This is a genomic window from Dactylosporangium sp. NPDC051541, from assembly GCF_044454505.1.
GTDB lineage: Bacteria > Actinomycetota > Actinomycetes > Mycobacteriales > Micromonosporaceae > Dactylosporangium.
Window position 1 is genome coordinate 1,464,917 of the sequence record NZ_JBITDU010000001.1, and the last position, 57,233, is coordinate 1,522,149.

Below are 57,233 nucleotides of genomic sequence, written 5' to 3' on the forward strand. Positions count from 1 at the left end.
TGATTCGCAGCAGAACCGTGAGGGGAGGGTGAGATGGTGCGCCGGAGGCTCGGCTTCTGGCGGCGTTTCGCCGTCATGACCGTCAAACCCCTGATCCAGGTGCTGACCCGCCGCGCCTGGCGAGGGATGGAGCACATCCCGGCCGACGGCGGTGTGATCATGGTGGTGAACCACATCTCCCACGCCGACCCGCTGGCCGTCGCGCACTACATCTTCGACGCCGGGCGGTGGCCGTCGTTCCTGGCCAAGTCCAGCCTGTTCGAGGTACCGGTGCTGGGCTACCTGCTCAAGGAAGTCCACCAGATCCCGGTACGCCGCGGCACCACCGACGCCGTCAAGGCGCTCGAGGCCGCGCGGGCGGGCGTCCGGGCCGGCGAGGCCGTCGTCATCTACCCCGAGGGCACCACGACGCGGGAGCCGGACCTGTGGCCGATGCGCGGCAAGACCGGCGCGGCGCGGCTGTGGCTGGACACCGGCGCCCCCGTGATCCCAATCGTGATGTGGGGCCCGGAGCAGATCTACGACCCGCGGACGAAGAAGTTCAAGCTGTTCCCGCGGGCCAAGGTCACGATCGTCGCCGGTGCCCCGATGGACCTCTCGGCCTGGTCGGACGCCCAGCCGACGGCACAGACCCTCAACGAGATCACCGAGCACATCATGCTGCACCTGCGCGACATGCTGGTCGACATCCGCGGCGGCACCCCGCCGCCGCTGTGGACGCCGAAGCGGCCCGCGCAGCGCCCCGAAGAGCAGACGGCATGAGCGGCTCGCGACCCGGCGCCGCGGCTTCCCGCCGCCCGCGCGGACGCGTCACGGGTGGCACGCAGCGGAGTAGTCCCGAGCGGCGTGGTGGCGCCCCCGGCGGTCGGGCGCGCGGGTGCGGCATTGTCGGCATGGTGAGGTGCGGGGTGGCCGGTTCGGGTCGCCACCGCGGTGAAGCGGAGGCTGCGGCATGAACATCGAGCGCGCGGCTGTCCTGGGGTCGGGCTCGTGGGGCACGGCGTTCGCCAAGATCCTTGCCGACGCCGGCGCGCCCTCCGTCACGGTGTGGTCCCGGCGTCCCGAGCTGGCGGCCGCCATCCGCGACGAGCACCACAACCCCGACTACCTGCCCGGCATGTGGCTCCCGGACGCGGTCACGGCCACCTCTGACGCGCACGAGGCGATCGAGGGTGCCGACCTCGTGGTCCTGGCGGTACCGTCACAGACCCTCCGCACCAACCTGAGCGCCTGGCGCGGCTTCATCGGCGCGGACGCGACGCTCGTGAGCCTCATGAAGGGCATCGAGCTCGACACGCTCAAGCGGATGAGCGAGGTGGTCATCGAGGTCGCCGACGTCGAGCCGGAGCGCGTCACCGTCGTCACCGGCCCCAACCTGGCCCCGGAGATCGCGGCCGAGCAGATCGCGGGCACTGTGGTGGCTTGCCGGGACATCGGCCGCGCCGAGCTCGTCCAGCGGGCGATCAGCACGCGATACCTGCGGCCCTACACCAACGACGACGTCGTCGGCTGCGAGCTGGGCGGGGCCGTCAAGAACGCGATCGCGCTGGCCTACGGCATGGCCTCCGCGCTGGGGTTCGGTGACAACACCAAGGCGACCCTGATCACCCGGGGTCTGGCCGAGACCGCCCGCCTGGGCGCGGCCCTGGGCGCCAACCCGATGACCTTCGCGGGCTTGGCCGGCCTGGGCGACCTCATCGCGACGTGCTCGTCGCCGCTGTCCCGCAACCGCTCGTTCGGCGAGCGCCTGGGCCGGGGCGAGACCCTGGAGCAGGCCCAGGCCGCGACGCGCCAGACGGCTGAGGGTGTCAAGAGCTGCCTGTCGATTCGTGACCTGGCCCACAGCGTCGGTGTGGAGATGCCCATCACGGAGCAGGTCGAGCAGGTCTGCCACGAGGGCGTGGACCCGTTGAAGGCCCTGGCCGCTTTGATGGCCCGGGAGACGAAGCCCGAGCGACCGGGCGTCCCGTCGACCGGCCAGTAACCCCATCCGCCTGTCGCCGCCCCGCCAGCCGCGACTCGCAGCCCTGGTCACTGCACCCGCTCGCGTCACGTCGCGTTGACCAGCGACGGGCCGGACCCACAAACTGCCGTCCGTGCGGCTGGCCGCTGTTATGCGCCACCGCGGCGCCGACCGATGTGTCGGTGTTCACGGCCCGGGCGTCCGCGCGTGGCCATCAGCGCGTTTAGCCTGGGCCGATCGGCGAGGCGTCCGGATGCGGCGGTGCGGCGTCCGCGCGGCGGGCATCGTGGTGGAGGGGACAGCGAGATGAGTGCAGGCAGTGGCGCGGCTCCTGGCGGCGGCAACGACTTCCACAGTGGTGGCGGTGACGCGTCCGCGCACGGGGACGGCACCCGGGTCGTGCATGCCGGAGTGCCGGCGGCGGTGGCGGGGGAGCCGTTTCTTCCGTCGCCGGTGTTCGGGGCGCCGTATCACCTCGATCCGGTGGCGGGCCCGCAGACCGGTGTGAACGGGTACGGGCGGACGGACAACCCGACGTACCGCAACCTGGAGCAGGCCATCGGAGAGCTTGAAGGCGGCGAATGCGTCGTGTTCGCCTCCGGGATGGCGGCGATCTCGGCGGTGCTGCTCTCCACCCTGCGCGCGGGCGATGCCGTCGTCCTGCCCTCCGACGGGTACTTCCTGACCCGTGCCTTCGCCGCTGAGCACCTGCCCGACCGCGGCGTGGAGGTGCGGACGATGCCGACGCCGGGGCCGTACCCGGCGCTCGACGACGTGCGGCTGCTGCTGCTGGAAACCCCGTCCAACCCCGGACTCGACGTGTGCGACATCGCCGACCTCGCCGCGCGGGCGCACGCCGGTGGCGGACTGGTCGCCGTGGACAACACCACCCCGACACCGCTCGGGCAGCGCCCGCTCGACCTCGGGGCGGACTTCTCGGTCGCCTCGGCCACCAAGGCGCTGACCGGCCACTCCGACATGCTGCTGGGGTACGTCTGCGCCCGCGATCCGGAACTCGTGGCGACGATCCGCACGTGGCGCGCGCGGACGGGCGGCATTCCGGGCGCGTTCGAGGCGTGGCTCGCCCATCGGTCCCTCGGCACGCTCGACCTGCGCCTGGCCCGGCAGACGGCCAACGCGGCGGCCGTCGCGGAGCTGCTGGCCGGCCACCCGGCGGTCGCGTCCGTGCGGTGGCCCGGCCGCGAGGACGACCCCGCGTACAAGGCCGCGTCCCACCAGATGCGCCGCATCCCGGGCGTCGTGACGTTCGTGCTGGCCGACAAGGCGGCGGTGGACCGCTTCCTGACCAGGTCCGACCTGGTGTTCGCCGCGACGTCGTTCGGCGGGCTGCACTCCTCGGCCGACCGGCGAGCGCAGTGGGGCGACGACGCGCCTGAGGGCCTCGTGCGCCTCTCGTGCGGCGTGGAGGACACCGATGACCTGGTCGCGGACATCCGCCGCGCGTTGGACGCCGCACTGGACTGACCTCGCCGCCTGGGCGCCCGGGCCGGCAACGCGCGGGCGCGCAGCGGCGGGAGGTCGGGGGCGGTTGCGACGCAGAGCGCGGGCGCGCAGCGGCAGCTGGTCGTCGGGCAATTGCGGCGGGCAACGCGCGGGCGCGCTGCGGCGGCTGGTCACCGAGGGTCGGGACGGCCAACGCGCGGGTGCGGCGTGCGCGGGGCTTCAGGTGGTGATGCTGGGAGCCGAGGCCGGCCACGAGCCTGAGCTGGTCAGCAGTGCAGGTCGCCCGTCGGAGCGGCCGGGATCGTCGCCACGATCGACGGTGAAAGATTCACCAGCCAGGAGCCGTCGGCGGCCTTCGGGACCACGACGCTGAGCGGGATCTGGCGGTCGATCGTGTGCCAGACGGTACGACCGGACTGCTCTTCCGGATACCAGCAGACGTCCGACAATCCCAGCAGCTGGGCATCCGCCGGAACCGCGGGTGCCGCGCCGCCGCAGGACAGGACGATCGGCGGGTCGCCGAACGCCGCGTTCTGCTCGCCGCCGGCCGTCACCTGGCGCCGGTGCAGGCCGCCGAGCTCCTGAGGCAGGCGGGCGACCAGGGCACGGCACACCGCGGCCGGGGTCGGCTCGAGCTGGGGGGCCTCAGCGGGTACCGGCGAAGTATCCGGACTCGAAGGGAAGCCGCCCAGAGCCCAGAACGCCGCCACCCCGGCGACCAGGGCGATGGGCACCGCGGCGAACGTCGCGATCCTGGCCGGGTTCGGCCCGGGTCGCGCGGGCGCGTCCGCCGCCATCAGCGGACCGCCGTCACGATCGCGCCGGTCCTGAGGGCGCCGGCCTCGGGGTCGCCGGTCATGAGCACGCCCGGGCGCGAGAGCATCGTCACGGAAGCACCATCACGAGACCGCCATCACACGGGTGAACGTACCCGCCACTACAAATGCACCACCGAGCAGGTGACGGTGCGCGTGATGCCGGGCACCAGCTGCACCTTGGACACGATGAGCTGGCCCAGTTCATCGATGCTGCGGGCCTCGGTGAGGACCACGACGTCGTACGGGCCTGTGACCGCGTCGACGCGCACCACACCGTGCAGGCCCTGGATGGCCGTGGCCACGTCGCGGGCCTTGCCGACCTCTGTTTGGATCAGGATGTATGCCTGTACCACGACACGACTCCCTCCTGCGTCGTCCGCGCGCTGGTCAGGCGTCAACCTACCGCAAGAATGAAACCGGCAAGGCAACGCCGTGCGTGATCATGCCATGACACGCGGCTTCGGCGACACTATTGAGCATCAGGTTGGAGGACGGGTGACCGTAGCAACCGCCGGGGAGTTCGGGCTGATCTCGCGGGTGACGGCCCGGCTCGGGGCGGCGTCGCCCTCGGTACTGCTCGGGCCGGGGGACGACGGGGCCATCGTCGCCACCCCGGACGCGCGCGTCGTGGCGAGCACCGACGTGCTCGTCGACGGGCGGCACTTCCGCCGCGACTGGTCCAGCGCGCGGGACGTGGGCCACCGCGCGGCCGCGGCCAACCTCGCCGACATCGCGGCCATGGGTGCGCGGCCCACGGCGCTCCTGGTGGCCTTGTGCGCCCCAGCGGACCTGCAGATCTCGTGGGCCGAGGAGCTCGCCGACGGCCTGGCCGCGGAGGCGGCGAAGACGGGGGCGTCGGTCGTGGGCGGGGACACGTCGTCCAGCCCGACGCTGACGATCGCGGTGACCGCGCTCGGCGATCTGGACGGGCAGGCACCCCTGCTGCGCTCGGGCGCGCGGCCGGGCGACGTGGTGGCGGTGGCCGGGCGGATCGGGCACGCGGCCGCGGGGTACACCGTCCTCTCCCGTGGCTTCCGCTCACCGAAGGTGCTGGTGGACGCGTTCCGGCGGCCCGACGTCCCGTACCGGCTGGGGCCCGTCGCCGCGCGGATGGGCGCGACGTCCATGATCGACGTCTCCGACGGGCTGCTGGCCGACCTCGGGCACATCGCCGTGGCCAGCGGGGTCGGCATCGACCTGCGCCGGGGGGCGTTCGCGGTGCCGGACGCCATGCACGCCGCCGCGACCGCGCTGGGCGTCGACCCCTACGGCTGGATGCTCGCGGGCGGCGACGACCATGCGCTGGCCGCCACGTTCCCGCCGGACGTCGAGCTCGGCGACGAGTGGCTGGTGGTCGGCTCCGTCCTGGCGGCCGGTGAGTTCACGGCCGGCGGGGGCGTGACCGTGGACGGCCGCCGATACACGGGCGGGGCCCCGGGCTGGGATCACTTCGGTAAGGGGCAGTAGCCTTCGCGCTCGTGACCGAGATCGACATTAAGCTGACCCGCTACGGCTCGCGGGTCGCCTCCGAGCTGACCGCCGCCGCGCTCGCCGACCTCGGCGAGCGGTACGGCAGCAGTGAGGGTGACTCCACGCCCATCGAACCCGGCGAGTTCGATCCGCCCGCGGGGGCGTTCTTCGTCGCGTACGTCGGTGGCGCCCCGGCCGGCTGTGGCGGCTTCCGCACGTTCGCCGAGGACGAGACGACCGCCGAGCTCAAGCGGATGTACGTCGCGCCCGGGTACCGGGGGCTCGGCGTCGCCAAGGCGCTGCTGCGGGCCATCGAGGACGCCGCGCGGGCAGCCGGGCGGAAGCGGGTCTGGCTGGAGACCGGCACGGCACAGCCGGAGGCCATCGGGCTGTACGAGCGGTCCGGGTACGCGCGGATCGAGGACTTCGGGCACTACAAGGGCTACGAGTTGGTGCGCTCCTTCGGCCGCGACCTCTGATTGCCCGCGCCTGGAAGCGGACGACAAAAGGCCCCGTGACCAGGTCACGGGGCCATGTCGGTGCCTGGGTCAGCCCCGGACGACCTTGCCGGCCTTGAGGCAGGAGGTGCACACCTGCATCTTCCGCGTGGTGCCGCCACCGGCCGGGGTGCGCACCGTCTGAATGTTGGGGTTCCAACGGCGGTTGGTCCGCCGGTGCGAGTGGGACACGTTGTGGCCGAAGCCCGGTCCCTTGCCGCAGACGTCGCACACGCTAGCCACGGGGATCTCCTGGGTTGATTGCTGTCCTGGACCGGAACGATGTTCCGGAGCGTTGCCGGCCGGGTGTCCGGCGGGCAACCTGGCAAGGTTACCTGATCCGTACCTGCGACACCCAATCGGCCCGGTCGGGGGCGCAACGGTGGGGAATCGTACCGGTCACCGTTAGGCTCTGGCGCGTGCCAGACAGTGTGGACGCGGCCGCCGTCCGCCGGTGGTGTGCCGGCGGCCTGGCCGCGCTGCGGCGCCACCAGGCCGAGATCGACGCCCTCAACGTGTACCCCGTGCCCGACGGCGACACCGGCACCAACCTGGTGCTCACGATGTCCTCGGCGGTCGAGGCGGCCACCGGCGCGACGGCCGCCGAGACGATGCGCGGGGCCGCCCGCGGCGCGCTGCTCGGCGCGCGCGGGAACTCCGGGATCATCCTGGCTCAGCTGTTCAAGGGGCTCGCGACGGGGCTGGAACGCGCGGGCGCGGCCCCCGTGACCGGCGCCGTGCTGGCCGGGGCGCTGGACGAGGCGGCCCACGGGGCCTACGGCGCGGTCGCGGCACCCGTCGAGGGCACCGTGTTGACCGTCGGGGTGGCCGCGGCCAAGGCGGCCGTCGAGGCGGCGGCGCGCGGAGGCGTGGCCACCGTGGCCCGGGCGGCGGCTCAAGGCGCGCGGGACGCGCTCGCGCGGACCCCCGAGCAGCTGCCGGCGCTGGCCCGGGCCGGCGTCGTCGACGCGGGCGGCCGCGGCCTGGTGGTGCTCCTCGACGCCCTGGTGGAGACGCTGACCGGCGAGGAGCCGCCCGAAGGTCCCATTGTGGCGGTGACACCCGCCGGCGGCCGCCCGGGCGCTGCCGTCGCCCGGGAGACCGGCTCGGCCGACTACGCCTACGAGGTGCAGTACCTCCTCGAAGCCCGCGCGGACGCGGCCCAGACGCTGCGCGACGCGCTCGTGGCGCTCGGCGACTCGCTGGTCATCGTGGGTGACGAGCCGACCTGGCACGTTCACGTGCACGTCAACGACGTCGGCGCGGCGATCGAGGCCGGCATCCAGGCTGGGCGCCCGAGCCGGATCACCGTGACCCGCTTCGAGGACCAGATCGCCGCGCAGACGCCGCCGGAGGACGACGGGGCGGCGCGCGACCGCGCGGTGGTGGTCGTGTGCAGCGGACCCGGCCTCGCCGAGCTGCTCGAGTCCGAGGGCGCGACGGCCCTGACCGGCAACCCGTCCACCCGCCAGCTCCTCGACGCCATCCTTCGCACGGGCGCGGAGCGCGTCGTCGTACTGCCCAACGACGCGAATGTCCTGGCCGTCGCCACCGCCGCTGCGGGCGAGGCCCGGGCCGCGGGCGTCCGCGCGGGCGTCGTACCCACCCGCTCGCCCGTCCAGGCGCTGGCCGCGATGGCCGTCCGCGACGGCACCCGGCGGTTCGAGGACGACGTGATCGCCATGGCCGAGGCGGCCGCGCGCTGCCGATCGGCCGAGATCACCATCGCCGGCCGGGAGGCGCTGACGGTCGCCGGGCGCTGCCAGCCGGGTGACATCCTGGCGATCGTGGACGGCGAGGTGAACCTCATCGGCCAGGATCTGCCGGAGACGGCCTGCCTGCTGCTGGACCGGATGCTCGGGGGTGGCGGGGAGCTCGTCACCCTCATCGCCGGCCGCGACGCCCCGGCGGGCCTCGGCGCGGTCCTGCGGGCGCACGTGGAGGGCTCGTGGCCCTTCGTCGAGGTGCAGTGTTACGAAGGGGGCCAGCCGCATTACCCACTTCTGGTGGGCGTCGAGTAGAGGAAGCCTGGATCTTGGCCGACATCGACCTGACCACACCGCTCGCGAAGGTGCTCGGAGGCAACGGCGCGAAGCTGCTCGCCGAACACCTCGATCTGCACACGGTGGGCGACCTCGTGTACCACTTCCCGCGCCGTTATGAGGAGCGCGGCGAGCACACCGACATCCGGGCGTTGGAGATCGACACCGACGTCACCGTGTTCGGGCAGGTCAAACGCGTCAACTCGCGGCAGTTCGAGCAGAAGCGGGGCAACACCCGGGGCAAGCGCGGCTCGCTGGTCGAGGCGGTCGTCGGCGACGACAGCGGCGGCGAGATCAGCGTCACGTTCTTCAACCAGCCCTGGCGGGAGAGCCAGCTGCGCCCGGGCCGCTGGGGGCTGTTCTCCGGCAAGGTCGGCCGGTTCAACAACAAGCTCCAGCTCAACCAGCCCGATTATGTGCTGCTGGACGCGGGTGAGGGCGAGGAGGCGGTGGAGGAGTTCGCGGGGGCGATCATCCCGGTGTACCCCGCGACCGCGCGCGTGCCCACCTGGCGCATCGCCGCGGCCGTGCGCACCGTCCTCGACGTCCTGCCGCCGACGCCCGACCACGTGCCCGCCGCGACGCGCGCGACCCGGAAGCTGAGCCCGCTGGACAAGGCGCTGCGCGAGATCCACCGGCCCGAGTCGCAGCAGTCGCTCGCCATCGCGCGGAGGCGGCTGAAGTGGGACGAGGCGTTCGCGCTGCAGCTGACTCTGGTGCAGCGCAAAAAACGAGCAGAGGACTGGCCGGCGGTACCGCGCCCGCGCCGCTCTGATGGCCTGCTGGCTACTTTCGACGCGGGCCTGCCGTACGAGCTCACGCGCGGCCAGCGCGACGTCGGCGACGAGATCGCGGCCGACCTCGAGCGCGCCCACCCGATGCACCGGCTGCTGCAGGGCGAGGTCGGCTCCGGCAAGACGCTCTGCGCCCTCCGCGCGATGCTGCAGGTCGTCGACGCCGGCGGCCAGGCCGCGATGCTCGCTCCGACCGAGGTCCTGGCCGCTCAGCACCACCGCAACGTCGCCGACCTGCTCGGCACCATGGCCCGGGCGGGCGAGTTGGACGCCGCGCCGGAGGCGACCCGGGTCACCCTGCTGACCGGGTCCCTGGGCGCGGCCGCGCGACGAAAAGTCCTGGAAGAGATTCGCAGTGGTACCGCCGGCATCATCGTCGGCACCCATGCCCTGCTCTACGAGGGCGTCGACTTCGCCGACCTCGGCCTGGTCGTCGTCGACGAGCAGCACCGCTTCGGCGTCGAGCAGCGCGACGCCCTGCGCACCAAGGCCGACCAGCCGCCGCACGTCCTGGTCATGACCGCCACCCCGATCCCGCGCACGGTCGCGATGACGGTCTTCGGTGACCTGGAGACCTCCGTCTTGAGCCAACTGCCGCGCGGGCGCTCACCCATCGCCTCGCACGTGGTGCCGGTCAGCGAGAAGCCCGCGTTCCTGGACCGGGGCTGGCGCCGGCTACGCGAGGAGGTGGCGAAGGGCCACCAGGCGTACATCGTGTGCCCGCGCATCGGCGACGCCGCCAAGTCCGACGGCGAGGACATGGCACCCGTTGGCGATGACGGCCGCCGCCCCCCGGTCGCGGTGCTGGACGTCGCGCCCCAGCTGGAGGACGGTCCGCTGCACGGCCTGCGGATCGGCATCCTGCACGGGCGGCTGCCGGCCGACGAGAAGGACACCGTCATGCGGACCTTCGCCGCCGGTCAGCTCGACGTCCTCGTCGCCACCACGGTCATCGAGGTCGGCGTGGACGTCCCGAACTCGACCATGATGATGATCCTCGACGCCGATCGCTTCGGCGTCTCCCAGCTGCACCAGCTGCGCGGCCGCGTCGGCCGTGGCAGCGCGCCCGGCCTGTGCCTCCTGGTCACCGAGTCCGGCGAGGGCACCCCCGCGCGGACGCGCCTGGACGCGGTCGCCTCCACGACCGACGGGTTCAAGCTGGCCGAGCTGGACCTGGAGCAGCGCCGCGAGGGCGACGTCCTGGGCGCCTCACAGTCCGGTCACCGCTCCCACCTGCGCCTGCTGTCCCTCCTCCGGGACGCGGAGCTGATCGGCGAGGCCCGCGCGGAGGCGGTGGGGCTGATCGCGGAGGACCGGGAGCTCGAACGGCACCCAGCGCTGGCCGCGACGATCGCCCGGCTCGTCGACGAGGAGCGGGCGGAGTACCTGGAGAAGGGTTAGCCCGCCGCCGGCCGCGCGGCCGCGCGGCCGGCGGGAGTGGCGTACATCACGTCCTACTCTGGAGTGCGTGACACGGATCGTGGCCGGGGTGCTCGGCGGGCGGCGGCTGACGGTGCCGGCGGGGCAGGGGACTCGGCCCACGTCGGACCGGGTGCGGGAGGCGCTGTTCAGCAGCCTCGACAACCTTGTCGAGCTGGACGGGGCCCGGTTCGCCGATCTCTACGCGGGCTCGGGGGCCGTCGGGCTGGAGGCCTGCTCGCGCGGGGCCGCGCACGTCCTGCTGGCCGAGAACGACGCCAAGGCGGCTCGGATCATCCGCGGCAACATCTCCGCACTCGGTGTCGCCGGGCGGGTGCGGTTGGTAACCGACAAGGTCGAGCGGCTGGTCGCGGGGGAGTCCGACGGCCCGTACAACGCGGTGTTCATCGATCCGCCGTACGCGGTCGCGGACGAGCGGGTCCGGGCGGTACTCGACGGGCTGGTCGCGCGGTGGCTGGCGCCGGACGCGGTCGTCGTGGTCGAGCGGTCCAGCCGTGGGGCACCGATGGCCTGGCCGGACGGGTTGCGCGCGGTCGCGGAGCGGCGGTACGGGGAGACCGTGCTGTGGTACGGCCGACGCGATCAGGATGGCTCGCGCACGGTTTAAGCGAACCTTTGGTACGGTCCCCGCTCATGAGGCTTGGGCTGGTGCAATGAGGCGCGCGGTCTGTCCGGGTTCGTTCGACCCGGTCACGAACGGGCACCTGGACATCGTGGGTCGGGCATCGCAGATGTTCGATGAGGTAGTCGTCGCGGTGCTGATCAATCAGAGCAAGGCGGGGCTGTTCACGGTCGACGAGCGCCTCGAGATGCTCGCGACGGTGACCGCGCCGTATGCCAACGTCCGGGTCGACGCGTTCCAGGGGCTGCTGGTCGACTTCTGCCAGGCCAGCGACATCAACGCGATCGTCAAGGGCGTGCGGGTGGCCGGCGACTTCGACTACGAGCTGCAGATGGCCCAGATGAACTACGGCCTGGGTGGCATCGAGACGCTGTTCATGCCGACCAACCCGAAGTACTCCTTCGTCTCCTCGAGCCTCATCAAAGAGGTCGCCAAGTGGGGCGGTGACGTTTCGCCACATGTACCCGATCTCGTGGCGAATCGCCTGAGTGAACGATTCGCCTCGGCGCGAAAGTAACTGCAACACCCGAGTGGCGAGAAAGCGGCTACGGCGTCCGGGCCGCATGATGGTTACGTCGTTCGACGTTGGACAGGAGTGACCGCAGGTGGATCCGCTCGAGAGCATCGACCAGATCATTGCGATGGTCGAAGGTGCGCGGTCGGCGCCGATGTCGCGGAGCAACTTCGTGTTCGACCGTGCCGACATGATCAATCTGCTCGACCAGCTGCGCGCCGATCTCCCCGGTGAGCTGCGGCGCGCGAGCGCGCTGCTCGACGAGCGGGACAAGATCGTCGACGCCGGCCGGCGCGAGGCGGAGCGGATCATCGCCGAGGCCGAGGCCGAGCACACGCGCCTGGTGTCGATCAACGAGATCGTGGTCTCGGCCGAGCACGAGGCGTCACGCATGATCAACGAGGCCCGCGCGGAGACGCAGCGGCTGCGCGACGAGGTCGACGACTACGTCGACACGGCGCTGGCCAACTTCGAGCAGTTCCTCACCCGGTCGCTGGCGTCCATCGAGCGCGGGCGCGACAAGATGCACGCGCTGCGGGAGATCGGCTCGTTCAACCCGTCCGTGGAGGACGACCGCCCGCTGCCGTTCTGACCCGGCCGTAGCCCCCGGCAGTCCCACTTCCGGGCGCGGTACTGTTGGGGTCGATTCGACGGAAGATCTGCCGCTCGGGTAGCCTAGTCCGTCGGCCCTGTCTGGCCGGAGTCTGAAAGATGCCACACCAACAACAGCACCCGCACCTGGATCCCCGGTCGCCGCTGGTCCTCGAGACGAGGGACCTCCCGCGCCGACCGGGCGCTCTGCATGCGGTCTCGCGGAAGGTGCCGGCGCCCAAGGACCTCGGCCTGGAGCTGATCGGCGTGCCCCAGGGCGCCGAACTCGACCTCCAGCTGCGCATGGAGTCGGTTTCCGAAGGCGTGCTCGTCTCCGGAACCATCACCAGCCCGCTGGCCGGCGAGTGCGGCCGCTGCCTACGCCCGATCAGCGACACGCTGGACGTCCCGTTCCAAGAGTTCTATGCCTACCAGCACAGCACGACGGACGAGACGACGGACGAGGACGAGGTCGGGCGGCTGCAGGGCGACCTGATCGACCTGGAGCCGGCACTGCGGGACGCGGTGGTGCTATCCCTGGCCGCCAACCCTGTGTGCCGTGAAGACTGCCCAGGTCTGTGCCCCGAATGTGGGGTACCGATGGACGAACTGCCCGCGGGTCACACCCACGAGCAGGTCGACCCCCGCTGGGCCGCCCTATCCCAGATGAAGACGTCAGAGGAGTAAGTCCCGTGGCCGTTCCCAAGCGGAAGATGTCGCGCAGCAACACCCGGGCTCGCCGGAGTCAGTGGAAGGCCGTCGCGGTCTCCACCCAGCCGTGCCCGCAGTGCCGCTCGCCCAAGCTGCCTCACGCGGCGTGCGCGGTGTGCGGCACGTACAACGGCCGCCAGGTCATCGAGGTCTGACAACCAGGTCCGGGTGACGCGATCCCACCGATCGCCGCACGGCGGGGCACACCCGTCCGGTGTCGCGCGGATCGCCGTCGACCTCCTCGGCGGGGACGGGGCTCCCGCCGTCGTGGTTGACGGCGCTCTGCGCGCATGCAGCGCCGATCCAGACCTCCACCTTCTCCTCGTCGGTCCACAGGACGTGGCCGACGGGGTCATCAGCGCGCTCCCGATCGCTGATCGCGAGCGCGTCAGTGTCGTCGCCGTCGACGATGCCGTCGGTATGGCCGACGCCCCGCTGCGCAACATCCGGCGCTCCACGTCGGTACGCGCGGCCGCGGAGGCTGTCTACACCGGCCGGGTCGACGGGATGGTCTCTGCGGGCTCCAGCGGCGCCGCCGTGGCCGCGTCCGCGCACGTGCTCGGACGCCTGCGCGGCGTGCGCCGGCCCGGCCTGGCCGCCCAGCTGCCGACCGAGCACGGCCCTGTGCTCCTTATCGACGTCGGGGTGACCCTCGACGCGACGATGCTGGAGCTCGTCCAGCACGCCGTCCTGGGCACCGCCTACGCCGCGGTCGCGCTGGGCATCGCGCGCCCGCGCGTCGGCCTGCTCTCCATCGGCAGCGAGCCCGGCAAGGGCGACCGTCTGCGCCGCGCGGTGTCGATCGCGCTGTCGGACGTTCCGCTGCCGGCGGGCGGACGCTACGTCGGTTTGGTCGAAGGCTTCGATGTACCGCGCGGAGGCCCCGCCGACGTCATCGTGACCGACGGCTTCACCGGAAACGTCCTGCTCAAGGGCCTCGAGGCGGCAATGGCCACAGCTCGCCGCCTGATGCAGAGTACCCAGCAGGCGCGCGACGGCTCGGAGGCGGTCGCGCCCAGTCAGCGATCCGCGCCCGAGTGCGACCCGTCCGGCCCCGACCCGCGGACGCCCACATCAGGCGACGGCGCCGCCTCCGCCCGCGACCAGGACGCCTCCGCGCGTGACGAAGCGGCCCGCATCCACGACGGGGCCGTCCACAGGCACGACGCCGCCGCGCCCCCGCGCGGTGGAGCGGCAACGGCACCGGTCCCCGAGGGCGACGGTGCCGCGTCCAGGCGCGAGGAGACGACGCCTGGACTCCGCGACGGACACGCGCGCGAGGGCGGGCACGACGCCGATGTCAGGCGCCCCGCGCAGCACGAAGCCGCGGCCGTCCTGCTCGGCGTGGCCGGCGACGTCGTCGTCTGCCACGGTTCGGCCACCGGCGCCGACATCGCCGATGGCATCGCCCTCGCCGCACGACTGCACCGCGACCACATCACCCCGGCGGTCGCGGGTCTCGCCGATGACCTGCTGGCCGAACTCTCCTCGGCCGGCGGCCTCACCATCCGTGACGCACTGGGAGAGCGCTCGTGAAGAACCAGAACAGCCTCGAGGCCGCCTTCGGTGTCGAGTTCGACCCGGACATGCTCAAGCGGGCGCTGACCCACCGCTCGTACGCGTACGAGAACGGCGGCCTGCCCACCAACGAGCGGCTCGAGTTCCTCGGCGACGCGGTGCTCGGCGTGGTCATCACCACCGCCCTTTTCCAGAACCACCCGACGCTCGCCGAGGGCCAGCTGGCCAAGCTGCGGGCCAGCGTGGTCAACATGCGCGCCCTCGCGGACGTCGCACGGAAGCTGGGACCGGGTGGCATCGGGCCATACCTGCTGCTCGGGCGCGGCGAGGAGGCGACGGGCGGGCGCGACAAGGCCAGCATCCTCGCGGACACGCTGGAGGCGCTGATCGGCGCCGTGTACCTGCAGTACGGTCTCGACACCACCGCGCAGGTGATCCACAAGCTGTTCGACGGCCTGATGGCCGAGGCGGCGATGCGCGGGGCCGGGCTCGACTGGAAGACCAGCCTGCAGGAGCTGACCGCCGGCCGCGGCCTAGGGGTGCCCGAGTACCGCATCGACGAGGAGGGCCCGGACCACGCCAAGCGGTTCACGGCCTGGGTCATCGTCGCGGGGAAGCGCTACGGCGGCTCGCAGGGCGGCAGCAAGAAGGAGGCCGAGCAGCGGGCCGCCGAGGCGGCCTGGCGCGAACTGTCCGGTGTCCAGCCCGAGTCCGCGGCGTACGCGGTCGACCCCTCCGTCAACGCGATCGCGCACCCGGACGGCGCCCGTAAGGACACGGACCGTGCGCGCCGAACCGGCAACGGATCGCGCCGGACGGACCAGAGCCGCCAGGACGCGGCAGCGCCACGCGAGGGCGCGGGCGCGGCGAGTGACGGCGGGGGCAGGGCAGCGGGCGGGGCGACGTCAAGCAAGGATGCGGGTACCACCGAGACGACCGACACCGCCGAGGAACCGCCATCCTATGACGACGATGACGCCGGTCAGTGAGACCGCGCAGCGCGCCCGTACCACGCTGATCGCGTTCCCGCTGGGCATCTATGCCCTGAGCCGCCTGGTGCAGCTCGTGCTGCTCTGGTGGATGTCACCCGACGACAAGATCCGTGACCGCCTCCTCGCTTGGGACGGCGGCCATTTCGTGCGCGTCGCCGAGGAGGGGTACCCGACCGGCTACAGCTACGACGCCGAGGGCCATCTGACCGGCAACGGGCTGGCGTTCTTTCCGGGGTACCCGCTGACGGTGCGCCTCGTGCACTACCTCACCCGGCTCGAGTACGGCACCTCCGCGATCACGGTCTCGTGGATCGCCGGAGGAGTCGCGGCCGTCCTGCTGTGCGCGCTCGGCACGCGCCTGTACGACGAGCGGGTCGGCCTGGCCCTGACCGCGCTGTTCTGTGTGCAGCCGATGTCGCTGGCGCTGTCGATGGGGTACTCGGAGGCGCTGTTCACCGCGTTCGTCGTGGGCATGCTGCTCTGCGCGCACCGGGGCGCCTGGATCGCCGCGGGCGTCCTCGGGCTCGGCGCGGGCCTGACCCGTCCCACGGGCGCGGCCGCGGCGATCGCGCTCGTGGTGGCCGCGGCGATCGCGGTGTACAACCAGCGGACCAAGCTCAAAAACTCAGCACTCCACGAACCGGCATTGCCGGCACCGGCAACGCAGCGACCGGTACCGGAGCGAGCAGAGCGCGACGCGACCGCGGACGTGGCGGCGGAGCGAAGTGCCGAGGACGACGCGGAGCCGCGAAGCACAGCCAGTACCCGCGAAGGGGTCTGGAAACCGATTCTCGGCGCAGTGATCGCACTCGTCGGCGTCCCGGCCTACCTGCTCTGGGTCGGCCTGCGGGTCGGCGATCTGGGTGCGTGGTTCGACATCCAGACCGCCGGCTGGGGCACGACGTTCGACTATGGCGACTCGACGCTGACGTTCCTGCACGACGCGTTCAAGGCCGGCGACGGCTGGATTCAGGTCAGCATCGCCTGGATGCTCCTCGCCGTGGTCGCGCTGGCCGTGATCGCGCTGGTCCGCCGCGTCTGGGCGCCGCTGGCAGTATACGGCCTCATCGTGCTCGTCCTGGTGCTCGGGCAGGCCGGGTACTACCACTCCAAGCCGCGCCTGCTCGTGCCCGCGCTGCTGATCCTGGTGCCGCCCGCGGTGGCGCTCGGACGCGCGCGGGCGCGCACGGCGGGGCTAGTCTTGGCGGCCTGCGGAGCGTTCGGGCTGTGGTACGGCTCGTATCTGATCACCGTGTGGCACTACGCGATCTAGAGGGATTGAATGCCTGAGCTGCCCGAGGTCGAAACCGTCCGGCGCGGCCTCGACAAGTGGGTGTCCGGCCGGCGCATCGCCACGGTCGAGGTGCTGCACCCGCGCGCGGTCCGTCGCCACGTCACCGGGGCCGAGCACTTCGCGGGCATCCTCGCGGGGCGGCGCGTGGGCGCGGTGATGCGCCGCGGGAAGTATCTCTGGCTGCCCCTCGACGACGAGGACGCCCTGATCGGCCACCTCGGCATGTCCGGCCAGCTGCTCATGCAGCCGGTCGAGGCGGCCGCGGAGACGCATCTGCGCGTGCGGTTCTCGTTCAACGACGACGGGCCGGAGCTGCGCTTCGTCGACCAGCGCACGTTCGGCGGGCTGAGCGTGTCGGTCGGCGGCGCTGTGCTGCCGGGGGAACTCGCGCACATCGCGCTCGACCCGGTCGATCCGCTGTTCGACGACGACGAGTTCGTCGCGCGGATGCGCAAGCGGCGCACCGAGGTGAAGCGGGCGCTGCTCGACCAGACGCTGATTTCGGGCGTCGGCAACATCTACGCGGACGAGGCGCTGTGGCGCGCGCGGCTGCACGGCGCGCGGGACACGTCGCAGCTGTCCCGGCCGGCGGTGCGCGGCCTGCTCGGACACGTCCGCGACGTGCTCAACGAGGCGATCGGGCAGGGCGGGACGAGCTTCGACGCGCTGTACGTCAACGTCAACGGCGAGAGCGGCTACTTCGACCGGTCGCTGAACGCGTACGGGCGTGAGGGCCTGCCGTGCAAGCGCTGCGGCTGCCCGATCCGCCGGGAGGCGTTCATGAACCGTTCGTCATTCTCCTGCCCCCAGTGCCAGCCCCGGCCCCGCAACGCGCCACGCTGAGCGCGCGGTAGCCACGCGCCCACTGAGCGCGGTAGCCAAGCGCCCACTGAGCGCGGTAGCCACGCGCCACGCTGCGCACGGTAGGCGCGGTGGCCATCAGTTACAGCTGAGCGCGGAAGGCGCGGTAGAGACGCGCCACGCTGAGCGCGCGGCAGCGACGCGGCGAAAGCGCGGACGAGGCGTTCACGAGCCGCCCGTCATTCTCCTGCCCGAAATGCCCGCGCTACCGGCCGCGGCCCCGTCGCGCACGACGCTCAGCGCGCGGTAGGGACGCGGCCGGCGCGGCGCCGGTGTCGGCCGCTCCCGCTCAGCGGCCTCGCGATCAGCCTCCAGCGCGGCCAGCCCCGGCCCGAGCCCGCACCAGGCGGGCAGGTCCGCGTACGGGTTGGGCGCGCCCAGGTCGGTCACGAGGCCGAACCCGGCGCCGCGTTCCACCTGCATCCGCGCGGCCTCGTCGAGCTCCCAGGGCGGCACCGCGTGGACCAGGTGCCCGTCGCCCGGCCGCGCGCCCGCGCCGGACCAGCGCCGGTACTCCCGCCAGCTCCCGTCGAACGCGCAGACCGGAAGGCCGAGGTCGCGGTACGCCTCGTCGGGCGGCTCGCCCGGGTTGAGCACCACGTCGGGCAGGTCCGCGCGGGCGGCGGACTGCGCGACGACCGCGACCGGGCCGATCGCGTAGGGGCTGACGGGGGTGCGGTCGAGGAAGACGCCGCGCACCGGGTAGCCGGTCCAGCGGTAGACGTCCGCGCGGATCTGCGCGACCGGGCGTGTGCCGTAGTCGATGTCGACGTACCCGAGCAGCCGCACCCCGGCCGCGGCCAACCGGCTCATGGCCGCCGTCCACAGCGGGTCCCGCCCGCTCCCGGGCCCGTTGGCGACGTCGACGACGACGGTGAACGCGGGCCCGTGCGAGGCGATGATCTCCCATGCGTGTGGCCGGGCCAGCGGATGCGCCCGCAGTGGCAGGAGCGTCGCAACCCGGTCCACGACCGGACTAACGATGCTGGGCCCCCTCAAGCACGGCCCGTGTCCACGGTCCAGTAGGGCGTGCGGCCGCGCAGGGCCGCCCCGACGCCGATCGATGTGATGTCGCAGTCGAGCAGCAGGTCCTGGGCGTCGTCGTCGCGCATCCAGTGCTTGACGACGTCGCCCGGGTCGCCGCCCTTGGCGGTCAGCTCGTCCTCGAAGCCGCCGAACCCGGCGGCCTGGGCGCGGTCGCGGGGTGAGCTGCCGTCGCTGCCCTTGGCCCCGGTGAAGTCGCCGGCCGCCATATCCGCGGCGTGCCCCCGCGCGGCCGCGCGCAGCTTGGCGTCGACCCGCATCGGGTCGCACTTCTCCTTGCGCCGCTCGTTGTTGATCAGCTGGACCACGCGGTCCTCGTAACCCGTGTTGAAGTTGGCCGCCACGAGGGTGGTGGTGGCCGTGGTGGGCGACGGCGCGGGCGGCTCGCTGGCCGGCGGCGCGCTGGACGGGGCGGCCGGCGGCGCGGCGGCGGACGGGGTGACGGCCGGCGCCGCGGTGGAGGTGTCGCCACCCCCGCCGGCGAGGGCCGGGATGATCACCGCGCCGAGGCCGAAGAGGACGAGGATGCCGGTGACGGCGGCGGCGATACCGGTCGGGCCGAGCCTCGTTATGAGACCGGGCTGCGGTGCCGTCATCGCACTCTCCCGGTCCCATCGTCCTGCAGAATTTCCGGACATGACGCTACTTTGCAGTGGCGCCGCTGGGCAACCGGTGGCACACTGCCACGATCGGCGCGGCGTGATGATCACGCACCCGGGTGAGTGAGAACACCCTGGCCAGGACGTTTGGCGTGCCTCCGCGCTTGACTAAGTCGCGCGGCGGACGGAACATAGAGGGGTCGCCAGTCGCGCCCACTCATGCCCTTGTGCTTCGGTCGCGGGTGCTGGGCGCGCGTTTGCCGGAATCGACCGGCTGCGCTTAACAAGGAGACGATATGGCTAAGGCCCTCTACGGCCACGTAGGCAGCGCGCCCGACCGGCGCCTTGTCGACGAGGTCACCCAACTGCGTGCCAAGGTTCGGGCGCTCGAGTTCGAGGTCGTTCGGCTGCGTGCCGAGAATGACCGGCTCGCCGCGGCGGTCTCGGAGACGGATCACCTGGTCCGGCTCGCCGAGCCGGCGATGGCCTGAAGTATTCGGGTCCTCGCAACCAGCGCAGAACTGCACAGTAAACCCGCGCGCCGACATCCTCTGGGTCTCGGCGCGCAGTCATGTAACGACCCGGGCGTCCGGTTGGTTACTGGTGGGGCCTGAGTGGGCGCTGTGCCCACGACACGCGCATTATGGTGTGCGGTACTGCGGGGAAGGGTAGTGTCCCGGCGGTAGCCTGCCCGGTAACACATCTCGACACCGTGGAGATCCGTGCACCTCAAGACCCTGACGGCCAAGGGCTTCAAGTCCTTCGCGTCCACCACCACGCTGAAGCTCGAGCCGGGCATCACCTGCGTCGTCGGGCCCAACGGCTCCGGCAAGTCCAACGTGGTCGACTCGATCGCCTGGGTCCTCGGCGAGCAGGGCGCGAAGGCGCTGCGCGGCGGCAAGATGGAAGACGTCATCTTCGCCGGGACGGCCAGCCGGGCCCCGCTGGGACGCGCCGAGGTCACTCTCACGATCGACAACAACGACGGTGCGTTGCCGATCGACTACACCGAGGTCTCGATCACCAGGCGGATGTTCCGGTCGGGTGAGAGCGAGTACGAGATCAACGGCAACTCCTGCCGCCTGCTCGACATCCAGGAGCTGCTCTCCGACTCCGGCATCGGCCGCGAGATGCACGTGATCGTCGGCCAGAACCGCCTCGACGGCGTGCTGCACGCCCGGCCCGAGGACCGCCGCGCCTTCATCGAGGAGGCGGCCGGCGTCCTCAAGCACCGCAAGCGCAAAGAGAAGGCCATCCGCAAGCTCGAGGCGATGCAGGCCAACCTCAACCGCCTCGGTGACCTCACGACCGAGCTGCGCCGCCAGCTCAAGCCGCTCGGGCGCCAGGCCGAAGTGGCCCGCCGCGCCGCCGGCATCCAGGCCGACCTGCGCGACGCCCGGCTGCGACTGCTCGCCGACGACCTGCACACGCTGCGTGAGACCCTCGACCGGGAGATCGCCGACGAGACGGCCCTGCGCGCTCGGCGCGAGGAGGTCGAGGCCGAGGTCGAGACGATCAACGAGCGGCTCGCCACTCTCGAGGCCGAGCACGCCGCGGACGCGCCCGCGCTCGCCGCGGCCCAGGACACCTGGTTCCAGCTCTCGACGCTGCAGGAGCGATACCGCTCACTGCACCAGCTCGCGGCCGAGCGCCACCGCAACCTGTCCGCCGCCCCCGTCGAGGAGCGGCCCGGGCGCGACCCCGACCAGCTCACCGCCGAGGCCGACAAGGTCCGCGAGCAGGAAGAGGAGCTGCGGGCCGCGCTGGAGGCCAGCCAGGAGCGCCTGGCCGAGGCCGTCGAGCGCCGCCAGGACCTCGAGCGCCGCCTGGCCTTCGCCGAGAAGGCCATCGTCGCCGCCCACAAGGCCATCGCCGATCGCCGGGAGGGCCTGGCCAAGCTCACCGGCCAGGTCGAGTCCGCGCGCTCCCGCGCGACCGCCGCCGCCGACGAGATCGAGCGCCTCTCCGTGCAGTTCGCCGAGGCCGAGGCGCGCGCGGAAGCGGCGGAGGGCCTTTACGAGGAGGCCAGCGCGGGCGCGTCGGTCGCCGACAACGCCAACGCCGACCTGGAGATCCGCCACCAGGAGGCGACCCGCGAGCTCGACGCGATCAACAACGAGGTGCGCCAGCACAACGACGCCGAGCGCGCCGCCGAGAAGGACGCCGCGCAGTGGAAGGCCCGCGAGGAGGCGCTCGCCATGGGCCTGCGCCGCAAGGACGGCGCCGGCACGCTGCTGGCCCGCTCCGACCGCGTCCCCGGCCTGCTCGGCAGCGTCGCCGCCCTGCTGTCCGTCCAGGCCGGCCACGAGGCCGCCCTGGCCGCCGCGCTGGGCGCGCTCGCCGACGCCGTCGCGGTCTCCGGCGTCGAGGGCGCGGTCGCGGCCGTGGAGATGCTCAAGCAGGACGACGCCGGGCGGGCCGCGCTGCTCATCGCGTCCGCGCCGATGCTCGACGCCCCGCCGGTCGAGCGGGTCCCGCTGCCCCCGGGCGCGGCCTGGGCCATCGACCTGGTGCGCGCCCCCGACGAGCTGCGTCCGGCCCTGGAGCGGGCCCTGGGCGACGTCGTCTTCGCCCCCGACCTCGCGACCGCGCGCCGCATCGTCTCCTACGCGCCCGCGCTGCGCGCCGTCACGCCCGAGGGCGACGTCATCGGCGCCTACGCCGCGGCCGGCGGCTCCGGCAAGCAGCACAGCTTCATCGAGGTCCAGGCGGCCGTCGAGGAGGCCCGGCAGCAGAAGGTCGACGCCGAGCGCCGCGTCGCCGAGGCGCGGGAGCTGCTCGGCCTGGCCCGGGGCGCGGCCAGTGCGGCCAAGCAGATCGTCGCCGAGACCGCCGCGGCCAAGAAGGAGGCCGACAGCGTCCGCAACGCGGCCGCGCGCCGCCTCGCCGAACTCGGCGCGGCCGCGAGGTCGGCCCGGGCCGAGGTCGAGCGGCACGCCGCGGCCAGGAACAAGGCCGAGACGGCCCGCGAGTCCGGCCGCATGAGTCTGGCCGAGCTGGAGGAGCGCCTGGTCGCGGCCGAGGAGACCCCGATCGACGACGACCCGTCGACCATGGAGCGCGACGACCTCGCCGAGCAGGTGCCGGCCGCCCGGCAGCAGGAGATGGAGGTCCGCCTCGCTGTCCGCACCGCCGAGGAGCGCGTCGGCGCCCTCGCCGGCCGCGCGGACGCCCTGCTGCGCCAGGCCGCGGCCGAGCGGTCCGCGCGGGAGCGCGCCGCCGCCCGCAAGGCCACCCGGGCCCGCAGCGCCCGCGTCGCCGAGGTCGTCGCCGAAGGGGCCGCGTTCGCCCTGGAACGCCTCACCGAGTCGATCGCCGAGGCCCAGGAGACCCGCGACACCCTGGCCGCCACGCGGGCCGAGCGCGAGTCCGCCCTCACCGACGTGCGCGGCCGCGCGAAGCAGTTCACCGCCGAGCTCGACCGGCTCACCAACGCGGTGCACCGCGACGAGGTCGCCCGGGCCGAGCAGCGGATGCGCATCGAGCAGCTGGAGGCCCGCTCGGCCGAGGAATTCGGCCTGGACGCCGACACCCTCGTCGCCGAGTACGGCCCGCACCTGCCCGTCCCGCCGACCGCGCCCGACCTCGCGGCGGCCGAGGCGGACGGGCGACCCGCGCCCGAGCCGGTGCCGTTCGACCGCGCCACCCAGGAGAAGCGCTCGGCCAAGGCCGAGCGCGAGCTCAACCTGCTGGGCAAGGTCAACCCGCTGGCCCTGGAGGAGTTCGCGGCGATGGAGGAGCGCTTCAAGTTCCTCTCCGACCAGCTCGAGGACCTCAAGGCGACCCGCCGCGACCTGCTCACCGTCGTCAAGGACGTCGACGACCGCATCCTCGAGGTGTTCACCAGCGCCTACCACGACACCGCGCGCGAGTTCGAGCAGGTCTTCTCGGTGCTCTTCCCCGGCGGCGAGGGCCGCCTCGTGCTCACCGACCCCGAGGACATGCTCACCACCGGCATCGAGGTCGAGGCGCGGCCGCCCGGCAAGAAGATCAAGCGCCTGTCGCTGCTGTCCGGCGGCGAGCGCTCACTGACCGCGGTCGCCCTGCTCTGCGCGATCTTTCGGGCCCGCCCCTCGCCGTTCTACATCATGGACGAGGTCGAGGCCGCGCTGGACGACGTCAACCTGGGCCGCCTCATCACCCTCTTCGAGCAGCTGCGCGAACGCAGCCAGCTCATCATCATCACGCACCAGAAGCGCACGATGGAGGTCGCCGACGCCCTCTACGGCGTGACCATGCGCCAGGGCGTGACCGAAGTGATCTCGCAGCGGCTGAAGACGGAAGAGGCAGCGTGATCCTGCGGCCAACGCTCTGCTTGTCGATTTCGACGGGGCCCTGCGCGTGTTCGACGCGGGCGTGACCATGCGCCAGGGCGTGACCGAAGTGATCTCCCAGCGTCTGAAGACGGAAGAGGCAGCGTGATCCAGCGGCCAACGGCCCTGCTCATCGACTTCGACGGCGTCCTGCGCACGTTCGACGAGTCGGAGAACGGCAAGATCGAGCAGCGGTACGGCCTGGACCCCGGCACGGTCCTCAGCACCGCACTCGAGTGGGACCGTCTGCTGCCGGCCATCACGGGCCGCATGACACGCGCCGAGTGGCTGGCGACCGTCGCGGCCGACCTTGCCGACCGGGTGGGCGGCCCGGAGCGCGCCACCGAGCTGATGGAGCAGTGGCAGGTCTATCCGGGCGTCATCGATCCGGGGGTACTCGCATTCGTCCGCGACGTCCGCGCCGCCGGCCTGCCCGTCTGCCTGGCCACGAACTCGACGATGGAGTTCCGGGACGTGCTCGAGGACTTCGACCTGACCGACGAGTTCGACGCGGTCGCGGTCTCGGCCGAGCTGGGCATCCACAAGCCGGCCAAGGAGTACTTCGTGGCGGCGTGCGGTCTCGTCAACACCCCGCCGGCGCGCTGCCTGCTGGTGGACGACACCGACCGGATGATCCGCGGCGCGCGGGCGGCCGGGCTGTCGGCCTACCGCTACACGCCCGGCGACGATCTCTCCTATCCCCGCCGGGCGCTGGGCGTCTGACGGCCCGGGTAGACCGCTACAGGCCGGCCTCGACGGCCTGGACGACCTCGTCGGACTTGGGCTCGGTCCGCGGCCCGAACCGCGCCGTGACGGTGCCGTCCTTGCCGATGAGGAACTTCTCGAAGTTCCACCGGACGTCTCCGGTGTGCCCCTCACCGTCGGCGACCGGGGTGAGCAGGTCGTAGAGCGGGTGCCGGCCCTCGCCGTTGACCTCGACCTTCTCGGTCATCGGGAACGTCACACCGTAGGTGGTGCTGCAGAACTCGGCGATCTCCTCGGAGGTCCCCGGCTCCTGGCCCGCGAACTGGTTGCACGGCACGCCCAGCACCGAGAAGCCCTGCCCCGAGTACTCCTTGTGCAGCGCCTCGAGGTCGGAGTACTGCGGGGTCAGCCCGCAGCGGGAGGCGACGTTGACCACGAGCACGGGCCGCCCGCGGAACTGCCCGAGATCGAGCGGCTTCCCTTGCAGGTCGGCGATTTCGACGTCGTAAAAGCTCATGGCCTTAAGGTTAGGCGTGACCGGTCAACAGCTCGCGGTGGGCGCCGTCGTGCGCCGTGGCAAGGACGTCCTGCTGATCAGCGATCCACCGGACTGGGCGCTCCCGGGCGGCGCCGTGGACGCGGGGGAGCCCCTGCTGGCCAAGGTGGCCAAGGAGGCCGGCTACGCGTCGGTCCTGGCCGAGCGCCTGGTGTGGGTGGCCCGCTACCCCGCGGGCGGCGTCGAGTACGAGATGCTGGGCTTCGAGGTCACCGGCGTCGGCCCGCACGACGGCTCGGGCGCGTGGGTGCCGATGGAGGAAGCGGTGGACCGGCTGGCCCGCATGTGGTTCGCCCCGATCCGCGAGCCGGCTGTGGCATATCTCACCGGTCGGGCCCGGGTGGCGACCCTGTGGACCTGGGGCGACCTCAGCGAGCCCGCCGTCACGCACCCGCACGTCAGTGCAGCTTGAGGGAGGCCACGGCGGCCAGGGTCTTGTCCGGCTGCGTCCCCTCGATGCGCACGTGGGCCGAGCGCCCGTCCAGCAGCAGCGTCCCGACCGCGTTGCCGAAGTACGGCCCCGCGGTCTTGCGCCACCGCACGCTCGGCTTGCGCAGCCCCACGGACCGGGCCAGCGACCGCATCAGGCGGGCCGCGGGCGGGTTCCATCCGAACTTCATCGCCGGCCGCACGAGCTTCGGCATGTCGTTGTGCACCGGCGAGCAGGTCAGCTGATGCACGGCGCTGACGACCTCGGGCCCGAGGTCGGCCCGGGCGGCGTAGGAGTGGTGAACATCACCCGACAGCACGCTGATCGTGGCCGGCGCCGGTGAGACCCCGCCCTGACCGGCGCCGATCTGGGTCAGCAGGGCGCTCAGCGCCTCGAACGAGCGCCCGAACGCGGCCCAGTGCTCCAGGTCCACCGCCTGGCGCAGCTTCTCCCCGAACCGGCCCACCCAGCCCCGGGGCGACTCGGCCAGCCGCTCGGTCGCGGCCTCCAGGTGGTGGATGGCCGGCGGCAGCAGCCAGGGCAGCGACGAGCCGATGAGCAGGTGGTCGTAGTCGCCCGGGAGCTGCTTCGCGAACCACGCCCACTCGCTGTCCGCCAGCATCGCCCGCTTGCCCTGCTCCAGCTCGCGGGCGGCCCGGTTGTCCACGACCACGAGGCGGGTCCGGTCGATGTCGAGGGCGTAGCTCCACCGGTAGGCCTGCGCGCGGTCGCGGTCCGCGCGGGTGCCGAAGTCGTCGAGCAGCTCGGTCGCGTCGGTGGTCGAGCTGACGGCGGCGTAGATCGGGCACTCGGCCAGGGCGGACGGGGCCAGGTTGCCCATGTGCTGATACACCCAATAGGAGGACAGCCCGGCCTGGATGCGCTGGTCCCACCAGCTCAGTGACCGCATCTGCTCGCGCCAGCGCTGCGATGTGTTCCAGTCGTCGATGATCTCGTGATCGTCGAAGATCATGACGCTCGGGACGGTCGAGAGCAGCCAGCGGATCTCCGGGTCGCCCCACGAGTCGAGATACAGCTTCGTGTACTCGTGGAAGTCCACGACCTGCGTGGTCGGCGCGTCCGCGCGGCGCTGACGGCGGCGGCGCTTGAGCCAGCGCTGGATCTTCTCCGGCGTCTCGTCGGCGTACACCTGATCGCCGAGTAGCACCATGAGGTCGGGCCACTCGGTGGGCGCGTCCGAGCGGATCGACTCGATGAGGCGCCCGGCATACGCGTCGAGCGCGTCCGGGGGGTACCGCGTGACGCTGAGCGGGCTCGCCTCCCGGCACGAGCCGAACAGCAGCCGCACCGGCGCGCCCGCGCGCCGGGTCCGGATCACCGGGGGTGGGCACTGGTCGTCCGGGAGTGGCCACACCTCGACTCCGTCGATCTTGACCTGGTACGGCGTGACAGCGTCCTCCGGCAGCCCGGCCACCACGACCAGGGCGTAGTGGTGGCCGTGGACGGCGAACGTGCGGGCCGCCCCGCCCCCGGGTCCGGCGGCGATCTCGACCGTGCCCGGCCGGGCCGTCTCCACCCAGACCGTCGCCCGGTCGCCCTCAACCCGCCGCAGGACTGGGCCCAGGACCAGCGGCCCGCGGTCGCTGTCGAGTTCCGTGTCGGACATGGCGATGCGACCTCCAAGGGCCGGGGTGCGGCGGGATTGCCTCCCGAATGATCCTGCCCGGCCCGTCTCGGCGCCACTGCGGGCCGACCGGCGCTACGTCTGGGAGGATTCCAGCCATGGAGTCGTACATCGTCTTCGGCCTGGTGCTGCTGGTCATCGTGATCGGGGCCACACTTGCGCTGATCGCGCCCCGTTACCGCAAACGCCCGCCGCTCCCTCCGACCCCGCCCTCGGTCACGAAGGAGGAGGAGAAGCCCCAGTCCCCGACGGCGGTGACCGAGGCGCCCGCGCCTGTTGTCGAGGCCCCGCCCAAACCGGTCGAGGCGCCCGTCGCCGAGGCGCCGCCGCAGGTGGAGACCCCGGAGCCGACGCAGAACCGCCTCGTGCGCCTCCGCGCGCGGCTGAGCCGCTCCCAAAACGTGTTCGGCAAGGGGCTGCTCGCCCTGCTGTCGCGGGACAAGCTGGACGACGACACCTGGGACGAGGTCGAGGAGACGCTCATCGGCGCCGACGTGGGGGTCCAGGCGACGACCGAGATCGTGGAGAAGCTGCGCGAGCGCGCCCGGATCCACGGCACCGCCACGGCCGCCGACCTGCGCAACATGCTGGCCGCCGAGCTCGTCGCGGCGCTGCAGCCGGACCTGGACCGCTCCCTCGCGGCCACGCCGCGCGACGGCCGCCCCGCGGTGCTGCTGGTCGTCGGCGTCAACGGCGCGGGCAAGACCACGACCTGCGGCAAGATCGCTCGTGTCCTGGTCGCCGACGGCCACACCGTCGTCCTCGGCGCCGCCGACACGTTCCGCGCGGCCGCGGCCGAGCAGCTGACCACCTGGGGCGGGCGGGTCGGCGCCGAGGTCGTGCGCGGCCCCGAAGGGGCGGATCCGGCCTCGGTTGCGTTCGATGCGGTCAAACGGGGTATCGATGCGGGCGTGGACACGGTGCTCATCGACACGGCGGGCCGGCTGCAGAACAAGGTCGGCCTAATGGACGAGCTCGGCAAGGTGAAGCGGGTCGTGGAGAAGCACGGGCCCGTGGACGAGACGCTGCTCATCCTCGACGCCACGACCGGCCAGAACGGTCTCGAGCAGGCGCGGGTGTTCACCGAGGTGGTGGACGTCACCGGCGTCGTGCTGACCAAGCTGGACGGGACCGCGAAGGGTGGCATCGTCATCGCGGTTCAGCGCAAACTGGGTATTCCGGTCAAGCTCGTCGGCCTCGGCGAGGGCCCGGATGACCTTGCTCCGTTCGATGCCCGACAGTTCGTCGATGCCCTGGTTGGCGCGGACGCGTAACCTCGGACGGTACCTTGGGACGGTAAGACCCGGCCGCGCTCCGCAGGCGGCCGGGAGCTCGACATCTCGGCAAGGCTCCCCCCGGTTCGGGTCAGCGAAGGACGACAGACGTGACGCAGCAGGAGATCCCGCTCCACGGCGGGAACACCTCCGTCGTGGTGCGCTCGGGCGACACCGTGCGCCGCAACGCGGGCCCGTGGACGCCCGCGGTGCATGCGCTGCTGCGCCACCTGGAGTATGTGGGCTTCACCGGTGCACCCCGCGCGTTCGGCATCGACGAGCGCGGGCGGGAGGTGCTGCAGTACCTCGAGGGTGAGTGCGGCGAATACCCCCTCGCCCCGCACTGGGTGACCGACGAGGCGATGGTGACCGTGGCGACCATGCTGCGGATGTTCCACGACGCCCAGGCGGGCTTCCGGCCGTCTCCCAACGCCGTGTGGCGCTCGTTCGGGCCCCCGCCGCCGGACACCGAGGTGATCTGTCACCACGACGCGGCGCCGCACAATGTCATCTGGCGCCCGGATGGGACCCTGTCCCTGATCGACTTCGACCTGGCCTCGCCCGGGGCGCGCATCTACGACGTCGCCTATGCGGCGTGGACGTGGGTGCCGCTGTTCTCCGACCGCGACTCCTACACGCTGGGCTGGAAGCGCCCCAACCGCCCGCGCCGGCTGCGCATGTTCGCCGACGCCTACGGGCTGACGCCGCGCGACCGGCACCGCCTTGTCCGGGTCATTCGGAAGCGAATCGTCGATCACATCGAGGGCATCCGCCGCATGGCGGCCGCCGGCGACCCGGCATTCGTGCGCATCGTACATAAGGGGCATCTTCGGCGCCCGGTGCGGGATTTGCGCCTGATTGATTACGAACGGCACACGCTCGAGTACGCACTTCGATAGAAATGTTTCGTTACGTGAGGGTTTCTTCACACGCTGGAAACATGACGTGACGCGGTAGAAACCGCGCAGCGCCGGTGCGCGAAACCTGGGCCCGACAAGCTCTCGCGCAACCGGCTGACGGGCAACGCTGCCTCGGAAGTCGGGAGGGAGGATCTCGACTACCAGGAGGCCCGCGTGCCTGAAGCGACCATTAATCCAGGCCACACCGCGTGGCTACTCGTTTCGACCGCACTGGTGCTGCTCATGACGCCGGCACTGGCTTTGTTCTACGGAGGCCTGAACCGTAACAAGGGCGTCCTGAACATGATGATGATGAGCTTCTCGACGATCGGGCTCGTCAGCGTCCTGTGGCTGTTCTACGGCTTCAGCGCGTCATTCGGCGCCGACAGCGCCGGGGGCCTGTTCGGTGACCTCGGGCAGTACTTCGGCAGCAAGACCTACATCGACCAGATGTGGCTCGCCACCACGGACAACCCGAGCGGCAACGGCATCCCGACGTACGTCTTCATGGTCTTCCAGATGACGTTCGCCGTGATCACCGTCGCGCTGATCAGCGGCGCGATCTCCGACCGCGCCAAGTTCGGCGGCTGGCTGCTGTTCGCGTTCGGCTGGGCCACGCTCGTGTACTTCCCGGTCGCCCACAACGTCTGGGGTGGCGGCTGGATCTACCAGCACCTGCACCCGCTCGACTTCGCCGGTGGTACCGCCGTGCACATCAACGCCGGTGCGGCCGCGCTCGGTGTCGCCCTGGTCCTCGGCAAGCGCATCGGCTGGCCGCGGGAGAGCATGAAGCCGCACAACGTGCCCTTCGTCGCCCTCGGTGCCGGTCTGCTGTGGTTCGGCTGGTTCGGCTTCAACGCCGGCTCGGAGCTGACCGTTGACGGCGTCACCGGCCTGGCCTTCGTCAACACCCAGGTGGCGACGGCCGCCGCTCTGCTCGGCTGGGTCATCGTCGAGTGGATTCGCGACCGCAAGCCGACCCTCGTCGGCGCGTCTTCGGGCGCGGTCGCGGGCCTCGTGGCGATCACCCCCGCCTGTGGCTTCATCGACTCGTGGGCTGCGGTTCTGCTCGGTCTCGTCGCCGGCATCGTCTGCGCCCTCGCGGTGAGCCTGAAGTACCGCTTCGGCTTCGACGACTCGCTCGACGTGGTCGGCGTCCACTTCGTCGGTGGGTGGATCGGCTCGCTGTGGATCGGCTTCTTCGCCAACGACAAGCTGAACTCGTACATCAGCGATCCGGCTCTCGGTGGCGCCAAGAACGGCCTGTTCATGGGCGGCGGCGCACATCAGCTCGGCGCCCAGGCGGGTGCGAGCGCTATCGTGACGGTCTACTCGTTCGCCGTGGCCGCCATTCTCGCCTTCGTCATCCAGAAGACGGTCGGCTTCCGGGTCAGCCCCGAGGCCGAGGTCGAGGGCATCGACATCGCGGAGCACGCGGAGAGCGCCTACGACACGACGCCGAACAGTGGCGGCAGCGCGGGCGCGTTCGCCCTCGCGGGTGTTGGCGGGAGCAAGACTCCTGCGCCGGTGGCGGAAGCCCCGGCGTCGGAAAAAGTAGCCGGTTAGCGTCGAGGGATGTCGGAGGGAATGGGCATGAAGCTGGTGACCGCGGTCATCAAGCCGTATCAGCTCGACGCGGTGAAGGAGGCGCTCCACGCGCTCGGCGTGGCCGGCCTCACCGTGAGTGAGGTGCAGGGCTACGGCCGTCAGAAGGGCCACACCGAGGTGTATCGCGGTGCGGAGTACACGGTGGAGTTCGTCCCCAAGATCCGGGTCGAGATCGTCACCGACGAGCTCGACTTCGAGAAGGTCGTGGACGCCATCGTGACCGCCGCCCGCACCGGCAAGATCGGTGACGGCAAGGTGTGGGTCACCTCGGTCGACGAGGTGGTCCGGGTTCGCACCGGCGAGCGCGGGCTCGACGCTCTCTAGCCGCCGCAGATAACTATCCTCATCACATGACCCAGACGTCGGCGCCCGCTCCGGTCCTATCCACCGGGGCGGGCGCCGACGCGCGGGCGCAGCGCTCGGAAGCGATCGACGAGTGGCTGGAGAAGATCTTTTTCAAAGCCTGCGATGGTACTGCCGGTGCCGCGCTCATCGCCGTCGGCGGCCTCGGTCGCCGGGAGTGCGCTCCGCGCAGTGACCTCGACCTCGTGCTGCTCCACCCGGGCGGCCCCGGCGACGAGGCGGCGGCCGACGAGCTCGGCAGCCGGATCTGGTATCAGGTCTGGGACGCCAAGTTCGCCCTCGACCACTCCACCCGCAGCCCCGGTCAGGCCCTCGACCTGGCCCGCCAGGACCTCAAGGTGGCCCTCGGCCTGCTCGACGCCCGCCTCATCGCCGGCAATGCCGAGCTCCTGACCGGCCTGCACGCCGCCGCCGTCGCGCAGTGGCGCCGCGAGGCCCGGCACCTGCTGCCCGCCCTGCGCGGCCTCACCCAGGGGCGCTGGAAGGCCCACGGCGAGCTCGCCTTCCTTTTGGAGGGTGACATCAAGGAGTCCCGCGGCGGCCTGCGCGACTTCGGCGTCCTGCGGGCCATCGGCTTCGCCGGGGTCGCCGACGGCCCCCGCCCGGCCGTCCGCGGCGCCCACCGCACCCTCCTGGACGTCCGCGACACCCTGCACGCGGTACGCGGACGCCGCGTCGACCGCCTCCTCGCGCAGGACCGCGACGAGGTCGCCGAGCTGCTCGGCCTGGGCGACCGCGACGAGGTGCTGCGCCGCATCGCCGAGTCCGCCCGCACCATCGCCTACGCCAGTGACGACGCCTGGCGGGCCGTTGAGCGCTGGTCGGCCCCGAGCGTCCGCGGCCACCAGGAGCGCCGCCCGCTGGCCCGCGACGTCGTGGAGCAGCGCGGCGAGGTCGTGCTGGCCCGCGCCGCCGTGACGCCGCGGCCGGACCCATCCCTGCCGCTGCGCGTGGCCGCGGCCGCCGCCCGCGCCGACCTCCCCATCTCCCACGCCACGCTGGAGTGGCTGGGCGGCTTTACCGGACCCATGCCCGACCCGTGGCCCGCGCCCGCGCGCGCCGCCCTGCTCACCCTCCTGGGCAGCGGCCCGACGATGATCGAGGTCTGGGAGGCCTGTGACCGCTACGGCCTGGTCGTCAACTGGCTCCCCGAGTGGGCCCGGGTGCGCAGCCTGCCCCAGCACAATCCGGTGCACCTGTTCACCGTCGACCGCCACCTGGTGGAGACGGCCCGGGAGTCCGCACGCCTCACCCGCGACGTGGACCGCCCCGACCTGCTGGTCCTCTGCGGGCTGCTGCACGACATCGGCAAGGGCCTGCCCGGCGACCACAGCATCGTCGGCGCCCCCATCGCGGCCGCCGTCGCCGAGCGCCTCGGCCTGGAAGCCGCCGACGTGGCCCAGGTCGAGAAGGTCGTCCGCCTCCATCTGCTGATCCCCGACACCGCCACCCGCCGCGACCTGTCCGACCCGCAGACGATCGCGACGGTCGCGACCGCGGTCGGCGACGCCTCGACGCTGTCCCTGCTGCACGCCCTGGCCCGCGCGGACGCGGCCGCGACCGGACCGGCGGCCTGGTCGGACTGGAAGGGTCGGCTCATCGCCGAGCTGGTCCGGCACGTGGAGCGCGCCCTCGACACGGGCGTCGTGGCCGCCCCGCCGTCGCCCGCCGCCGCGCTCACGGTGCCGTCGCGGCTCCCGGCAGTACACCTGGAAACGGATTCTGTGTCTGTGACCGCGCCCGACCGGCGGGGTCTCCTGGCGGCTGTGGCCGGCTGCCTGTCGCTGCACCGGCTCGATGTCGTCACCGCCGACACGGTCACCGTGGACGGCCTGGCCCGCATGGTCTGCGCCGTCCAGCCGCGCTACGGCGGCGAGATCGACCGCGACGCGGTGACCTCCGACCTGCGCCGCGCGGTCATGGGCGACCTCCCGGTGGCCGAGCGCCTGGCCGCCCGGGAGCGCTCGACCCGCCGCAGCGGCGCCGCGACCGCGCCCCCGCGCGTGGTCTGGCAGCCGGCCTCGGCCGCCACCGACGCCACGGTGCTGGAACTGCGCGCCACCGACACCCCGGGCCTGCTGTTCCGCGTGGCCAGCGCCCTGGAGGACCTGGGCGCGGACGTCCGCTCGACCCGCATCTCCACGCTCGGAGGCGAGGTCGTGGACGCGTTCTACCTGGCCGGGGAGTGGGACGCCGCCGCGCGGGCGCGCGTCGAGGCCGCCGTCCTGCAGGCCGCCACCACCTCCTGACCTTCCTGAGCACGACCGCACTGTCCGCGGTCGCGTACCCTTCAAGGGACTCCTACACCGAGGACGGATTCGTCGTGTTTGACACCCTGAGTGACCGGCTTTCTGGCATCTTCTCGAAGCTGCGGAGCAAGGGACGGCTCACCGACGCCGACGTCGACGCGACCGCGCGGGAGATCCGCCTGGCGCTGCTCGAGGCCGACGTCGCGCTGCCCGTGGTCAAGGCGTTCATCGCCCGGCTGAAGGAGCGGGCCCGGGGTGTCGAGGTGTCGCAGGCGCTCAACCCGGCCCAGCAGGTCATCAAGATCGTCCACGAGGAGCTCGTGGCGACGATCGGCGGCGAGGCCCGGCGGCTGCAGTTCGCCAAGAACCCGCCGACCGTGATCATGCTCGCCGGTCTGCAGGGCTCCGGCAAGACCACGCTCGCCGGCAAGCTCGCCCGGTGGCTGAAGGGCCAGGGCCACCAGCCGCTGCTCGTCGCGGCCGACCTGCAGCGCCCCAACGCCGTCAACCAGCTGCAGGTGCTGGGCGGCCGCGCGGGCGTCGAGGTCTACGCGCCCGAGCCCGGCAACGGCACCGGCAATCCCGTCCAGGTCGCCCGCGACTCGATCGAGCACGCGAAGCGCCAGATGCGTGACATCGTGATCGTCGACACCGCCGGCCGCCTCGGCATCGACGCCGAGATGATGCAGCAGGCCCGCGACATCCGCGACGCCGTCGACCCCGACGAGGTCCTGTTCGTCATCGACGCCATGGTCGGTCAGGACGCGGTCACCACGGCCGAGGCGTTCCGCGACGGCGTCGGCATCACCGGCGTCGTGCTCTCCAAGCTCGACGGCGACGCGCGCGGTGGCGCCGCGCTCTCCGTCCGCCACGTCACCGGCCAGCCGATCATGTTCGCCTCCACCGGTGAGAAGCTCGAGGACTTCGACGTCTTCCACCCCGACCGGATGGCGTCGCGCATCCTCGGCATGGGCGACGTGCTCACCCTCATCGAGCAGGCCGAGCAGGCCTTCGCCGACGATGAGAAGGAGCGGATGGCGGCCAAGCTCATGGGCGGCCAGGAGTTCACGCTCGAAGACTTCCTGGAGCAGCTCCAGGCCGTGCGCCGGATGGGCCCCATCGCCAACGTCCTGGCCATGATGCCGGGCATGGGCCAGATGAAGGACCAGCTGGCCGAGATCGACGACAAGCACTTCGACCGGGTCACCGCGATCATCCGCTCGATGACCCCGAAGGAACGCTCCAACCCGAAGATCCTCAACGCCTCCCGCCGCGTGCGCATCGCCAACGGCTCCGGCGTCTCCGTCACCGACGTCAACCAGCTGCTGACCCGCTTCGCCGACGCGCAGAAGATGATGAAGCAGATGGGCGGCATGATGGGCCTGCCCGGCGGCCGCCGCAAAGCCACCAAGTCCCCGAAGAACAAGCGCAAGGGCAACAAGGGCGGCAACTCGGGCGCCCCGCGCCAGCCCCGCCTTGGCGGCGGCATGCCCCAGCTCCCGCCCGGCTTCGACCCGGCCGCACTGGACCCGAACGCCGCCGGCCTCCCGCCCGGCTTCCGCCTCCCGAAGATCGACTTCACCAAGCTGCAGAAGCGCGACAAGGAAGACTGACGCCCCGTGCCCGCGGAGCCCCAGTCGTTTGACCCCTCGCCCGCGCGCCCGGGCGTGACTTCGCCCGCGCGCCCGAGCGAATCCGCCGCTTCAGCTGGGGCTGCGGGCGGATTGTGCGGTAATGCGGCGTCCGCGCCCGCGCTGCACGTGCGCGGGACGTTGCTGCCGTCCGGTGAGCCGCGTGATCTCTGGCTGGTCGGCGACCGGGTGACGTTCGAGCCGGTGGCGGGGGCGATCACGGTGGCGGACGCGGGGTTCATCCTGCCGGGCCTGGTCGACGCGCACTGCCACCTCGGCATCCAGCCCGGCGGCCGGCCCTCCGAGAGCGTCGACCAGGCGCGGTCGCTGGCCGTGGTCGACCGGGACGCGGGCATTCTGGCCATCCGCGACGCGGGGTCCCCGATCCCGTACGCCTCCCTGGACGATGATTCCGACATGCCCCGCCTGGCCCGCGCCGGCCGGCATGTGGCGCCACCGAAGCGATACCTGCGCGACATCGGCGTCGAGGTCGGCGAGGCGGATCTCCGGGCCGAGCTCGCCCGCCAGGCCGGCCAGGGCAACGGCTGGGTCAAGCTCGTGGGTGACTGGATCGACCGCGGCGTCGGCGATCTTGCCCCCGCCTGGGACGTGACCGCGATGGCCGGCGCGATCGAGGCCGCGCACGAGGCCGGCGCCCGGGTCGCGGTCCACACGTTCGCCGAGGCGTCGGTGGCCGCCCTGGTCCGCGCCGGTGTGGATTCCGTGGAGCACGGCACCGGCCTGAACGAGTCCGACATCGACGAGATGGCCCACCGTGGCACGGCCCTGGTCCCCACGATGATCAACATCCAGACGTTCGGCGGCATCGCGGCCCAGGCCGAGGACAAGTTCCCCGCGTACGCCCGGCACATGCTCACCCTGCGCGACCGCTTCCCGTCGATCGTGCGGGCCGCGTACGAGGCGGGTGTCCCCATCTACGTCGGCAGCGACGCGGGCGGCGGCATCGACCACGGCCTGGCCGCCGAGGAGATGCTCCTGCTGCACCGCGAGGCCGGCCTGCCGCCGGAGGCCGTCCTGCGGGCCGGCTCATGGGGTGCCCGCGAGTGGCTGGGCTTCCCCGGCCTGGTCGAGGGCGGCCTGGCCGACCTGGTCGTGTACGGCGAAGACCCGCGTACCGACCTGACCAGCCTGCTGCGCCCCCGCCGCATCATCCTGCGCGGCCGCGTGGTCCGCTGAGCCTCGGCGGCGTCTGTCCGCAGCGGTGGAGGCGTGGGTGGCGGATACAATGGGCCGCGTGCCGTTGCGTCCCGGAAGACCGGTCCTGCACCGGCACTTCACCCGTGAAACGCTGGTCTGGGCGCCGTTGACGCGCGTGGTCTCCGATGACGAGCAGGGCACCTGCCTCTGGCTCGCGACCGGGAGTCCCGTGATCCGGCAGGTCAGCGAGGACGGGCAGGGACCGCGCGGGATGCCGTTCGCGCGGTGGATCGCGGAGCCCAAGAAGATCATCCAGGACGTGTACCGCGGGCCCAGCACGTTGAAGTTCCATCCGCGGGGGGCGGCCTACTCCGTCTGGTGGCTGTTCGATCCGGAGCTGCGCTTCCGCGCGTGGTACGTCAACCTCGAGGAGCCCGGGATCACCTGGGACGACGGCGCGGTCGCGGGGGTTGACCTCACCGACCAGGACCTCGACATGTGGGTCTGGCCCGACCTGCGGTGGGGCTGGAAGGACGAGGACGAGCTCGAGGAGCGACTGGCGTTCCCGGAGGCGTACTGGGTGGACGACCCCGACGCGGTCTGGACCCAGGGGCGGGCGATCGTGCCGCTGATCGAGGCGGGGAAGTGGCCCTTCGACGGCACCTGGACGGACTACCGGCCGCCGGACGAGTGGAGCATCCCCGAACCGGTCACCGAGGGCTGGGACCGGCCCCGGCAGCGTGCCTGAGGCGGCTCCGAAGCCCGGGCGCCTGAGTGTTGTCGATCCCCGCGTGCTTGGCGCGGGGCTGAGCTAGGGAGAGCGGTTGAGCGTCGTCTTCACGCCCGGCCAGGTGATCATGCATCGGAACGTGCGGCGCGGGCGGATCGGGTGGGTGCGGCCCGCGCGTGTCGTGTCCGATGACGAGCGGGGGCTGTTGCTGTGGATCGCCCGGCACACACCCGTGGTGAACGAGGTGTCTGGCGATGGGCGGGGGATGCGGACGATGCCGTTCGCGGAGTACGTCACGCTCGGGACCTCGCTGCGGCACGGCACCTGGAACGGGCCGGGCGTGCTCAAGCTGCATCGGCCCGGTGACCCGGCGCATTCGGTGTGGTGGTTTCACAACGACGCGGAGGAGTTCACGGGGTGGTACGTCAATCTCGAGCGGCCGGCCATCCGGTGGAGTGACCCGGAGGGTGCCGCCGGGGTCGATGTGACCGACGAAGATCTGGACATCCTCGTCGCGCCCGACCGGAGCTGGCAGTGGAAGGACGAGGAGGAGTTCCTCGAGCGGCTGGCCCTGCCCGAGCACTACTGGGTCCCGGACGAGGCGGCGGTGCGGGAGGAAGGGCTCCGGGTCGTCAAGGAGATCGAGGCCGGGATGTTCCCGTTCGACGGCACCTGGACCGACTTCCGGCCGCCCGCCGAGTGGGAGCTGCCCGGGCTGGAGCCGGGCTGGGACCGGCCACCGCTGCGTTGAGCCGTCGCCGATCCGCTGCGCGCGAGGGCGTCGGCGTGGCGGGCGGCCGTCGCGGGCGGGGGCCGTTTTTGCGCACGGTAGTGGGTCTGGCACAATGGTTGGCTGGTATCCGGTGTGCGTCCGAGCCCTCTAACCCGGCGTCGCGCCAGTCCAATAGAGCAGCCGACAGGGCACCAACCCCACGGTGTCCGGGCGGTCGCTCGGCTTCCACCAAGATCCAGGAGCGAGCAACCAAGTGGCCGTCAAGATCCGGCTCCTGCGGATGGGCAAGATCCGCAACCCGCAGTACCGCATCGTCATCGCCGACTCGCGCACCAAGCGTGATGGTCGTGCGATCGAGTTCGTCGGGCTGTACCACCCGAAGGAGGAGCCCTCGCGCATCGAGGTCAACTCCGAGCGTGTCCAGCACTGGCTCTCCGTCGGCGCGCAGCCGAGCGAGGCCGTGCAGGCCATCCTGTCCAAGACCGGCGACTGGCAGAAGTTCAAGGGCCTGCCCGCGCCGACCGAGCCGCTGAAGGTGCGCGTGGCCGCGCCCGACCGTCGCGCCGCGTACGAGGCGGAGGCCCAGGCCGCCGCCGGTGTGGCCGACGCGCCGAAGGCGGCGAAGAAGGCCGCCGAACCGAAGAAGAAGGCCGAGGCCCCGGCTGAGGCTCCGGCCGCGCAGGCTGAGGAGCAGTCCGGTGCCGGCGCCGGCGCGGAGGCCTGACGTGCTGCGCCCCGCGCTCGAGCACCTGGTCAAGGGCATCGTCGACAATCCTGACGATGTCCGCGTCCGCATGGTCGACTCCCGTCGCGGTCAGCGGCTGGAGGTCCGGGTCAACCCGGAGGACCTCGGCACGGTGATCGGGCGCGGCGGCCGCACGGCCAAGGCGCTGCGGCAGGTCATCACGTCGATCGGCGGCCGCGGCGTGCGCGTCGAGATCGTCGACGCGTACTGACGGCATGCTGCTCGTCGTCGGTCAGATCTTCCGCGCGCACGGCGTCCGGGGCGAAGTCGTCGTGGACGTGCGCACGGACGCGCCGGCCGAACGTTTCGCCGTCGGGTCGGTCCTCGTGACCGACTCGACGGCGGTTCGGCATCTGCAGACCGTCCCCGCGGGCGCGTGGCGGCCCCCGGCGACGCTGACCATCGAGGCGATCCGCCCGCACCAGGGCCGCCTCCTGGTGGTCTTCGAGGGCATCTACGACCGCAACCTCGCCGAGGACATGCGCGGCGTCCTGCTGTGCGTGGACAGCGACACGATCCCGGCCAGCGACGACCCCGACGAGTTCAACGACCACGAGCTGGTCGGGCTCGACATCGTCGACGCCGCGGGGGAGCGGGTCGGGGAGCTGCTGCGCATCGACCACGCACCCGCGCACGACCTGCTCGTCGTGAAGCTGACCGACGGGCGGACGGGGCTCGTGCCGTTCGTGCGCGAGATCGTCCCCGAGGTCGACGTGCCCGGTCGCCGGATCGTGATCACCCCGCCGGAAGGCCTGTTCGACCTATGAGGGTCGACGTTGTCACGATCTTTCCGGAGTACCTCGCGCCGCTCGAACTGTCGCTGATCGGCAAGGCCCGTGCGAACGGGACGCTGCAGCTGGCGGTACACGACCTGCGGCAGTGGACCCATGACGTGCACCGCACCGTGGACGACACGCCGTACGGCGGCGGCCCCGGCATGGTGATGCGGCCCGAGCCGTGGGGCCAGGCGCTCGACGCACTGGCGGGGCCCGCGACGCACCTGATCGTGCCCAGCCCGGCCGGTGCACCTTTCACGCAGGCGACCGCGCGCGCCCTCGCGGCGGACGAGCATTTGATGTTCGCGTGCGGGCGGTACGAGGGCATCGACCAACGGGTTTTCGACCATGCCGCCGCGCGGATGCGGGTGAGTGAGGTCTCGCTCGGTGACTACGTGCTGTTCGGGGGCGAGGTCGCGGTCCTCGTCGTGCTCGAGGCGGTGACCCGGCTGCTGCCGGGCGTGCTGGGCAACGCGGACTCGCTCCTGGAGGAGTCGCACGCGGACGGGGTGCTCGAGGCACCCATGTACACCAAGCCGCCCAGCTGGCGCGGGCTGGACGTGCCGGAGATCCTGCGGTCCGGTGATCACGGCCGGATCGCGCGGTGGCGGCGTGAGCAGGCCCTGGAACGTACGGCTGAGCGGCGGCCGGACCTCATCGCGGCGCTGGAACGGCGGCCCGCAAGCGGTGATCAAGGGGCCTGATTTCAGGTTCGGCGTGTCGATGTGGCAAAGTAGTGAGGTTGCCGCGGCCTGATGCGTCGCGCCACCATGATCACAAACCCTCGCGCGCCACTGAGATCGGGCGTGCCTTGAGTGACGAGGAACAGCCGCGATGAACACGCTGGACGAGCTGGACGCACAGTCACAGCGGACTGATATCCCCAGCTTCCGCGCCGGTGACACCGTCAAGGTGCACGCCCGGGTGGTCGAGGGCAACCGGTCCCGGGTCCAGGTCTTCCAGGGCGTCGTGATCCGTCGCCAGGGCGCCGGCCTGCGGGAGACCTTCTCGGTCCGGAAGGTGAGCTTCGGCGTCGGCGTCGAGCGCACCTACCCGGTCAACAGCCCCGCCGTCGACCGCATCGAGGTCGTCACGCGCGGTGACGTGCGCCGGGCCAAGCTGTACTACCTGCGTGACCTGCGGGGCAAGAAGGCCAAGATCAAGGAGAAGCGCGAGACCAAGGTCAGCAGCTGACCTTCCGTTTCGCCGAAACGCCGACGGGGAGGGGCGCGGTGCGCACCCTCCCTGTGCCACGTTCGGGATCGGGTCTTTCGGTCATCTGGAGCCGGTCTCCCCAAAGTGGTCTTGTGCATCTAGGCTGACGCCGATGGCAAGTGACCCCTACGGCCGCGATGGTTACGACGATCGCGCCGACGACCAATACCCGCGTGACCGCCGCCTGGACCAGGCGGGTGAGTCGCGAGGGCAGCAGCAACCCTTCGGCGGAGTCAGCTACCCGGGCCACGACTACTGGTCCACGACGGGTCGGCCGGACGCCGAGGAGGTTCAGCGCGTCTACGACGGCGGCTGGCAGGGCGGCGACGACCGCGACGCCTACGGGCGGCGCGACGCGACACCCGCGCCCGGTCGCGACATCGTGCCCGGTGGTGGCCGGGACGTCGTGCCGGGCCGGGGTGGCTACCAGCGCGACGATCGGGGTCGCGGCGATCAGAACGGCGACGACCGGAGGCGCGAGCCCGAGCCGGGCTGGAGCCGCGGCGACGACCGCGACGACTGGCAGCGCGGCCGCCGCGAATGGGACGACCCGTACGGCTCCCGGCGCGGCCAGTGGGACCGCGACGAGCCGCCGATGGTGCGCGACCGCGCGTTCGACCGCGAGGACCAGTACGACCAGGGCGGCTTCGATGATTCGCGGGATCGTCGCGAACGGGAGCGCGCGGACCGATACGAACGCAGCTACGACCGCAACGAGCGCTCCACGGGTTCCGGTTCGCGCCCGAGCCGCGGCGGCTCCTACGACGACGACTCCGCGTCCAGCAGCGCCACCTGGCGCACCAAGGTCCGCCGCAAGCGCAAGAACATGCCGCTGTGGCAGGAGCTGCCGCTGCTGCTGATCGTCGCGTTCTGCCTGGCCGTGCTCATCCGCACATTCCTGGTGCAGGCGTTCTTCATCCCGTCCGGCTCGATGGAGGAGACCCTCCTCGTCGGCGACCGGGTGCTGGTCAACAAGGTGCTGTACGACGTGCGGGAGCCCGAGCGCGGCGAGGTCGTCGTGTTCACGGGGCCGGACACGTGGGCGCCGGAGAACCAGGTCGACAAGGACGCCGGCTTCTTCGCCGAGCTCGGCCGCACCGTCGGCGACCTGGTCGGGTTCTCCCAACCGGGTGAAAAGGACTTCATCAAACGGGTGATCGGGCTCCCGGGCGACACCGTCGCGTGCTGCGACGTCGAGGGGCGCGTCACGGTCAACGGCTATCCGCTGGACGAGTCGCCCTACCTCTACGACAACTCCCCGCTGGACGCCGCCCCCAACCCGAGGCAGTGCACGGCGCGCCGGTTCGGTCCGATCAAGGTCGAGGCCGGCCAGATGTTCGTCATGGGCGACCATCGCGGCGTCTCGCAGGATTCCCGGTGCCAGGGCCAGGTGCCGATCGACAACGTGATCGGACGCGCCTTCGTGATCCTGTGGCCGAGCAACCGCTGGGGCTGGCTACCCGTGCCCGACACGTTCAAGAACGTGCCGAAACCGGCGGCTCTGGGGCCGCCCGGGCCGCATGTCAAGCGTGCGCCCAACACCCCGTTGGTCCCGGATATGATACTTGTGCCGATCGCTGTCTCGGTTTCGCTTTCGACCCGTTCGGCGCGTCAGGAGCGGTTGAGGCGTCGCCGATGGTGACGAACACGTACCCTTCAGGGCGTGATTGACGAGCAGACCAAAAAGCCCAGTAGTTTCTGGCGCGAATTGCCGGTGTTGCTGGGCGTGGCGATCATCGTCGCCGTCGTCGTACGCGCCTTCGTCCTGCAGACGTTCTACATCCCATCCGAGTCGATGGAGAACACGCTGCTCATCAAGGACCGCGTGCTCGTCAACAAGCTGGTGTACGACTTCCGCTCCCCGCATCGCGGCGAGGTCATCGTCTTCACGGCCCCGGACTCGTGGCGCAACGACCCGTCCGAAGAGGACTTCATCAAGCGCGTCATCGCGGTCGGCGGCGACCACGTGCTGTGCTGCGACGACAAGCAGCGGATCACCGTAAACGGCACGCCGCTGGACGAGACCTACATCTACGCGAACGCCGACGGGCTGCAGGACCTGCCCAGCGAGGAACAGTTCGACGTCACGGTGCCCAAGGGGCGGCTGTGGGTGATGGGAGACCATCGGTCGCGCTCGGGCGACTCACGGTACAACTTCATCCGCACGAAAGACCCGAACCAGGCGACCATCGCTGAAGATGCCGTGATCGGCCGGGCGTTTGTGGTCTTCTGGCCCTTCAACCGAGCGAAGTGGCTCAGCGTCCCGGACACGTTCGACAAGGTGCCGGATCCGACGTCCAAGTGATTGCGTCGTAGTCTCGTCGGTATGACGGAGGCGCCGGCAGAAATCGACCGCCGGGCGGCGCGGGTGCTGCTGCTCGACCCGTCCGGGCGCGTCCTGCTCCTGCGCGGATGCGACCCGGCCCGGCCCGAGCACCGCTACTGGTTCACGGTGGGCGGCGGCCTCGAGCCGGGCGAGTCGCTCATCGACGCGGCCGTGCGCGAGGTCTACGAGGAGACGGGGCTGCGCATCGGTCGGGGCGACCTGGCGGGACCGGTGCGCACCGATGAGGTCACGTTCCCGTTCGATGGCCGTTGGTACTCGCAACAGCAGTCGTTCTTCACCGCGCGCACGGACGCGTTCCAGCCGGACCTGTCGCACCTGGACGAGTACGAAGTCGAAAGCGTGGACGCGACGCGCTGGTGGTCGCCCGACGACCTCGACGCGACCGAGGAGCGCTTCTACCCCGCGGATCTCGCCGCGTTGCTGCGGGAGGTGGCCTGATGCTCGCGCCGCCGCGCACCGTTGTGCACCGCGCAGCCGGGCTGTGGGCCCTGGAACGAGCCCTGCAGCGGCGGGGGTTCAACCGCGTCGCCGGAGCCGATGAGGCGGGGCGGGGCGCCTGCGCGGGGCCGCTCGTGGTCGGCGCCGTGATCCTGCCCCCGGGGCGTCGCGGCGAGATCGACGAGCTCAACGACTCCAAGCTGCTCACCCACGCCGCGCGGGAGCGCGTCTACGAGCAGGTCGTCCGGCGCGCGGAGGCGTGGACCGCGATCGTCATCCCGCCGGGCGATATCGACCGCCGCGGTCTGCACGTGTGCAACCTCGCCGGGATGCGCCGCGCCCTCGCGGGTCTGTCCGTGCGCGCGGAGTACGCCCTGACCGACGGCTTCAAGGTCGACGGCCTCGGCATCCCCGGCCTCGCGGTGTGGAAGGGCGACCAGGTCGCGGCGTGCGTCGCGGCCGCGAGCGTGGTGGCGAAGGTCACGCGGGATCGGATCATGGAAGAACTGCACGAGTCGTACCCGCAGTACGGCTTCGACGAGCACAAAGGCTATTCGACACCGGTACACGGCGCGGCGCTCGTCGCGCACGGGCCGTGCCCCGAGCACCGTTTCTCCTACGCGAACGTGGCGGCGGTGGGGCGTCCGGGCGCACGGCGCGGTAACGTCGGCGTGGCGCCCGGCGAGGCCGCACGGGTTCCGGCGCAAGTGGGCGACAATGTGGCTATGGAAGGCGGACCGCGATGAGCGCCGAAGATCTCGAGAAGTACGAAACCGAGATGGAGCTGCAGCTCTACCGGGAGTACCGCGACATCGTCCGCCAGTTCTCCTACGTGGTGGAGACCGAGCGCCGGTTCTACCTGGCCAATCAGGTCGACCTGCACGTGCGCAACTCCGACGGCGAGGTCTACTTCGAGGTCGAGATGCACGACGCCTGGGTGTGGGACATGTATCGGCCCGCCCGGTTCGTGAAGAACGTCCGAGTCATGACGTTCAAGGACGTTAACGTCGAGGAGCTCGAGAAGCCCGACATCTCGCTGCCCGACAACGGATTCGGCAGCTGACATTTTTTTTCGTGCGTGGGCCCGGTGGTCTTTACCGGGCCCACCTGCATATTCTCGTTTTGGAGTTATCCACAAGCAGTAGGTTATCCACAGGTTTGCAAGATCGCGTCTGCACGGCCGGGCGATTTCGGCAAGGCTCGCGGCCATGTTCAAGACACTCGCCCAGGTCGGGCTTCTCGTTGTGGCCGCCACCGCCATCGCCGCCGCTTCCGCCGTCATCGCCGCCGCCTCCTCTGCCCTCGCCGCCCCGAAGCCGGCCGCCGCTCAGGAAGAGGCCTCCGCACCCTTCGAGGCGCCGCTGGACGGGCCGGTGACGGTGACGCGGGGGTTCCAGCCACCTTCGGACCGCTACGCGGCCGGGCATCGCGGCGTGGACCTGGCCGGCGTCGACGGGCAGACGGTCCGCAGCGCCGGCCCGGGGACCGTGCTGTTCGCCGGGATGGTGGGCGGGCGACCGGCCGTCAGCGTGGCGCACGCGAACGGGATGCGCACCACCTACGCGCCGGTCGAGCCCTCGGTCGTTCGAGGACAGAAGGTGTCCGCGGGCACGCCCATCGGCCGGCTGAGACCCGGGCACTGTCCGGCGGGGGTGTGCCTGCACTGGGGACTGAGAACCTCCGACGACGTGTACCTGGATCCGATGAGTCTGCTGCGGCCACCGCGGGTGCGTCTCTATCCGATCATGTGACCGGCGGTTACTCGCGGAGCGCGGATCCGGGTCGTCGCGTGGCCGCGGTCCGGGTGGCCGGCTGCGCTCGCGCGGGCGGGGGCTACGGGTGGGCGATGAGCGTGGGCAGGCCGGCCGCGAGCCGCTGGTAGTCCTCGGGCCGGTTGTAGATCTGCGCCGACAGCCGCAGGTATCCACGCCCGCGCCACGCGGTCAGCCCCACCTCGGCGGCGAGATCGTCCGAGATCCGGCGCCGCAGCGCGACTGCGGCCTCCGGATCGGCGGCCACGCCCGGGGGCAGCGGGATGAGCGCCATCGGCAACCCGGTCGCGGACGGGAGCTCGGCGCCGATCGCCTCCGCGACCGTGCGCTGCCCGTACTCGGCCAGCGCGACGTTGTGCCGCCGGACCGCCTCGATACCGAGCGTGCGCAGCACGAAGATCCCCGTTGGCGCGGCAAGCCAGGGCGTGTAGTCGTGGGACGCCACCCACTCCAGGCTCGCGGGGAAGCCGGCCTCGGCCGACCACGACAGCACCAGCGGCCGGATGCGGGCCCGGCGCGCGGGCGCGACGGCCAGCAGCGCCGTGCCGCGTGGCGCGAACGCCCATTTGTGCAGGTTGCCGACCCAGTAGTCGGCCCCGAGCGCATCGACCTCGGGGTCGAGGATGCCCGGCACGTGCGCGGCGTCGACGAGCACCGCCGCGCGGTCGCCCCACCGCTCGCGCACCGCCTCGACGATGCGCCGGACCGGAAAGAGCCGCGCGGTCGCGGCCGTGATGTGATCGACGATGACGAGCCGGGTCCGGGCCGTGGTCGCCGCCAGCACCGCCTCCGTCACCGCCGCCTCGTCCGCATCGAGCGGCACCCGCGCGACCCGGCGGACCGCCCCGGTCCGCCGGCAGGTGGCGGCAACCGCGAGATCGACGGCGCCGTACCCGTGATCCGTCGTGACGATCTCGTCCTCGGTGTCGAGGTCGAGGCTTCCGAGCACGATCGACGTCCCCGTGGAGGCATTCTCGACCAGCGCCGTGCCCTCGGGGTCGGCGCGCACGAACCCGGCGAGGTGTCGCCGCACGTGGGCGATCCGCTCTTCGAGCCCGACGGCGAAGAACCGGTGGGGGTTCGACTCCATCTCCTCGCGTACCCGCTGCTGGGCCCGCTGCACGGCGACCGGCACCATCCCGAACGCCCCGTGGTTCAGATGGGCGACAGCTGCGTCGTGTGAGAACAGCAGCCGCGCACCGGGGATCGGCTCGGGAGCGGACACATCCACGATCTTAGCTTGTGCTTGACCTGCGGCCGGCCGGTATGAACAGCTGACTGCCCCGGCGATCGGTGCCGGGGCAGCCTTGTCGGTGCTAGGCCAGGCTCGCGGGTTCGGGGGTCGACTCGCTGCGCAGCTTGGCGCGCGCCGCCCGCTCGCGCCGCCGCTTGGCCCCGCGGAACATCCCGCGGAACCACATGTAGAGGCCGCCGCCGTCCAGGATGAGGGTCACCAGGGCCAGGGCCGCGAAGTCCAGCGAGTTGTACCGCGAGTGGTTGCCGGTCAGGAACAGGACCAGCTGGTAGGTGTACCCCCACAGGATCGGCACCACGACGACGACGAAGGCGACGAGGGAGATGAACCGGCCCATGAACCAGAGCACCGAATACCAGCGGATGACCCGCATCTCGCGCTTCGGAATGCCGGACTGGTCGACCACGTTCGGGGAGCGACGGACCCTGGCCCATAGGTTGCGCAGGTAGTCGTCGGTGTCGTCCATCAGGTTCTTGCAGCTGAAGGCGGTGGCGATGATGTAGTAGCCGTCGGTGCGGACGAAGAAGTACAGCTGCCAGGTAATGCGCAGCATGCACGTGAGCATGACCGCCTTGGCCAGCAGCACGCCCCACTCGGGCGGGTGGACCAAGCCACGATGGGCCGACCAGATGAAGCCGATCAGCAGGGCCGAGCACACGGCGTCGATGATGGCGCCGATGACGAACGCGACGTAGCGCTGCCGCTTCGGTGCCATCCAGATCGCGGTCATGTCGGTCTGCGCCACGAGGACCCACAGCTGGTTGCCGAGCCCGATGCCGGCGGGCACCCCGGCCGCGCGGGCCGCGATGACGTGCCCCACCTCGTGCAGCAGCACGCCGAGCAGAGCGAGCACGACAGTGGTGGTGAACAGGGCCGCGAAGTGGTCCGGGAACAGCAGCGCGGAGCCGCCCTTGGGCAGCACACCCGGGTCGTCGACGGCGAGGGCCAGACCCGCGGCGATGACCACGCCGCAGAACGTGAGGACCGGCCAGCTCACCAGCCGCCGCGCCGTGCCGGGCGAGATCCAGTTCAGGCGGAAGCGCCAATGGGCCTCCCGGACGACCGGAGCGTCGCCGGCCGCCACCGCGTCCGCCTCGCCGACGAAACCCTCGTCCTCGAGTGCCTGGAGGAAATCCTCGATATCCGCGGACTCCGCGTGCTTCTCCTCGTAGAGGCGCGCCGCCTGGCCGACCGTCTTGCCGGCGGACAGCCACTCGAGGAGGTCCAGTCCTTCGACCGGGATGGCCAGGAACACCTGCCGGTCGATGTCGCCGATCACCGCCGTATCCCCATCGAGACGGTGTGAATACGGGCGAACGGTCACGTATGCGTCGGGTGCGTATCCTGCCATCTCATGCCTTTCAGGGTGACTGCGGTCGATCGAGGCGGGGACCGGGAGAAGCTCCCGGTCCCCGCGGCCGTACTTAATTAGGCGGACGCGGAACTGGCCGCCGGAGCGGCAGCGCTCGTCCGCACCGGCTCGAGCCGACGCACAGTGAGCTTCTTCATCTTGGTCACCTCCAATGCAGCGAGTTGGGCGAGCCCAAAATATCCGGCGAAAGGGCTGACGTCGAGAGTCGATTTCGAATGCCGATACACAACCGGCTTAACGTGCGGAGTTTCCGACGCCGGGCAACAATTGCCATTCGATCACGAATGGTGTATGCATTCGCGACCGCCTAAGTCTTGCGGTACTTGCCTTTGCGGGACGGTCCGATCCGAGCATCGGACGGGATCGACCTGCTGCTTTGGCCGTCGGTCGGTGCGGGGTCGCGGCCTGCGGGCGGCTCGCCCCTCGGCCCGGCCGGGCGGCCGGCGGGCCACCGGCCCGGGTGTGCCTGGGCCGGGGGCGATCGATCGGCCGGAGCCATCGTCCACCGTGGCTGGAAGTTTTCCGTGTGTGCTGCTCAGTGCCCCGGATCCGGTCCGCCCGGCGACCTCCGCCGAGGCTGCGGCGCCGGTCGGGCATCGACATCCCTTGTCGCCTGTTTGACAAAAGCGTCCATCGTCGCGGTGGGACTTAATGGAACGGAGTGGAACATCGGTCGCTGCCCGGATGGACCATTCCAAATCGGTCAATAGCGGTATCGAAAGCACCATGGCCGTGAACCACGGCGTATCGAAGCCGTCCGGTCCGGGCCCGTCGCATACCCACCGACTATCGATTGCTGAGAATCTTCTGACATGTCGGCCGGGTGCGGGTTGCCGCTAACATGTCTGCCATGTCACGGATGGCGCGGGGCGGCCTGGTGTTGGGCTGCGGAAACACCTGGCGGGAAATTCAGATCACGCAGGTGGGGTTTGCAACGGTCAATGTGCCGCAGCGGCGAGCGGGGAGTACGGCCGAGGCCGCGCGGCCGGCGCGGACCCGGGCCGTGCTGCGGACGTGGCCAGGCGAGGCGCGGGAGACCCGCCCGTGACCGTGTCATCGGCGAGCGGCGTGACCATGCCACCGACGAGCGTCATGCGGCAGTCGGTGGGCAAGCTGATCACCGATCAGGCGGCGGCCGACGGTGCGGCGAGCCCGGACGAGCTGCTCGGCCGGCTGGACTCCATCCGGCTCGTCGAGCTCGTGGTGGCCCTGGAGGCGAGGTTCGGCGTCGCCATGACGGCCGACGTCATCACGGCCGAGACGTTCTCGTCGGTGGACGGTATCGTCGCCGCGGTCGCCGGCTGTGCCGCGCAGGAGTACGTCGTCGACGGGCGGCCGGTCGTCCCGCCGCACAACACCGTCGTCGACGACCTCGTGCACCGCGCCGAGACCGGGCCCGACGCCCCGTTCGTCACCTGGCTCCCCGCGGCGGGCGGCGCCCAGGTGCTGACCTATGGCGAGTTCGAGGCGCGCAGCCGCGCCCTGGCGGCGGCGTTGTCCGAGCCGGACGACCTGGTGGGCCGGCGCGTCGGCCTGCTCGCCGGCAACGACGTCGACACCCTCCTCGCGGTCTTCGCCCTGCTGCGTGCCGGCGCGACCTGCCTGTTCCTGAACCCCCTCGATCCGCCCGAGCGGCTCCGATCGATCCTGGCGGGTCACAAGGTGTCCACTGTGCTCAGGACGCCCCTCGCGGCGACCGGCCACGAAGACCTCGCCACCCTGGTCGATGCCGACCCGGCGCCGGCCGGGCCCGACTGGACCGACCGGCACCTGTCGGGGGCCGCCCCCGCCTTCATGTTCGGCACCTCCGGGACGACCGCCGCCAGCAAGCTGGTCGTGCAGAGCCACCGGGCCGTGCTCAGCAACGCCGAGGCGTTGCGCCGTCACCATCGGCTCGACGCCGGCTCGAAGATCATGTGCGGGCTCCCGCTGCACCACGCGAACGCCGTGAACTTCACCGCGACCGTCGTGCACGCGGGCGCGCACATGGTCATGCCGCAGCAGATCAACGCCCTGCGGTATCGCGCCCAGCTCGACGAGCACCGGCCGACGATCGCCAGCGTCGTGCCCACCGTGCTCGAGGCCGTCCTGGCCACCGGTCGCGGCTGGCGGCCGCCGCGGTCGCTGCGGTACTTCGTCACGGCCGCCGCGCCGCTGACCACCTCGCTCGCCAAACGGGTGACGTCGGCCTTCGGGGTGCGGGTCGTGCAAGGGTACGGGCTGACCGAGACCACCAACTTCTCCACCAAGCTGCCGATCGACCTGTCCGACGAGGACTATGCGGCCGTCATGCTGGACTCGCCCATACCGACCGTCGGCGTCGCGGTCGACGGCAACGAGGTGACCGTGCTGTCCCGCACCGGGGAGCCGGTGGGTGAAGGTGAGATCGGCGAGCTGTGCATGCGTGGCCACAACGTGATGGCCGGCTATGCGGACCGCCCGGACCTGACCGCCGTCGCCTTCGAGGGCGGCTGGTTCCACAGTGGCGATCTGGGCTACTGGACCGTCGGACGCGACGGCCGGCGCTACTTCTACCTCACCGGCCGGATCAAGAACATGGCCAAGGTGAGCGGCGAGGCCGTCTCGCTCGACGAGTTGGAACGCGCCCTGCGTCACTTGGAGGGCGTCGCCGACGCCGGCTGCGTGGCGGTGCCGCACCCGGTCCTGGGGGAGGAGATCGTGGCGGCGGTCTGCCTGCGCTCGGCGACCGTCGAGGACGTCACGCAGCGGTTGGCTCCCCTGATGTCACCGGTGGCGATGCCCCGCCGCTGGTTCGAGGTGCCCGCGATCCCGCGGACGCCGACCGGGAAACTGCAGCGGCCGGTGCTGCTGGAACTGCTCGGCCTGAAGGGCGACGACGACCGATGATCAAGGGGATCTTCCGGCAGGCGGCCGACCAGCCGCACGTGCCGCTGCGCCGGCGACTGCTCGACGCCGCACAACCCTTGCCGGCGCCGCCGTTCGGCCGGGACGTCCGCGCGGACGACTCGAGCGGGCTGGCCACGATCGCCCGCGAGCAGCTCTCGGCCCACGGTGCCGCGGTCGTCCGGCTGGATCGGCCACTGGACGCCGAGGAGTTCCTCGCCTTCGGGGCGACGCTCGGCACCGCCCAGCCGGAGCTGGCGCCGGCGGTGCAGCCGTTCGTCGAGTCCGAGGTGATTCTCAACCTGGTGACCACGAGCCCGGCGACGATCGACACCGATCTCCAGCCGTTCGCGGCCAACTGGCTCTCCTTGCACACGGAGAGCAGCGGAGCGCCGGTGCCCGTGCAGCCGAGATACATCGTCCTCATGTGCGTCACCCCCGGCGACGACCCGAGGTGCGCCCGGACCGTGCTGCTGCCGATGCGTGAGGTCTACGGGCGGCTGTCCGAGCGGGACCGCGAGGTGCTGCGGTCGCTGCGCTACGAGCAGGGCGATCCTCCGCCGATCCTGCGGATCGCCGACGGCCGGCCGGTCTTCTCGGTCCGCGACTTCCAGGAGGACCCGCTCAACTGGGTCCACGACGGGCCCCTCGACGCACCGGACGAGGTCAACGCGGTCCTGGCCCGCATGTACGCGGCCATGTACGGCTCGCCGGGGTTCGGGGTCCGCTGGGATCGTGGCCTGCTCGTCGTGATCGACAACGCGGTCCACTTCCACGGCCGCACCGCGGGGGTCGCGGCACCGCCCGGCTCGACCCGCCACCTGAAGCGGCTGCGGATCGGCGCGAACCGTCCGCAGCCGGTCCTGACCGGATCGCAGCCGCACCCGGCGACCGTGCGATGAGGAGCCCGATGCAAGACTGGCCAACCGCCATCAGCCGGCTCGCGCCCGGTTCCCGGATCGTCATCCGGAAACGGTCCGGCGCCGATCTGGCCGCGATCCTGCTGGCGTGCCTGGACCAGCGCCTGGTCGGCGTTCCGCTCGACCCGCGGCTGGACGACGCCGAGCTGGAGCGGGTCTGCCGCACGGTGTCCGCGGCGGCCGTCATCACCGAGGACGCCGTGGTGACGCCGGAGATCGCGGCGGACCCGGAAGACGACCGGACGAGCCCGGAGCTGGCGCTGATGCTGTTCACGTCCGGCTCGACGGGCGTGTCGAAGGGCGTGATGCTGCCCAGGGACGCGGTCCTCGGCAACTCGGCGAAGACGGCTGCCCTGCACGGGATCTCGCCACAGCGGCCCCACGGGACCTGCCTGCCGCTGTACCACTGCAACGCGATCGTGATGTCCCTGATCGGCTCGCGGCTCACCGGCGCCCCGCTGGTCCGCTGCGACCGCTTCGATCCGGCGGCCTACTTCGCACAACTGGCCGCCGCCGGCGCGACGACCGCATCGATCGTGCCGGCCCTGCTCTGGCATCTGCTCGAGCACCGGCCGGAGTGGCCCGAGACGCTCGAATACCTCATCACCGCGGCCGCGCCGCTGAGCCAGGACCTGGCCAAGCGGTTCTACGAGTGCTACGGACCCAGGCTTCGCCAAGGGTACGGGCTCACGGAGGCGGTGAACTTCAGCTTCACGACGCCGCTGCTCGACGGCGCCGACTTCGTCGAGCAGTACATCGACAACGTGGCTCCGGTCGGGCTGCCACTGGAGGGCACGGAGTTCCACCTCGACGACGGCGAGGTCGTCGTCCGTTCGCCGGACATGATGGCGGGGTACTGGCGGGACGCCTCCGCGACGGCGGCGGTCCTGTCGCCGGACGGCTGGCTGCGCACCGGCGACCTCGGGACGGTCCGCGACGGCTTCCTGGTGCTCAAGGGCCGCCGGGGTGAGGTCATCAACCGGGGCGGCGAGAAGTACTACCCGCTGGATCTCGAGCGGCGATGGAAGGACCGGATGCCCGCTGGCCCGTTCGCCGCGGTGCCGGTCGCCGAGCACTCCCTGGGCCAGGAGTTCGGGCTGTTCATCGAGGCCGAGGAGATCGAGCGCGTCGAGCCGGTCCTCGCGGGCGAAGGGCTTCGCCCGGCGGCGGTCCAGTCGGGGCGCTTCGACGCGACGTCGACCGGCAAACCCCAGCGGCGGAAGATGGGGCGGCAGCTCGCCGTCCGGCGCGACTCCGGGCCGCGGTACGCCGAACTGTTCGCCTACGCGCACGACGCCGCGGCCGCGATCCTCGCCGACCGGGCCGAGCCGCTGACCGACCGCGCGAAAAGCATCCACGCCCGGGCCGCCGAGCTGCTCGCGGCCCGCCGGCCGGCGTCGGCGGACGCGCGCTTCGAACGCGTGGCCGCCCACGACAGCCTGGACTTGCTGGTCGGCAACTGGCCGGCGGTGGCGCAGGGGCTCATGGACGGCCCGGAGCTGATGCGGGGCCGGCCCGGGCTCTGGAAGCGCCTGATGACCGAGTGGCCGATGGGCTCCTACGCCACCCTCATGGCCGACACGCTGCGGACCCTGGCCGATGCGCACGGGCGGTTCCTCGAGCTGGGTACGGGCGTGGGGAACACGACGTCGCTGGTGGGCGATCTGATCCGCGGCGAGTTCGTCTGGAGCGACGCGAGCGAGTCGCTGGTGCGGCGGGGGTCCTGGCCGGGCGCCGGCCTGGTGTACGACTTCGACCGCGAGCCGCCCGGTGAGCTGGGGACCTTCGACACGATCTTCGCCACCAACGCCGTGCACTGCGCGCAGGACAAGCTCGCGACGCTGCGGCACCTGCGGGACCATCTCGCCGACGGCGGGCGGGTCGTGCTGTGCGAAGGGTCCCCGCGGACCGGACCGGACACCCCCTGGGCGCTCGATTTTCTCTTCGCGCTCTTCGACGGGTGGTGGGACCGCGGCGGATTCCTGTCCCGGTGGGAGTGGGTCGCCCTGCTCCGCGCCGCCGGTTACCGGCAGCTCGGCTTCAGCGTCCTGCGCGCCGGCCCCCATGACCTCGGGGGCGCGGTCTGGGGCGCGCGCTGATGCGGCCGGGTTGCCTCGCGGCGGCGTGATGTCCACATGCGGACATTTATCACCGCCAGTGCGCCCGGTGTCGCCGGAGAGGGGCGTCATGCACCGGTATGGCCGGGAAACGGGGGCCGCCCGAGCGCGCCCGGACCCTGTATATTTGCGTGGCGTTGGTCGATCTCTGGTGTCGATCGGAGCCTTGCCACCGAATTTGGGTCGCAATCTGCACGGCAGCTCGGCCGAGCCCAATGCGGCCAGGACCGGGCACAACAACAGCCTTGAGGGGAAATCAACGTGGACGAATCACGCGTAGCCGCCAATCAACTGTCGGGGATCGATACGCCGCCGAGCGTCGAAGACACCGAAGCGGCCGACACATCGGCTGAGGAAGCCTCCCCGGCCGACGTGTTCGAGCATCTCGCCCGTATTCGTTCGGGCATCTCGGACGGTGTGGTGACCTTTTGGTAGCGCGGCCGCACCCGCCGGTACAGCGCATCGCTACTTGCCGTCGCCGCTTCGATTGGAGTCGCGCATGATTCGCTCGTTCACGCACTCGCTCGGTCCGGATGCAGACCTCGTCGTGGACCAGTACGACGTCGACGGCGCGATCGCGCGGGCCCTCGTCCTGCCCGGCTTCGGGCGAACGGCGGACGAATACTTCCACCTTTCGGCGCTTCTTCTGCGCAATCGCGTTTCCGTGCTGGTGCCGGACTTCCGCCAGCACCCCGGGCGCTCCGCCGGGACCATCATGGACTTCACGCTGGCGGGGCAGGCGCAGGACGTCGCCACCATCCTCGACGAGTTCGAGGTCGATGCGGTGCTGGCGACGAGCCTGTCGTTCCCGCCGACCCTGCGCCTGCTGACGGAGCGCGACTGGCGGGGCCGCCTCGTCGGCATCGTGCCAGTCGTCTGCTGCGCCGACACGCTGCAGGTGGTCACCAACGTCGACTACCGCGACCCGGCCGAGGACCACAGCCCGGACCGGATCCTCAACATCGACGGGTTCGATGTGCGGTTCGAGCTGGCCCTGGACGCCGACCGCAACGGCCTGATGTTCCTCAATGACACGGTCGGCAACACCGAGCGCTTCGGCGGGGCCCTGACCATGATCGCCGGGGCCCGGGACACCTGGGTCGACGCGGACCAGGTCCGCCTCGTGGCGCAGACGGCCAAGTCCTGCGATCTGGTGATCCTCGACGAGATCGGTCACGACTTCGGTCGCAGCGTGCGCCGGGCCCGGCTGATGTTCCAGAGCGCGGCCGAGAACTTCCTGCGCTCCTACGGCATCGAGGCGGCCACCGACGCGCCGATCGACGTCGTCATCCGCTCCCGCCAGGAGCTGCGGGAGACGGGCACCACGGCCGTGCTGGGCGCGCTCGCATGACCGGTCAGCTCCTGAGGCCGATGCCGAGCATCGGCCCCGACGTCGAGCCTGAGCCGTCCGCCCGGCGCGTCATCGCCATGCCGCCGATCATCGGCGGGAAGGTTCTGGACGGGCCGTGCGAGGACGTCGTGGTGACAACGCCCGACGCGTCGATCGTGACCCGCTTTCCCACCGAGCGTGACCTCGAGCTCATCGAGACGGGCAAGCGGGAGCTCGGCCCGCGGCTGCGAGCGCTGTCGCTGCGTGACGTGTCGCTGTTCCTGCACCGGGTGGGCAGCGGCTGGCTGGATCGCCTCGACGAGATCGGTCGCGAGTACGGTGCCGCCATCGAGGAGACCACCGGCCTCAACTGGTCGGTCGTCCGCTCGGACTACGCGGGTATCGGCGGCTACCTCACCAGCCGGGCGGACCACTATCAACTGCTGCGCTCCGAGCTCGGCAGCGTGCACGCGATGGACGAGTGGCAGCGCAACGAGTCCGTGCGGCAGCTGGCGGTTCCCCGCGGGATGGCGTTCCACAGCCTGGTCGGCAACATTCCCGTCGCCGGGCTGTACTCCGTCCTCCGAGGCATGATCACCCGCAACGCCAACCTGATCAAGCTGCCGTCGCGGGACCCGCTCAGTGTCTATCTGTTCGCGCGGACCGCCGTCGAGGTGGCCGGGGACAGCCCCCTGGCCGCGGGCATCTCCGCCCTGTACTGGCCGCGCGAGCACGAGGTCGGCAACCGGCTGATCGGCCTGGCCGACACGGCGTGCCTGTGGGGCTCGGGCGAGGCGATCAGCCAGGTGCGGTCCGCCCTGAGGCCGAACGTTCCGTGCGTGACCTTCGGGCCCCGCCGCAGTTGCGCGGTCCTCGACCTCACGGCGGACGGGGTCGACCTCGACGACGCCGCCCGGCGCCTGGCGATCGAGGTGTCGTTCTACAACCAGGCGGCGTGCCTGAGCCCGCTGCGGGCATACGTGCTGGGCGACGCCGCGGCCTTCGAGGAGCGGCTGGCGGCGGCGATGCACGAGGTGACCGCCGCGCTGCCGCGCCGCGCCGCCGGCACCGACGTGGAGGGTCAGATCCGCCTGATCAGCGAGGAGGCCCGGGTCCGCGGCTGGTCCGTGCACACCGGCGACGGCTGGTCCTCGATCCGGGTCTCCGCCGAGGAGGGGGCGATCACGCATCCGCTGGGGCGGACCGTGTTCGTCCACCCGTGTGCGGATCTCGACGAGATCGCGCAGTGGCTGGACGACGACTCCCAGACGATCTCGGTCTACCCGTACGAGGCCGCCACCACGGTGGCCGAGCGGCTCCTGCCGGTGGGCGGGTCGCGGGTGGTCGAGCTGGGCCTGTCCCGCCATCCCCGGCGCGGCTTCCCGCACGACGGCCAGCGGGTCCTCAACTCGCTGGTCCGGTGGATCGCCATCGAGGACGACATGGCCAACGCGTCGATCTACGGGGTGCTCTCCGCGGAGGAACTGCACCGCCACTTCATGGGACTGTGAGGAGCCTTGATGCCCGGTGGAACCGCCGCTGCGCCGCGGACGCTCGACGACCTGCTCGAGCCGTGCTTCGAGGCGGACGATCCGTTCGCCTGGTGGGACGACGGACGCGACGCCTGGTGGACATCGCTCGCCCAGGCCGGCGTGCCGGCCACCCTCGCCACGTCGCCGCTGCTGCGGGTGGCGTCCTCGGCGCGCCCGGGCCCGGGTCGTGTGTCCGGCCCGGCCGCGCCCTACCGCCACATGCTGGTCCCGTCCGCGGTCTTCAAGCGCGGGCTCGACGTCAGCACGGCCCGTGACGTCGTCGGGTGCTCCAGCTCCGGCACGCGGGGGTCGCTGAGCAGCGTCCCCCGCGACGACGACACCCTCCAGCGGTTCTTCTCCGGGGTGCGGGCGAGCATCCGGTCCCTGTTCGACCTGGGCACGAGCGGATTCACGCTGATCAACCTGGTGCCGTCGATCAGCATGCCCCGCGCGCCCTGGACCTCCTACATCGTCGCCGGCATGGCCGCCGCGCACCCGACGATCGAGCCGGGTTCCCGGGCGGCCGCGGACGTGCTGGCCGAGGCGGCCGCCCTGAACGAGCGGTGCCTGCTCATCGGGGCCCCGCACGACGTCCTGTCGTTCGCGCAGGCGGCGGGCGGGTCCCGCCGATGGGACGGCCGGCTCGTGGTGCTCACGGTGGGCGGCTGGAAGCGCCACCAGGGCGAGGCCCTCGCGCCGGTGGAGCTGCGCGAGCGCGTCAGCGGGCTGCTCGGCACGGATCACCGCGACATCCGGGACGGCTACGGCATGGTCGAGCTCAACTCGGTGCTCATCGAGTGCTCCGCGCACCGCAAACACGTCCCGCCGTGGCTGGAGGTCGCCGTCCTCTGCCCGCGCCGGTTCGAGCCCGTCGCCGAGGGCACGGAGGGCATGCTGGCGTTCTTCGACCCCACGGCGACGAGCTTTCCGGGGTTCGTGCTCTCGGAGGATGTCGGCGTGCGGCACGACACCCCATGCCCCTGCGGCGTGGCCGGGCCGACCCTCACCGGGGTCCGGCGGC

General features: G+C 71.7%; 54 protein-coding genes and 2 pseudogenes (1 of these 56 cut by a window edge). 47 read left to right on the forward strand and 9 right to left on the reverse strand.

The features are described from left to right. The first annotated feature begins 33 nt into the window (after window positions 1-33). The 3 genes from ACIA8L_RS06615 to ACIA8L_RS06625 all read left to right on the forward strand — a co-directional run bounded on the left by ACIA8L_RS06615 (window position 34) and on the right by ACIA8L_RS06625 (window position 3,448). Window positions 34-762, forward strand: a complete 729-nt coding sequence (locus ACIA8L_RS06615) for a lysophospholipid acyltransferase family protein (protein ID WP_395901138.1) — start codon at window positions 34-36, stop codon at window positions 760-762. Between the two features lie 190 nt (window positions 763-952). Continuing rightward, entirely contained in the window at window positions 953-1,984 is a 1,032-nt protein-coding gene (locus ACIA8L_RS06620; RefSeq protein WP_395901140.1) for an NAD(P)H-dependent glycerol-3-phosphate dehydrogenase, read from the forward strand. Between the two features lie 285 nt (window positions 1,985-2,269). Beyond that, on the forward strand, window positions 2,270-3,448 hold the full coding sequence (locus ACIA8L_RS06625) for a cystathionine gamma-lyase (protein WP_395901142.1): 1,179 nt from the start codon (window positions 2,270-2,272) through the stop codon (window positions 3,446-3,448). A 245-nt stretch (window positions 3,449-3,693) separates the two neighbouring features. Here the strand turns inward: ACIA8L_RS06625 and ACIA8L_RS06630 are convergent, their stop codons facing one another. Continuing rightward, complete coding sequence (locus ACIA8L_RS06630; RefSeq protein ID WP_395901144.1) at window positions 3,694-4,224, reverse strand: DUF3515 family protein; 531 nt, start codon at window positions 4,222-4,224, stop codon at window positions 3,694-3,696. 140 nt (window positions 4,225-4,364) lie between these two features. Next, window positions 4,365-4,598, reverse strand: coding sequence for an Lrp/AsnC ligand binding domain-containing protein (locus ACIA8L_RS06635; protein WP_223101773.1), 234 nt, complete (start codon window positions 4,596-4,598; stop codon window positions 4,365-4,367). A gap of 142 nt (window positions 4,599-4,740) precedes the next feature. Here ACIA8L_RS06635 and ACIA8L_RS06640 point away from each other — a divergent pair, with 142 nt between their 5' ends. Together ACIA8L_RS06640 and ACIA8L_RS06645 are read left to right on the forward strand one after the other, a co-directional pair. After that, a complete protein-coding gene (locus ACIA8L_RS06640; protein ID WP_395901147.1) occupies window positions 4,741-5,712 on the forward strand; it encodes a thiamine-phosphate kinase in 972 nt (323 codons plus the stop codon). Window positions 5,713-5,723: 11 nt separating this feature from the next. Further along, window positions 5,724-6,194 carry a GNAT family N-acetyltransferase gene (locus ACIA8L_RS06645; protein WP_395901148.1) on the forward strand — a complete coding sequence of 157 codons (471 nt, stop codon included), beginning with the start codon at window positions 5,724-5,726 and terminating at the stop codon, window positions 6,192-6,194. Between the two features lie 69 nt (window positions 6,195-6,263). Here the strand turns inward: ACIA8L_RS06645 and rpmB are convergent, their stop codons facing one another. After that, complete coding sequence (gene rpmB / locus ACIA8L_RS06650; protein ID WP_223101777.1) at window positions 6,264-6,455, reverse strand: 50S ribosomal protein L28; 192 nt, start codon at window positions 6,453-6,455, stop codon at window positions 6,264-6,266. A 176-nt stretch (window positions 6,456-6,631) separates the two neighbouring features. On the opposite strand from rpmB, the gene ACIA8L_RS06655 reads away from it, so the two are divergent. The 11 genes and pseudogenes from ACIA8L_RS06655 (at window position 6,632) to mutM (ending at window position 17,573) form a co-directional block, all read left to right on the forward strand. Continuing rightward, complete coding sequence (locus ACIA8L_RS06655; protein ID WP_395901151.1) at window positions 6,632-8,233, forward strand: DAK2 domain-containing protein; 1,602 nt, start codon at window positions 6,632-6,634, stop codon at window positions 8,231-8,233. Window positions 8,234-8,247: 14 nt separating this feature from the next. Further along, window positions 8,248-10,449, forward strand: a complete 2,202-nt coding sequence (gene recG / locus ACIA8L_RS06660) for an ATP-dependent DNA helicase RecG (RefSeq protein ID WP_395901153.1) — start codon at window positions 8,248-8,250, stop codon at window positions 10,447-10,449. A gap of 67 nt (window positions 10,450-10,516) precedes the next feature. Beyond that, on the forward strand, window positions 10,517-11,095 hold the full coding sequence (rsmD, locus tag ACIA8L_RS06665) for a 16S rRNA (guanine(966)-N(2))-methyltransferase RsmD (RefSeq protein WP_395901155.1): 579 nt from the start codon (window positions 10,517-10,519) through the stop codon (window positions 11,093-11,095). A 46-nt stretch (window positions 11,096-11,141) separates the two neighbouring features. Next, window positions 11,142-11,627 carry a pantetheine-phosphate adenylyltransferase gene (coaD, locus tag ACIA8L_RS06670; RefSeq protein ID WP_395901156.1) on the forward strand — a complete coding sequence of 162 codons (486 nt, stop codon included), beginning with the start codon at window positions 11,142-11,144 and terminating at the stop codon, window positions 11,625-11,627. Between the two features lie 88 nt (window positions 11,628-11,715). After that, window positions 11,716-12,216, forward strand: coding sequence for a hypothetical protein (locus ACIA8L_RS06675; protein ID WP_395901157.1), 501 nt, complete (start codon window positions 11,716-11,718; stop codon window positions 12,214-12,216). 119 nt (window positions 12,217-12,335) lie between these two features. Beyond that, window positions 12,336-12,902 carry a YceD family protein gene (locus ACIA8L_RS06680; protein WP_395901158.1) on the forward strand — a complete coding sequence of 189 codons (567 nt, stop codon included), beginning with the start codon at window positions 12,336-12,338 and terminating at the stop codon, window positions 12,900-12,902. A gap of 5 nt (window positions 12,903-12,907) precedes the next feature. After that, a complete protein-coding gene (gene rpmF / locus ACIA8L_RS06685) occupies window positions 12,908-13,081 on the forward strand; it encodes a 50S ribosomal protein L32 (protein WP_395901159.1) in 174 nt (57 codons plus the stop codon). Window positions 13,082-13,094: 13 nt separating this feature from the next. Beyond that, window positions 13,095-14,462, forward strand: coding sequence for a hypothetical protein (locus ACIA8L_RS06690; RefSeq protein WP_395901161.1), 1,368 nt, complete (start codon window positions 13,095-13,097; stop codon window positions 14,460-14,462). Between the two features lie 50 nt (window positions 14,463-14,512). Then, window positions 14,513-15,139 (forward strand): annotated as a pseudogene (rnc, locus tag ACIA8L_RS06695) (ribonuclease III); the annotation flags it as partial. Window positions 15,140-15,416: 277 nt separating this feature from the next. Then, the gene (locus ACIA8L_RS06700) at window positions 15,417-16,709 is read left to right on the forward strand and encodes a mannosyltransferase family protein (RefSeq protein WP_395901163.1); all 1,293 of its coding nucleotides are present in this window, start codon (window positions 15,417-15,419) and stop codon (window positions 16,707-16,709) included. 9 nt (window positions 16,710-16,718) lie between these two features. Then, window positions 16,719-17,573, forward strand: coding sequence for a bifunctional DNA-formamidopyrimidine glycosylase/DNA-(apurinic or apyrimidinic site) lyase (gene mutM, locus ACIA8L_RS06705; protein ID WP_395901165.1), 855 nt, complete (start codon window positions 16,719-16,721; stop codon window positions 17,571-17,573). A 183-nt stretch (window positions 17,574-17,756) separates the two neighbouring features. Here the strand turns inward: mutM and ACIA8L_RS06710 are convergent, their stop codons facing one another. Continuing rightward, the gene (locus tag ACIA8L_RS06710; RefSeq protein WP_395901166.1) at window positions 17,757-18,560 is read right to left on the reverse strand and encodes a spherulation-specific family 4 protein; all 804 of its coding nucleotides are present in this window, start codon (window positions 18,558-18,560) and stop codon (window positions 17,757-17,759) included. Window positions 18,561-18,586: 26 nt separating this feature from the next. Beyond that, entirely contained in the window at window positions 18,587-19,231 is a 645-nt protein-coding gene (locus ACIA8L_RS06715; protein WP_395901168.1) for a CAP domain-containing protein, read from the reverse strand. A gap of 299 nt (window positions 19,232-19,530) precedes the next feature. Between ACIA8L_RS06715 and ACIA8L_RS06720 the strand changes: the two genes are divergently transcribed. The 3 genes from ACIA8L_RS06720 to ACIA8L_RS06730 all read left to right on the forward strand — a co-directional run bounded on the left by ACIA8L_RS06720 (window position 19,531) and on the right by ACIA8L_RS06730 (window position 24,270). Continuing rightward, the gene (locus tag ACIA8L_RS06720; RefSeq protein WP_223101804.1) at window positions 19,531-19,725 is read left to right on the forward strand and encodes a hypothetical protein; all 195 of its coding nucleotides are present in this window, start codon (window positions 19,531-19,533) and stop codon (window positions 19,723-19,725) included. Window positions 19,726-19,956: 231 nt separating this feature from the next. After that, window positions 19,957-23,529 carry a chromosome segregation protein SMC gene (gene smc / locus ACIA8L_RS06725; RefSeq protein ID WP_395901171.1) on the forward strand — a complete coding sequence of 1,191 codons (3,573 nt, stop codon included), beginning with the start codon at window positions 19,957-19,959 and terminating at the stop codon, window positions 23,527-23,529. Between the two features lie 123 nt (window positions 23,530-23,652). Then, complete coding sequence (locus ACIA8L_RS06730) at window positions 23,653-24,270, forward strand: HAD-IA family hydrolase (protein WP_395901173.1); 618 nt, start codon at window positions 23,653-23,655, stop codon at window positions 24,268-24,270. A 16-nt stretch (window positions 24,271-24,286) separates the two neighbouring features. Here ACIA8L_RS06730 and ACIA8L_RS06735 read toward each other — a convergent pair whose 3' ends face one another. Then, complete coding sequence (locus tag ACIA8L_RS06735; RefSeq protein WP_395901175.1) at window positions 24,287-24,769, reverse strand: glutathione peroxidase; 483 nt, start codon at window positions 24,767-24,769, stop codon at window positions 24,287-24,289. Between the two features lie 16 nt (window positions 24,770-24,785). On the opposite strand from ACIA8L_RS06735, the gene ACIA8L_RS06740 reads away from it, so the two are divergent. Further along, the gene (locus ACIA8L_RS06740) at window positions 24,786-25,220 is read left to right on the forward strand and encodes an NUDIX hydrolase (protein WP_395901176.1); all 435 of its coding nucleotides are present in this window, start codon (window positions 24,786-24,788) and stop codon (window positions 25,218-25,220) included. Here ACIA8L_RS06740 and ACIA8L_RS06745 read toward each other — a convergent pair. Continuing rightward, entirely contained in the window at window positions 25,207-26,865 is a 1,659-nt protein-coding gene (locus ACIA8L_RS06745; RefSeq protein ID WP_395901178.1) for an alkaline phosphatase D family protein, read from the reverse strand. The genes ACIA8L_RS06740 and ACIA8L_RS06745 overlap by 14 nt on opposite strands. A gap of 116 nt (window positions 26,866-26,981) precedes the next feature. Here ACIA8L_RS06745 and ftsY point away from each other — a divergent pair, with 116 nt between their 5' ends. The 20 genes and pseudogenes from ftsY to ACIA8L_RS06845 all read left to right on the forward strand — a co-directional run bounded on the left by ftsY (window position 26,982) and on the right by ACIA8L_RS06845 (window position 44,800). Next, window positions 26,982-28,157 carry a signal recognition particle-docking protein FtsY gene (gene ftsY, locus ACIA8L_RS06750; protein ID WP_395901180.1) on the forward strand — a complete coding sequence of 392 codons (1,176 nt, stop codon included), beginning with the start codon at window positions 26,982-26,984 and terminating at the stop codon, window positions 28,155-28,157. A 110-nt stretch (window positions 28,158-28,267) separates the two neighbouring features. Further along, the gene (locus tag ACIA8L_RS06755; protein ID WP_395901182.1) at window positions 28,268-29,056 is read left to right on the forward strand and encodes a phosphotransferase; all 789 of its coding nucleotides are present in this window, start codon (window positions 28,268-28,270) and stop codon (window positions 29,054-29,056) included. Window positions 29,057-29,230: 174 nt separating this feature from the next. Continuing rightward, the gene (locus tag ACIA8L_RS06760; RefSeq protein ID WP_395901184.1) at window positions 29,231-30,622 is read left to right on the forward strand and encodes an ammonium transporter; all 1,392 of its coding nucleotides are present in this window, start codon (window positions 29,231-29,233) and stop codon (window positions 30,620-30,622) included. Window positions 30,623-30,649: 27 nt separating this feature from the next. Continuing rightward, a complete protein-coding gene (locus ACIA8L_RS06765) occupies window positions 30,650-30,988 on the forward strand; it encodes a P-II family nitrogen regulator (protein ID WP_190249674.1) in 339 nt (112 codons plus the stop codon). A gap of 26 nt (window positions 30,989-31,014) precedes the next feature. After that, on the forward strand, window positions 31,015-33,276 hold the full coding sequence (locus ACIA8L_RS06770; protein ID WP_395901186.1) for a [protein-PII] uridylyltransferase: 2,262 nt from the start codon (window positions 31,015-31,017) through the stop codon (window positions 33,274-33,276). 74 nt (window positions 33,277-33,350) lie between these two features. Beyond that, a complete protein-coding gene (ffh, locus tag ACIA8L_RS06775; RefSeq protein WP_395901188.1) occupies window positions 33,351-34,889 on the forward strand; it encodes a signal recognition particle protein in 1,539 nt (512 codons plus the stop codon). A 141-nt stretch (window positions 34,890-35,030) separates the two neighbouring features. Beyond that, entirely contained in the window at window positions 35,031-36,104 is a 1,074-nt protein-coding gene (locus ACIA8L_RS06780; RefSeq protein WP_395901764.1) for an amidohydrolase family protein, read from the forward strand. A 49-nt stretch (window positions 36,105-36,153) separates the two neighbouring features. Then, window positions 36,154-36,813 (forward strand): DUF402 domain-containing protein, encoded by a 660-nt coding sequence (locus tag ACIA8L_RS06785; protein ID WP_395901766.1) that lies wholly within the window; start codon window positions 36,154-36,156, stop codon window positions 36,811-36,813. Window positions 36,814-36,922: 109 nt separating this feature from the next. Next, window positions 36,923-37,546, forward strand: coding sequence for a DUF402 domain-containing protein (locus tag ACIA8L_RS06790; RefSeq protein WP_395901768.1), 624 nt, complete (start codon window positions 36,923-36,925; stop codon window positions 37,544-37,546). A gap of 235 nt (window positions 37,547-37,781) precedes the next feature. Then, a complete protein-coding gene (rpsP, locus tag ACIA8L_RS06795) occupies window positions 37,782-38,252 on the forward strand; it encodes a 30S ribosomal protein S16 (RefSeq protein WP_395901190.1) in 471 nt (156 codons plus the stop codon). Beyond that, complete coding sequence (locus tag ACIA8L_RS06800) at window positions 38,227-38,484, forward strand: RNA-binding protein (RefSeq protein ID WP_033357826.1); 258 nt, start codon at window positions 38,227-38,229, stop codon at window positions 38,482-38,484. Before rpsP ends, ACIA8L_RS06800 begins: the two co-directional genes overlap by 26 nt. 7 nt (window positions 38,485-38,491) lie before the next feature. Then, window positions 38,492-39,040: a ribosome maturation factor RimM gene (rimM, locus tag ACIA8L_RS06805; RefSeq protein WP_395901770.1), complete on the forward strand. Its 549-nt coding sequence runs from the start codon at window positions 38,492-38,494 to the stop codon at window positions 39,038-39,040. After that, window positions 39,037-39,753: a tRNA (guanosine(37)-N1)-methyltransferase TrmD gene (gene trmD / locus ACIA8L_RS06810; protein ID WP_395901193.1), complete on the forward strand. Its 717-nt coding sequence runs from the start codon at window positions 39,037-39,039 to the stop codon at window positions 39,751-39,753. Before rimM ends, trmD begins: the two co-directional genes overlap by 4 nt. Before the next feature lie 130 nt (window positions 39,754-39,883). Then, window positions 39,884-40,243 carry a 50S ribosomal protein L19 gene (gene rplS / locus ACIA8L_RS06815; RefSeq protein ID WP_223101829.1) on the forward strand — a complete coding sequence of 120 codons (360 nt, stop codon included), beginning with the start codon at window positions 39,884-39,886 and terminating at the stop codon, window positions 40,241-40,243. A gap of 790 nt (window positions 40,244-41,033) precedes the next feature. Next, window positions 41,034-41,906: pseudogene (lepB, locus tag ACIA8L_RS06820) on the forward strand (signal peptidase I); the annotation flags it as partial. 21 nt (window positions 41,907-41,927) lie between these two features. Further along, window positions 41,928-42,569, forward strand: a complete 642-nt coding sequence (gene lepB / locus ACIA8L_RS06825; protein WP_395901195.1) for a signal peptidase I — start codon at window positions 41,928-41,930, stop codon at window positions 42,567-42,569. 21 nt (window positions 42,570-42,590) lie between these two features. Further along, window positions 42,591-43,049, forward strand: a complete 459-nt coding sequence (locus ACIA8L_RS06830) for an NUDIX hydrolase (protein WP_395901197.1) — start codon at window positions 42,591-42,593, stop codon at window positions 43,047-43,049. Further along, the gene (locus tag ACIA8L_RS06835; RefSeq protein WP_395901198.1) at window positions 43,049-43,795 is read left to right on the forward strand and encodes a ribonuclease HII; all 747 of its coding nucleotides are present in this window, start codon (window positions 43,049-43,051) and stop codon (window positions 43,793-43,795) included. Before ACIA8L_RS06830 ends, ACIA8L_RS06835 begins: the two co-directional genes overlap by 1 nt. Then, a complete protein-coding gene (locus tag ACIA8L_RS06840) occupies window positions 43,792-44,112 on the forward strand; it encodes a DUF2469 domain-containing protein (protein ID WP_190249654.1) in 321 nt (106 codons plus the stop codon). The genes ACIA8L_RS06835 and ACIA8L_RS06840 overlap by 4 nt, the downstream gene beginning before the upstream one ends. A 145-nt stretch (window positions 44,113-44,257) precedes the next feature. After that, on the forward strand, window positions 44,258-44,800 hold the full coding sequence (locus tag ACIA8L_RS06845; protein ID WP_395901200.1) for a M23 family metallopeptidase: 543 nt from the start codon (window positions 44,258-44,260) through the stop codon (window positions 44,798-44,800). 82 nt (window positions 44,801-44,882) lie between these two features. On the opposite strand, the gene ACIA8L_RS06850 is transcribed toward ACIA8L_RS06845, so the two are convergent. Both ACIA8L_RS06850 and ACIA8L_RS06855 read right to left on the reverse strand, forming a co-directional pair. Continuing rightward, the gene (locus ACIA8L_RS06850) at window positions 44,883-46,046 is read right to left on the reverse strand and encodes an aminotransferase class V-fold PLP-dependent enzyme (protein ID WP_395901202.1); all 1,164 of its coding nucleotides are present in this window, start codon (window positions 46,044-46,046) and stop codon (window positions 44,883-44,885) included. Between the two features lie 91 nt (window positions 46,047-46,137). Beyond that, window positions 46,138-47,355: a hypothetical protein gene (locus ACIA8L_RS06855; RefSeq protein WP_395901204.1), complete on the reverse strand. Its 1,218-nt coding sequence runs from the start codon at window positions 47,353-47,355 to the stop codon at window positions 46,138-46,140. A gap of 1,137 nt (window positions 47,356-48,492) precedes the next feature. On the opposite strand from ACIA8L_RS06855, the gene ACIA8L_RS06860 reads away from it, so the two are divergent. The 7 genes from ACIA8L_RS06860 to ACIA8L_RS06890 form a co-directional block, all read left to right on the forward strand. After that, entirely contained in the window at window positions 48,493-50,316 is a 1,824-nt protein-coding gene (locus ACIA8L_RS06860) for an AMP-binding protein (protein ID WP_395901205.1), read from the forward strand. Continuing rightward, window positions 50,313-51,215, forward strand: a complete 903-nt coding sequence (locus tag ACIA8L_RS06865; RefSeq protein ID WP_395901207.1) for a TauD/TfdA family dioxygenase — start codon at window positions 50,313-50,315, stop codon at window positions 51,213-51,215. The genes ACIA8L_RS06860 and ACIA8L_RS06865 overlap by 4 nt, the downstream gene beginning before the upstream one ends. 8 nt (window positions 51,216-51,223) lie before the next feature. Next, entirely contained in the window at window positions 51,224-53,332 is a 2,109-nt protein-coding gene (locus tag ACIA8L_RS06870) for an AMP-binding protein (RefSeq protein ID WP_395901209.1), read from the forward strand. A 279-nt stretch (window positions 53,333-53,611) separates the two neighbouring features. Next, a complete protein-coding gene (locus ACIA8L_RS06875) occupies window positions 53,612-53,785 on the forward strand; it encodes a hypothetical protein (protein ID WP_395901211.1) in 174 nt (57 codons plus the stop codon). A gap of 64 nt (window positions 53,786-53,849) precedes the next feature. Next, window positions 53,850-54,701 (forward strand): alpha/beta fold hydrolase, encoded by an 852-nt coding sequence (locus tag ACIA8L_RS06880; protein ID WP_395901212.1) that lies wholly within the window; start codon window positions 53,850-53,852, stop codon window positions 54,699-54,701. Next, on the forward strand, window positions 54,698-56,191 hold the full coding sequence (locus ACIA8L_RS06885) for an acyl-CoA reductase (RefSeq protein ID WP_395901214.1): 1,494 nt from the start codon (window positions 54,698-54,700) through the stop codon (window positions 56,189-56,191). The genes ACIA8L_RS06880 and ACIA8L_RS06885 overlap by 4 nt, the downstream gene beginning before the upstream one ends. A 9-nt stretch (window positions 56,192-56,200) precedes the next feature. After that, window positions 56,201-57,233: the 5' portion of a hypothetical protein gene (locus tag ACIA8L_RS06890; RefSeq protein WP_395901216.1), read on the forward strand. The gene runs 83 nt beyond the window's last position; only the first 1,033 of its 1,116 coding nucleotides appear in the window; its start codon is at window positions 56,201-56,203; the stop codon falls past the right edge of the window.

What these genes read in the sequence shown, in the direction of transcription:
- ACIA8L_RS06845 (WP_395901200.1), top strand. Translation starts at nt 44,258, where the DNA reads ATGTTCAAGACACTCGCCCAGGTCGGGCTTCTCGTTGTGGCCGCCACC.
- ACIA8L_RS06835 (WP_395901198.1), top strand. Translation starts at nt 43,049, where the DNA reads ATGCTCGCGCCGCCGCGCACCGTTGTGCACCGCGCAGCCGGGCTGTGG.
- ACIA8L_RS06880 (WP_395901212.1), top strand. Translation starts at nt 53,850, where the DNA reads ATGATTCGCTCGTTCACGCACTCGCTCGGTCCGGATGCAGACCTCGTC.
- trmD (WP_395901193.1), top strand. Translation starts at nt 39,037, where the DNA reads ATGAGGGTCGACGTTGTCACGATCTTTCCGGAGTACCTCGCGCCGCTC.
- ACIA8L_RS06680 (WP_395901158.1), top strand. Translation starts at nt 12,336, where the DNA reads ATGCCACACCAACAACAGCACCCGCACCTGGATCCCCGGTCGCCGCTG.
- ACIA8L_RS06630 (WP_395901144.1), bottom strand. Translation starts at nt 4,224, where the DNA reads ATGGCGGCGGACGCGCCCGCGCGACCCGGGCCGAACCCGGCCAGGATC.
- ACIA8L_RS06830 (WP_395901197.1), top strand. Translation starts at nt 42,591, where the DNA reads ATGACGGAGGCGCCGGCAGAAATCGACCGCCGGGCGGCGCGGGTGCTG.
- coaD (WP_395901156.1), top strand. Translation starts at nt 11,142, where the DNA reads ATGAGGCGCGCGGTCTGTCCGGGTTCGTTCGACCCGGTCACGAACGGG.
- ACIA8L_RS06625 (WP_395901142.1), top strand. Translation starts at nt 2,270, where the DNA reads ATGAGTGCAGGCAGTGGCGCGGCTCCTGGCGGCGGCAACGACTTCCAC.
- ftsY (WP_395901180.1), top strand. Translation starts at nt 26,982, where the DNA reads ATGGAGTCGTACATCGTCTTCGGCCTGGTGCTGCTGGTCATCGTGATC.
- ACIA8L_RS06620 (WP_395901140.1), top strand. Translation starts at nt 953, where the DNA reads ATGAACATCGAGCGCGCGGCTGTCCTGGGGTCGGGCTCGTGGGGCACG.
- ACIA8L_RS06865 (WP_395901207.1), top strand. Translation starts at nt 50,313, where the DNA reads ATGATCAAGGGGATCTTCCGGCAGGCGGCCGACCAGCCGCACGTGCCG.
- ACIA8L_RS06765 (WP_190249674.1), top strand. Translation starts at nt 30,650, where the DNA reads ATGAAGCTGGTGACCGCGGTCATCAAGCCGTATCAGCTCGACGCGGTG.
- ACIA8L_RS06840 (WP_190249654.1), top strand. Translation starts at nt 43,792, where the DNA reads ATGAGCGCCGAAGATCTCGAGAAGTACGAAACCGAGATGGAGCTGCAG.
- ACIA8L_RS06790 (WP_395901768.1), top strand. Translation starts at nt 36,923, where the DNA reads ATGCATCGGAACGTGCGGCGCGGGCGGATCGGGTGGGTGCGGCCCGCG.
- mutM (WP_395901165.1), top strand. Translation starts at nt 16,719, where the DNA reads ATGCCTGAGCTGCCCGAGGTCGAAACCGTCCGGCGCGGCCTCGACAAG.
- rplS (WP_223101829.1), top strand. Translation starts at nt 39,884, where the DNA reads ATGAACACGCTGGACGAGCTGGACGCACAGTCACAGCGGACTGATATC.
- ACIA8L_RS06720 (WP_223101804.1), top strand. Translation starts at nt 19,531, where the DNA reads ATGGCTAAGGCCCTCTACGGCCACGTAGGCAGCGCGCCCGACCGGCGC.
- ACIA8L_RS06885 (WP_395901214.1), top strand. Translation starts at nt 54,698, where the DNA reads ATGACCGGTCAGCTCCTGAGGCCGATGCCGAGCATCGGCCCCGACGTC.
- ACIA8L_RS06735 (WP_395901175.1), bottom strand. Translation starts at nt 24,769, where the DNA reads ATGAGCTTTTACGACGTCGAAATCGCCGACCTGCAAGGGAAGCCGCTC.
- ACIA8L_RS06785 (WP_395901766.1), top strand. Translation starts at nt 36,154, where the DNA reads ATGGGCCGCGTGCCGTTGCGTCCCGGAAGACCGGTCCTGCACCGGCAC.
- ACIA8L_RS06700 (WP_395901163.1), top strand. Translation starts at nt 15,417, where the DNA reads ATGACGCCGGTCAGTGAGACCGCGCAGCGCGCCCGTACCACGCTGATC.
- ACIA8L_RS06745 (WP_395901178.1), bottom strand. Translation starts at nt 26,865, where the DNA reads ATGTCCGACACGGAACTCGACAGCGACCGCGGGCCGCTGGTCCTGGGC.
- ACIA8L_RS06715 (WP_395901168.1), bottom strand. Translation starts at nt 19,231, where the DNA reads ATGACGGCACCGCAGCCCGGTCTCATAACGAGGCTCGGCCCGACCGGT.
- ACIA8L_RS06870 (WP_395901209.1), top strand. Translation starts at nt 51,224, where the DNA reads ATGCAAGACTGGCCAACCGCCATCAGCCGGCTCGCGCCCGGTTCCCGG.
- ACIA8L_RS06770 (WP_395901186.1), top strand. Translation starts at nt 31,015, where the DNA reads ATGACCCAGACGTCGGCGCCCGCTCCGGTCCTATCCACCGGGGCGGGC.
- ACIA8L_RS06615 (WP_395901138.1), top strand. Translation starts at nt 34, where the DNA reads ATGGTGCGCCGGAGGCTCGGCTTCTGGCGGCGTTTCGCCGTCATGACC.